The organism is Psychrobacter namhaensis, from assembly GCF_016107545.1.
In the GTDB taxonomy this organism is placed as follows: domain Bacteria; phylum Pseudomonadota; class Gammaproteobacteria; order Pseudomonadales; family Moraxellaceae; genus Psychrobacter; species Psychrobacter namhaensis.
On record NZ_JABASS010000007.1, the window covers coordinates 57672 to 115342 of the forward strand.

General features: G+C 45.7%; 39 protein-coding genes and 1 tRNA gene (2 of these 40 cut by a window edge). 15 read left to right on the forward strand and 25 right to left on the reverse strand.

Annotated features, from left to right (window positions below; translation table 11 throughout):
- A protein-coding gene (locus JFC06_RS07230) for a translocation/assembly module TamB domain-containing protein (RefSeq protein ID WP_198334505.1) crosses the window boundary here: on the reverse strand, positions 1 to 4410 show its 5' portion. The gene continues 585 nt to the left of window position 1, outside the view; only the first 4410 of its 4995 coding nucleotides appear in the window; its start codon is at positions 4408 to 4410; its stop codon lies off the left edge, out of view.
- Between the two features lie 85 nt (positions 4411 to 4495).
- Positions 4496 to 7906 (reverse strand): autotransporter assembly complex protein TamA, encoded by a 3411-nt coding sequence (locus tag JFC06_RS07235; RefSeq protein WP_198334506.1) that lies wholly within the window; start codon positions 7904 to 7906, stop codon positions 4496 to 4498.
- A 455-nt stretch (positions 7907 to 8361) separates the two neighbouring features.
- Here JFC06_RS07235 and JFC06_RS07240 point away from each other — a divergent pair, with 455 nt between their 5' ends.
- The 7 genes from JFC06_RS07240 (at position 8362) to JFC06_RS12465 (ending at position 17816) form a co-directional block, all read left to right on the forward strand.
- Entirely contained in the window at positions 8362 to 9693 is a 1332-nt protein-coding gene (locus tag JFC06_RS07240; protein WP_198334507.1) for an MFS transporter, read from the forward strand.
- A 164-nt stretch (positions 9694 to 9857) separates the two neighbouring features.
- Positions 9858 to 10496: a 2-polyprenyl-3-methyl-6-methoxy-1,4-benzoquinone monooxygenase gene (coq7, locus tag JFC06_RS07245; RefSeq protein ID WP_198334545.1), complete on the forward strand. Its 639-nt coding sequence runs from the start codon at positions 9858 to 9860 to the stop codon at positions 10494 to 10496.
- 226 nt (positions 10497 to 10722) lie between these two features.
- On the forward strand, positions 10723 to 11850 hold the full coding sequence (locus JFC06_RS07250) for a tetratricopeptide repeat protein (protein WP_198334508.1): 1128 nt from the start codon (positions 10723 to 10725) through the stop codon (positions 11848 to 11850).
- Positions 11851 to 12111: 261 nt separating this feature from the next.
- Entirely contained in the window at positions 12112 to 14586 is a 2475-nt protein-coding gene (locus JFC06_RS07255) for an esterase/lipase family protein (protein ID WP_227670121.1), read from the forward strand.
- Between the two features lie 509 nt (positions 14587 to 15095).
- On the forward strand, positions 15096 to 16592 hold the full coding sequence (locus tag JFC06_RS07260; protein WP_193005782.1) for a cytochrome ubiquinol oxidase subunit I: 1497 nt from the start codon (positions 15096 to 15098) through the stop codon (positions 16590 to 16592).
- Positions 16592 to 17608 carry a cytochrome d ubiquinol oxidase subunit II gene (cydB, locus tag JFC06_RS07265; RefSeq protein ID WP_198334509.1) on the forward strand — a complete coding sequence of 339 codons (1017 nt, stop codon included), beginning with the start codon at positions 16592 to 16594 and terminating at the stop codon, positions 17606 to 17608. Before JFC06_RS07260 ends, cydB begins: the two co-directional genes overlap by 1 nt.
- A 91-nt stretch (positions 17609 to 17699) precedes the next feature.
- Positions 17700 to 17816, forward strand: a complete 117-nt coding sequence (locus tag JFC06_RS12465; RefSeq protein WP_404672111.1) for a DUF2474 domain-containing protein — start codon at positions 17700 to 17702, stop codon at positions 17814 to 17816.
- Positions 17817 to 17921: 105 nt separating this feature from the next.
- Here the strand turns inward: JFC06_RS12465 and murU are convergent, their stop codons facing one another.
- The gene (gene murU, locus JFC06_RS07270; protein WP_198334510.1) at positions 17922 to 18662 is read right to left on the reverse strand and encodes an N-acetylmuramate alpha-1-phosphate uridylyltransferase MurU; all 741 of its coding nucleotides are present in this window, start codon (positions 18660 to 18662) and stop codon (positions 17922 to 17924) included.
- Positions 18663 to 18713: 51 nt separating this feature from the next.
- Positions 18714 to 19820, reverse strand: coding sequence for an aminoglycoside phosphotransferase family protein (locus JFC06_RS07275; protein WP_198334511.1), 1107 nt, complete (start codon positions 19818 to 19820; stop codon positions 18714 to 18716).
- Positions 19821 to 20210: 390 nt separating this feature from the next.
- On the opposite strand from JFC06_RS07275, the gene JFC06_RS07280 reads away from it, so the two are divergent.
- On the forward strand, positions 20211 to 23267 hold the full coding sequence (locus tag JFC06_RS07280; RefSeq protein ID WP_198334512.1) for an LPS-assembly protein LptD: 3057 nt from the start codon (positions 20211 to 20213) through the stop codon (positions 23265 to 23267).
- A gap of 179 nt (positions 23268 to 23446) precedes the next feature.
- Positions 23447 to 24838, forward strand: coding sequence for a peptidylprolyl isomerase (locus JFC06_RS07285; RefSeq protein ID WP_198334513.1), 1392 nt, complete (start codon positions 23447 to 23449; stop codon positions 24836 to 24838).
- A gap of 495 nt (positions 24839 to 25333) precedes the next feature.
- Here the strand turns inward: JFC06_RS07285 and JFC06_RS07290 are convergent, their stop codons facing one another.
- Positions 25334 to 26464 carry an endonuclease/exonuclease/phosphatase family protein gene (locus tag JFC06_RS07290; RefSeq protein ID WP_198334514.1) on the reverse strand — a complete coding sequence of 377 codons (1131 nt, stop codon included), beginning with the start codon at positions 26462 to 26464 and terminating at the stop codon, positions 25334 to 25336.
- 422 nt (positions 26465 to 26886) lie between these two features.
- Here JFC06_RS07290 and asd point away from each other — a divergent pair, with 422 nt between their 5' ends.
- Positions 26887 to 28020: an aspartate-semialdehyde dehydrogenase gene (gene asd, locus JFC06_RS07295; protein ID WP_198334515.1), complete on the forward strand. Its 1134-nt coding sequence runs from the start codon at positions 26887 to 26889 to the stop codon at positions 28018 to 28020.
- A 54-nt stretch (positions 28021 to 28074) separates the two neighbouring features.
- On the opposite strand, the gene JFC06_RS07300 is transcribed toward asd, so the two are convergent.
- Positions 28075 to 28668, reverse strand: coding sequence for an SOUL family heme-binding protein (locus tag JFC06_RS07300; RefSeq protein ID WP_265088177.1), 594 nt, complete (start codon positions 28666 to 28668; stop codon positions 28075 to 28077).
- Between the two features lie 276 nt (positions 28669 to 28944).
- Between JFC06_RS07300 and tgt the strand changes: the two genes are divergently transcribed.
- Entirely contained in the window at positions 28945 to 30096 is a 1152-nt protein-coding gene (gene tgt, locus JFC06_RS07305; RefSeq protein ID WP_198334517.1) for a tRNA guanosine(34) transglycosylase Tgt, read from the forward strand.
- Between the two features lie 119 nt (positions 30097 to 30215).
- Here the strand turns inward: tgt and JFC06_RS07310 are convergent, their stop codons facing one another.
- From JFC06_RS07310 to rimO, 12 genes are all read right to left on the reverse strand, one after another.
- A complete protein-coding gene (locus JFC06_RS07310; RefSeq protein ID WP_198334518.1) occupies positions 30216 to 31568 on the reverse strand; it encodes a sodium-dependent transporter in 1353 nt (450 codons plus the stop codon).
- Positions 31569 to 31878: 310 nt separating this feature from the next.
- Positions 31879 to 32658, reverse strand: coding sequence for an acyl-ACP--UDP-N-acetylglucosamine O-acyltransferase (lpxA, locus tag JFC06_RS07315; protein ID WP_193005771.1), 780 nt, complete (start codon positions 32656 to 32658; stop codon positions 31879 to 31881).
- A 187-nt stretch (positions 32659 to 32845) separates the two neighbouring features.
- Positions 32846 to 33355 carry a 3-hydroxyacyl-ACP dehydratase FabZ gene (gene fabZ, locus JFC06_RS07320; RefSeq protein ID WP_198334519.1) on the reverse strand — a complete coding sequence of 170 codons (510 nt, stop codon included), beginning with the start codon at positions 33353 to 33355 and terminating at the stop codon, positions 32846 to 32848.
- 52 nt (positions 33356 to 33407) lie between these two features.
- On the reverse strand, positions 33408 to 34424 hold the full coding sequence (gene lpxD, locus JFC06_RS07325) for a UDP-3-O-(3-hydroxymyristoyl)glucosamine N-acyltransferase (protein ID WP_198334520.1): 1017 nt from the start codon (positions 34422 to 34424) through the stop codon (positions 33408 to 33410).
- Positions 34425 to 34565: 141 nt separating this feature from the next.
- Positions 34566 to 36986 (reverse strand): outer membrane protein assembly factor BamA, encoded by a 2421-nt coding sequence (gene bamA / locus JFC06_RS07330; RefSeq protein WP_198334521.1) that lies wholly within the window; start codon positions 36984 to 36986, stop codon positions 34566 to 34568.
- Between the two features lie 263 nt (positions 36987 to 37249).
- On the reverse strand, positions 37250 to 38626 hold the full coding sequence (gene rseP / locus JFC06_RS07335; protein WP_198334522.1) for an RIP metalloprotease RseP: 1377 nt from the start codon (positions 38624 to 38626) through the stop codon (positions 37250 to 37252).
- 27 nt (positions 38627 to 38653) lie between these two features.
- The gene (gene ispC, locus JFC06_RS07340; protein WP_198334523.1) at positions 38654 to 39868 is read right to left on the reverse strand and encodes a 1-deoxy-D-xylulose-5-phosphate reductoisomerase; all 1215 of its coding nucleotides are present in this window, start codon (positions 39866 to 39868) and stop codon (positions 38654 to 38656) included.
- A 167-nt stretch (positions 39869 to 40035) separates the two neighbouring features.
- Positions 40036 to 40845 (reverse strand): phosphatidate cytidylyltransferase, encoded by an 810-nt coding sequence (locus JFC06_RS07345; protein WP_198334524.1) that lies wholly within the window; start codon positions 40843 to 40845, stop codon positions 40036 to 40038.
- A gap of 197 nt (positions 40846 to 41042) precedes the next feature.
- A complete protein-coding gene (gene uppS, locus JFC06_RS07350) occupies positions 41043 to 41801 on the reverse strand; it encodes a polyprenyl diphosphate synthase (RefSeq protein WP_198334525.1) in 759 nt (252 codons plus the stop codon).
- A gap of 294 nt (positions 41802 to 42095) precedes the next feature.
- Positions 42096 to 42650 (reverse strand): ribosome recycling factor, encoded by a 555-nt coding sequence (gene frr, locus JFC06_RS07355; protein WP_193005799.1) that lies wholly within the window; start codon positions 42648 to 42650, stop codon positions 42096 to 42098.
- Between the two features lie 83 nt (positions 42651 to 42733).
- Complete coding sequence (gene pyrH / locus JFC06_RS07360) at positions 42734 to 43459, reverse strand: UMP kinase (RefSeq protein ID WP_193005763.1); 726 nt, start codon at positions 43457 to 43459, stop codon at positions 42734 to 42736.
- 167 nt (positions 43460 to 43626) lie between these two features.
- Complete coding sequence (gene rimO / locus JFC06_RS07365; protein ID WP_198334526.1) at positions 43627 to 45228, reverse strand: 30S ribosomal protein S12 methylthiotransferase RimO; 1602 nt, start codon at positions 45226 to 45228, stop codon at positions 43627 to 43629.
- A gap of 133 nt (positions 45229 to 45361) precedes the next feature.
- Between rimO and JFC06_RS07370 the strand changes: the two genes are divergently transcribed.
- The 3 genes from JFC06_RS07370 to JFC06_RS07380 all read left to right on the forward strand — a co-directional run bounded on the left by JFC06_RS07370 (position 45362) and on the right by JFC06_RS07380 (position 48917).
- Positions 45362 to 46750, forward strand: coding sequence for a two-component system sensor histidine kinase NtrB (locus JFC06_RS07370; RefSeq protein ID WP_198334527.1), 1389 nt, complete (start codon positions 45362 to 45364; stop codon positions 46748 to 46750).
- Between the two features lie 85 nt (positions 46751 to 46835).
- Positions 46836 to 48590 (forward strand): sigma 54-interacting transcriptional regulator, encoded by a 1755-nt coding sequence (locus JFC06_RS07375; protein WP_198334528.1) that lies wholly within the window; start codon positions 46836 to 46838, stop codon positions 48588 to 48590.
- A 242-nt stretch (positions 48591 to 48832) separates the two neighbouring features.
- Positions 48833 to 48917: transfer RNA gene (locus JFC06_RS07380), tRNA-Leu, on the forward strand.
- A 100-nt stretch (positions 48918 to 49017) separates the two neighbouring features.
- Here JFC06_RS07380 and JFC06_RS07385 read toward each other — a convergent pair.
- On the reverse strand, positions 49018 to 50013 hold the full coding sequence (locus JFC06_RS07385) for a protein kinase domain-containing protein (RefSeq protein WP_227670122.1): 996 nt from the start codon (positions 50011 to 50013) through the stop codon (positions 49018 to 49020).
- A gap of 83 nt (positions 50014 to 50096) precedes the next feature.
- Between JFC06_RS07385 and JFC06_RS07390 the strand changes: the two genes are divergently transcribed.
- On the forward strand, positions 50097 to 51056 hold the full coding sequence (locus JFC06_RS07390; RefSeq protein ID WP_198334529.1) for an ATP-binding protein: 960 nt from the start codon (positions 50097 to 50099) through the stop codon (positions 51054 to 51056).
- Between the two features lie 7 nt (positions 51057 to 51063).
- Here JFC06_RS07390 and JFC06_RS07395 read toward each other — a convergent pair whose 3' ends face one another.
- The 6 genes from JFC06_RS07395 to JFC06_RS07420 all read right to left on the reverse strand — a co-directional run.
- Positions 51064 to 52167: a ribonuclease Z gene (locus tag JFC06_RS07395; RefSeq protein ID WP_198334530.1), complete on the reverse strand. Its 1104-nt coding sequence runs from the start codon at positions 52165 to 52167 to the stop codon at positions 51064 to 51066.
- A 32-nt stretch (positions 52168 to 52199) separates the two neighbouring features.
- The gene (locus tag JFC06_RS07400; protein ID WP_198334531.1) at positions 52200 to 52448 is read right to left on the reverse strand and encodes a hypothetical protein; all 249 of its coding nucleotides are present in this window, start codon (positions 52446 to 52448) and stop codon (positions 52200 to 52202) included.
- Positions 52449 to 52518: 70 nt separating this feature from the next.
- Positions 52519 to 53187 (reverse strand): glutathione S-transferase, encoded by a 669-nt coding sequence (locus JFC06_RS07405; protein ID WP_193004626.1) that lies wholly within the window; start codon positions 53185 to 53187, stop codon positions 52519 to 52521.
- Between the two features lie 199 nt (positions 53188 to 53386).
- Positions 53387 to 54457 carry an EamA family transporter RarD gene (rarD, locus tag JFC06_RS07410; protein WP_198334532.1) on the reverse strand — a complete coding sequence of 357 codons (1071 nt, stop codon included), beginning with the start codon at positions 54455 to 54457 and terminating at the stop codon, positions 53387 to 53389.
- Positions 54458 to 54600: 143 nt separating this feature from the next.
- Positions 54601 to 57312, reverse strand: coding sequence for a DNA gyrase subunit A (gene gyrA / locus JFC06_RS07415; protein ID WP_198334533.1), 2712 nt, complete (start codon positions 57310 to 57312; stop codon positions 54601 to 54603).
- Between the two features lie 294 nt (positions 57313 to 57606).
- Positions 57607 to 57671: the 3' end of a YdcA family protein gene (locus tag JFC06_RS07420; protein ID WP_193006752.1), read on the reverse strand. Its footprint extends 115 nt past the window's final position; the window shows 65 of its 180 coding nt (coding positions 116–180); its start codon lies off the right edge, out of view — the gene reads right to left on this strand; it ends in the stop codon at positions 57607 to 57609.

The following is a 57671-nucleotide window of genomic DNA, read 5'->3' on the forward strand; positions in this document are numbered from 1 at the left end:
ACGTGATACCTGTACCACCCCTTTCGCCCGCATGACACCCGTTCCATTTTGAGTAACATTAATCGCTCCTGCTAACGGAATCACTGCCCCAAAACCACGGAAGTTTATGTTGTCACCCAAGTCGACACCAATGTCTGCATTGATGGACCAAGGTTTTGAGACCGCCAATACCTCATCAATATTACCAATCAGACGACGATCAAGCACGACTGCATCTTCAGTTTGCGTGATAATATCTTCACTGGCTTCTGGTGGACGAATGGTTGCTGAAGGCACACTCACTGCGCCTTTGATACTGACGTAACGGTCAGTTGGACGTATGATGATATCGATATCAGGATTAATCTCCGCGACTAATAATGGCGGCTGCGTGATCACCAAGCGCTCACCAACCACGCTAAGCTTGGCCTGTAACTTTTGTTGCCAGTTCACGGTGCCTTTTAGTGTGCCTGTACCTGTGCCACTGTCAAAGCTTCCATCAATGGTCGCCTGTGTACCGCGAATTTTAGCTTCCGTATTCACATTGGTTAAATTCACTGGTAGATCAAGCATCGCGATACGACCATCAACGAGCTTCACATTCCCATAGAACTGCGGCTTGTCTAATGTCCCGCCCAGACCACCTGCCATGGTGACATTACCTTCTAGCACTCGCATACCTGGGAAGAAAGGCTTAAATATCGCTAGATTAAGCTCATTTAGCACCAACGCACCTGAAATTGGCTTCGGGGTCTTATAAGGATCAACGACCACTTCAGCATAACCACGAGCACCGCGACCCGTATTGATGTCTGTACGCAGCTTGATACCCTCAGGAACTGACATAGCAATGAGTGACACACGCTTATACGGCAAGGTCACAGGCGCGCTATCCCCATCTTGGATCAAACCAATTTTGCCATTATCCGAGTATAACGTCATATTGATGGTTGGTGGACGTCCCGCTTGCCAGCCCACAATAGCTTTACCATTAATTTTGCCGTGCCAATCGATGTCTTTGGGTAAAAAAACTGAGAACAATGACGTATCTAGATTTTGCACAGCAATATTGATATCGCCTTTATCTGGTGACGCGATTAAGTTTTCGCGTAAGCATAGTTTGCCAGACTGGTCAGTTGCCTGCCAACAATGTGCCGCCAGCTGTACCTTTAAGTCACTATTATTGCCATTTTGGTTATTAGGTAGATTTACAATCAACTGCGCAGGCTGCAGCTGCTTTAAGGTCGCGTACTGGGACTCAATACGGCCCTTACCAATCACACCCGACCAAATAAGCTGGTCTCGGTTGAAACCGCCTTTCAGCCTTGCGCTAATATCGAGCTGCTCATTGGCAACATTAAGATCGACCACATGTGCCTGCTCAGTACCATTAAAGACGGCTTTCACACTTTCAAAACTTTGTCCTGCTGCGTCTAGGCCTTCAGCGGTGACGATGAGCTGACTTGGACTGTTTGCCAAATTGACCAGTTTGCCGCGCACACGGCCCTGTCGCAAAATAAAACCTGGCAACGCAATACGCTCACCGACCAAATCGATATAAATGGTTGGTAATGCCTGTCCTGCTGGTTGCTTTAAGGTCGCGCCGCCCGTTACTTTACCCGCCAGTTTGTCTGAGAGTTGATCCAGACTGGTGATATTGATTTTGGTTTGTAATTGTCTGGCATTGCCATTGGCTGTTATGTAATTATCACCCCAACGTAGCACGAGATTGTCAGCGTTCAAACTGTCGATTAAGGCATTCACTTGCTTATACTGCGCCTGCGCATCTTGCGTTTGGAGACGTTTAAAGTAGCTTGCCAGATCTTTTGGCAAACGCAGTTTCGCCGCCAAACTGCCTTTCGCGCTAAGCGGTTGACCTTTTAACATACCACTTAGGTTAATCTGCTCAATATTAATAACTTGCTGCGAGTCAGTCCAGCGTCCATCCGTACTAATGGTACCAGTGATAAGGCTTGGCGTATCTTTTAGGAAATATCCTACGTTAAAACGATCCATCACGGCATTGATATCCCAAGCAATGCCTTGGCTCACATCAACTGTTCCTTTGGCATTAATACTGCCCGCCGCGCCTATATGACTAAAACGGTTGATACGAAACAGCTGAGCGTCACCACTGGCATCAATAATTAACTCACCTGCTGGTAGTTGTTCCGCATCTAACACCCCATCGAAGTTGACCGAGAAACGTTGCAGTTTGCCTGCCGTATTGGTACTGTCTTTGGGCGGCGTTTGCCACTCACCGCTGGTCTGTAGGTCACCTGTGATAATCGCTGAGTTATTGGGTAAAAAATAACCCAAATTAAACGTCTCAAAGCGACCATCGACACGCCAACCGATGTTTTTACGCAAATCGATGACACCCTTCGCACTCACTGCGCCAGCCTCACCGTTATAATTGAATTTACGAATACTGATAAGCTTTGGCGTACCAGCGGCATCGATCGAAAGCTGTCCTTTTGGCACCTCCGCTGTATCAATCTGACCATCGAAACGCGCGTCAAACACAGACAGCTCACCACCAATCATGTTGACGCTGGCATCACCGCTACCAGTAATACCGATCGTGCGGCTATCTTGCGTGTCATCAAGTTGCGCCTGCAAATCCGTTTCACTCAAAGTAACAATATGGCGCTGACCGCTCACCCCATTCTTGGTAATGTTTAACAAACGACCACGAGCGCTGACGCTTCCCGTTAAACGCTCAAGCGGTAAGTCACTGCGATATTGTTTGGGAAGTAAGCCATCGGTACGAGCGTCAATTTGCCAAGTCAGCGGCCGCTGTTTATTCGCCAGTTGAATCTGCCCAGTTCCCGTTAAGTCCCCGACGATTCCTTCGTAATCTAGGCGATTAATATCGATGGTGTCACCGTTTTTACGCACGCGTACATCGTAATTACCTTTGGGTGCCGCGTTAAGCTCATTGATAACCGCATTGGCATCGACAGATAGCCGTGAACCACGAACGATAACCTCCGCTTGTCCGCGCGGACTGTCAATATCGCCAACATTCGGCACATTTTGGCGGACGAGGTTTTGCCATCTCGCATCAATGTACCAAGGTGCCACCTGCGTAGATTTCGCTGATGTTTTACCACGGACAATATTGGCATTAACCTGTTCGCCATCACGTTGACGTAAGGCTGCATCCATCTCTATATTACCAGCGCTGTTTTGCTGCTGATAATGGACAGACAGTCTGCCATTGAGTTTTTGCGGGGCGTACGCTTTAAAATCCGTGTACTGATCAGGAATAGCGCGGCGAATATCAAAATTGCTACCAGTCGCTCGTACCTTTGCATCAAAGCTATTTTTCCAGTCTAAAATCCCCTGCAGTATCAAGTTTCCAGCGGGAACCTCTGCCTCTAAACGATCGACGCGTAACTGACTGTTTGCAATGACGCCGCGACCTTGATAATGACCGGATGGAATATCCTTGGCGGTCAGTTCGGTGTTGATACGCAGACGTATCTCAGAGATCACCCCTGCTGCCGTCGCAGTACCGTTTTTTAGATGGATATTTTGACTGTCGGCATAAGGAATCAAAATATCATCCCATTGCAATTTGGCCTGAAACGGCGAGTCATCACTCAACCCTTGCACGACGAACTCACCGCTGACATCGCTGTCATTGTAGCGACTACGCACTTTACCGACTGTGCGTTTTAAGGTTCCTGTTGCGGTGATATTTAGCGGGTCAATGTAGGCTTTTTCTAGCGCACTGACCTTGGCAATTGCGCTCAAGTCCAGCGGATAATCACCTTGTAAATCAATCTCGCCTTGTAAAGCATTGATTTTGACGATATCAGCATACTGTAAATCGCCACGACCCACCGTTACTGTACTACCGACCCACGTCAAATCACGAGCAGCAATATCATGGACAACAATCGCCTCTTTAGTCACTTGCTTATAAATAATTTTTTTAATCTTAGCCTGGTCAAAACGCAGGTTGACTGGCAATTGCAAGGTTCTATAATCGTACGGCTCACCCGTTGGTGGCTTGGTATTGAGGATTTCAATGGTTTGTATGTCAGCATCACGCAAATGTACTTCTTTGGCAAAGATGGCGCGCCAGCCTACTTTGACATAGGCCTTATCAACCAATATTTCAAGATCTTCGGTCGCCTTAATATCAATGTCGGTAACCCAAATACCATCACGTAAGTTACCGCGGCCATATTTAAACTCAATACCCGTCTCAGCACTGATTTTCTCTAATATAAATTTGGTACCGGACTCTGTACCCATCGCATAGAAGAACACGGCAAACATAATCGCCAGTACGATTGTGACCAGTACCAGCAGCTTGAGTAAAAACGACAAAGGATACCAACGTCTGACTGCACGAGCGTCGCGCTGTGCTGGATCTTCATCTGGTGCGTTATTAGGCGGGGTATTTTTTGTCAGCATGACACTCAACTACGTTAAAGAATGATGACCAGCAATCGGCACGATAGATAATAAACAAAACAAACTACACGACTGAATTAAAGAACTACAAAGGCGAACCTATAAAGAAATGTAGTCTAACGGGAATACTGTCTTCTGTCACACCAGCGGCCACATCGACTCGCACGACACCGACAGGCGATGCCCAGCGAATACCAACGCCAACGCCAACTTTTGTTTCAGTTTCGAAATCTTTGTCGTAAGCATTGCCCACATCAGTGAAGAATGCCCCGCGAAAGCCCGGTCTAAATTCGTAGTTGTACTCGGCACTACCAACGGCGAGGATCTGCCCACCAGTGAGATACCCTTTATCTAGTGGTGATAAGCTTTCATAGTCATAACCGCGGATACTTTGGTCCCCGCCTGCAAAGAAACGCAACTTGTAAGGCACGTCATAAAAATCATCGGCCCAAATGTAACCTGCATTCACACTGCCCAATACTTGATGTTTTTTGTCATCACCAAAGCTATAAATACCACTCACACCCGCGCGAACGATTGCCAAGTCGGTATCGCTAAGAGCCTTATCGGCACCGGCTTCAACAGCATAGTACTGACGTATGCCGCGAGTGGGGTTAGTCGCACTATCTACATCGGTTTTATTTATACCGTAACCAAACAGCAGCGCTTGCTGCTTGGGCTTGGAGGAGGTAAAGCGTATAGGCAAATCATCTAACTCCGTCTCATCGACACCCGTTTCCAGCTCATCCAAACGATAACGTACAGAGTAGCTGCGATTCCAACCACTTTCACGGCGTATATTACGTGCCAAGGCTGCTTTTAAGGTACTGGTAGACAAATCAAAGTTGCCTTCGCCTTGATCGATCACTTCTTCTTCATAGGTCAGACGCCCTTCTAATGTATCATTAAGCGGATGCTTCCAAGGACGACTGGCGTAGACGGTGACGTTTTTAGTAATTCTTGAGACTTCGGTTTCTGCCCCTGCTTGATAACCTTGACGATTGAGCAGATTATAATCTATCTTCGCAGTGGCTCGTACACCCGTATCTGTACCATAACCAAGACCAACTTGGGCATCACGTGGCTTACTGGACGATACAAAGACATACAGCGGTACTTTTTTACTTTCTGCTACTTCTTGCGGCGTTTTACGTCCTGCCAGCGTTGGTGGTACAAAGTTTTCATCAGCAAGGATACTTTCTTCGTCGGGGAATATTTTTTGAGCGATGTTACTGATTGAGTCGCTAATTTTGCCTAAAAGGTTATCCGCCTCTTGGTCTTTTTCATCCAATACCCGATCATTTGGCAAGTTGCTTAAGCGTTCTGCCTTTTGTCTAATGGCTTGCAGTTTATCAAGCGTTTCTTCATCAGCTTCAAACTCGATAGCGGCAATATCGGCGGCATTGACTGTTTCTGTGTTATTGGTATCCAGACTGCTTTCACCTTCTGCGTTAACCTCGTCATTATTGGTATTGCCACTCGCACCGTCTTGTCTGCTGCTCAGACGATCATCGATTGCTGCTAAGCTTTCGTCCTCGTTACTGCCAGTCGTGTCTGTCACGCCAGCGTTATTGATATCATCATCTAGCTCGTTGTTGCTCATGGCAGGGGCGTTATCAAAATCCAATGTACTGGCTTCACTGCGCTCATCTGGCGGTAATATCGACTCAACGTTGACCGTATTAAAGTAACGCGTCGCGGACAAATCATTGCTAAACTTGGTAACAGCGGGGCGATAAAAAGGATCGCCTGGCTCAAAGTCAAATAACTGCTGTAGTAGCGATAGTTCAACGGGCAGCTTATCAGGGTCTTGAGTCAGTGTGTTTGTTTCTTCGTCATAAGTAAAGAAGACAACCTCATCAAATTCATAGCGATCGCCGGTGTTATAGACCAAAGAGACATCCGCTGTGTTGTCTGGCAAGATAATATCAACGGATTTGTTGAGCCAATATTCATCGAAATAACCGTACGTGTTACTCAGTGACTCAAGCGCGGCTTTACTGTTTTTGTAGACACGGTGATTAAAAATATCGCCTTCTTGTGGCGGTAACGTTTCTTCCAACGTGATAAATTCTTCTTGCTCACTGCCTTCACCGCGAATGTCAACAATACGGCTATCCACACGGACAGGCTCGCCCAGCTCTTCAATAATGACGTCAATCGTGTCCCGATTAGGCTGGCGTAGACGTAACGTCACATCATAATAACCAACGGCTTTGGCAGCATCTAATGCGGTTTCACGTAACCGCGGCAAAGCAGCCGTAAAGTCAACGACCGATTGAACCGTCGTATCATCAAGGGCGGCTTTAATGTTCTTCATGGGCTGAACGTCATTATCTGCCTTGATTATATTTGGCTGACCACTGGCCGTCCCTGCAGACGCTTCTTGCTGTAAATAAACCGTGGTTTCTACGTGCGGCAGCGCCATCGCACCACCATTAAACAAGCGGTTATAGAGGCGTTTGACGATATTACTACTATTACGAGCCAATGGTTTCGGCTTACTCGCTTGTTCGAGGCTTTGATTGACGGCCTGAGTTTCGGTTTGATAATCGGGCAAGTAGTCATCAGGATTGATAACGTCTGACGGCGTATCATCCTCAGTACGGGCATTCGCTACCATCTCACCACTGTTGTCACCTGCGTCATCCACACGGCCACTACTGACAGCGTCGCTCACGTTAATCGGACGCGACATAATCTCAGCAGTTTCGGCGTCTGTCTCATTCCTACCTAAGGTATCAAGATTGCTAGGAGCGGGCAGATTGGTAGCGTCTAGCTCCACATCCAAGCCAATTGGCGGCGTCGCATCATTCAGCGTCGCGATCGGCGTATCAAAATCGCTAACGTTATGGACGTTACCGATGTTATTGATATCTTGAGCATTCTGTAGATCCATGGCAGCCAGCTCACGATCAATCTGCTCGGGCGTCATCATCTGATAGCCCTGCTGCTGAACCGCTGCCGCTTGTTGTGACAAATCCTCATTGATACGACTAGAAAAATTCAGCTGACCACTATTTATATCTTCGCTGGTATCAAACTCATCTTTGGCATTTGCTTGAGATAGCGCTATGGTCTGAGATGGCGTGTCTGATTTTTTAATCCCTAAGCTTTGTTCACTATAGTCATCCAATACTGATTGCTCAATAATGCCTTGCTCTACTGCTTTTTTTAGGTGGAGTGCGTCCAACGCCCTATCAAGCTGGGTATCATCATCCATAAGCGAGATTGGTGGGTTAGCTACTATTTGATTAGGCGCTACCTGATTTGTCATAGATTGATCAGGAGTATTGCCACTGTTTGTGGTATCAGCCAACGCCGCGGGGGCAATGCCAAAACCTACTAAGCTTGTGGCTAAAGCCGTAAAAAGCGCTGAGCGGGTAAAATGAGTGCGCGGGGCGGTCGTACGAGTGTGGCTTTCACTCTGTACACTAATAGTATTGCGCTGCTTAACCGATACGTTGCTCGCTAGAGTTGAAGGCTGGTTTTTCATGTTGATGTCCTATCACCTCACGCGGCACAATACATGGGCGATAGCTATCGCCAAGTCTTACCGGTGAATAAACTTATAGCAGTTGACTGAAATTATGGGTTGTGACTTTATGGGGCGTAACGTTGCTTGGATAAGGGCATCTATAGCACAGATTTTCGCGCTCTATTTAGAGGTGCACAGACTGCCAGACTTGAGTGATAGCACCCTTCGCCACCGCACAGACCTTATGACGCAACCACTTAAAATTTACAAATCATAACTTAGTTAATTATGAAATCATAGCATCGGCCGCATGTATTTTTACCTAAGCCTTGCTATTATACGGCTTAACAGTGATAAAACCTACGTTATATTTCGATAAGTTTTTGATACTGTTGATAATTCACTTTACCTTAACAGCCGTACTAGGCGCTCTTCTTTACGCTACCAGCCGCCACTCATCTGTAGGAATTTTCATGGCCAACCAGTTTCAGTTATTTAAGCACCGCCGTTTTAGTGCCATGTTTTTTACCCAGTTTTTGGGTGCGTTTAATGACAACGTTTTTAAGCAAGCACTCATTTTGGTGTTGACTTACACTGCTGCCAGTCAGCTGGGTATGGAAGTCAGCATTTTAAACAACTTAGCTGCGATGTTGTTCATATTGCCCTATTTTTTGTTTTCGGCATTAGCAGGTCAAATTGCTGATAAGTTTGAAAAATCGAAGCTAACGCAGTTTATCAAGTTGCTTGAACTGGTCATTATGGCGATCGCCGCGGTTGGCTTCGTCTTTGAATGGTATGGACTACTATTTGTAGCACTGTTTTTAATGGGTACGCACTCGACCTTTTTTGGTCCAATAAAATATGCTTACTTGCCGCAAGCCATGAAAGAAAACGAGCTGGTCGGAGCGAATGGTTTGTTTCAAATGGGCACCTCCCTCGCCATCCTCCTCGGGATGATCATCGCGGGTGTTTTAACCCAGTTGTCGCAATCACTATATTGGATCAGTGCGACTGTGTTGCTAATCGCGGTTTTGGGCTATTTAGCGGCGCGTTATATTCCTATGATGCCAGCGGTGCAGCCTCACCTAAAAATCAACTGGAATATCATCACCACCAGTCTCACTACCATACGCTACTTGTACTCTCTGCCTTTTTTATTCTTTGTCATCCTTGGCAATAGCTGGTTTTGGTTTTATGGTGCGACGTTTTTGACGCAAACGCCTGAATTTAGCAAGGTCATCTTACATGGTGATGAGTCAGTGGTTATTTTTCTACTGACTTTATTTTCTGTTGGCGTATCAATTGGCTCTTTGTTGTGTAAATCATTGACCAAAAACCAAGTCAGCTTACGTCTACTACCTTTTGGTATTGCAGGATTGAGCATCTTTGCGATTGATTTGTATTTTTCCCTATCAGGTCTCAATATTGACGTGAGTAACGCCACACTACTCGGTGTCGGTGAGCTGTTTGCGATGAATAGTAGCTGGCGTGTTTTTGCTGACTTGTTCTTTTTGGGATTTAGTGGCGGTTTGTACATTGTGCCTTTGTATGCCTCTATGCAGGCGTATGCGCCTAGGAGCCATCGCGCCCGTATCGTTGGTGCCAATAACATTTTCAATGCGATATTTATGGTCACCTCAGCGATTTTTGCCATTGTTGTACTAAATACGTTAGGGTTAACCCTACCACAGCTATTTTTAGTCACAGGCGTGCTCAATCTCGCCTTTGGCGCTTTTTTATATACCAAGCTCCATAAACATGTTAAAAATGCCGTTATGCAAACGCATGACGACATCGTTCCATAGTTTAAATAGCTAAAAGTGCGCCATTGAGCCACGAATATTGGTGCTGATAATTTAGATTATTTGCTATAGTAATGTGTATGAGACAATGACAATAGTTGCTTTGCAGTAGTCTCTATCCTTATTTTATTAAGCGTACTCAACCCCATCAGGAGTGAATTATGGCCCTGCGTCCTTTATCCAAAATCGACCAATTGTTGCTTGGGGTCGATAAGGCATTACGAGCTGTCGTGCCACATTCAAACCCCAGCACTCGCCCCCTTCCCGTGACTAGTGACGAGATTCCTGAGCTTACCATCACGCAGGCACGTCATGTCGCAGGTTTGATGCGGATCAATCACACTGGCGAAGTATGTGCGCAAGGCCTCTATCATGGGCAGGCATTTGCTGCCAAGGACAATGGCGTTAAGCAAGCCATGCAACAGTCCGCCGAAGAAGAAGTCGATCATTTGGTGTGGTGTGAGACGCGTTTAGATGAGCTTGGCAGCCACGCCAGTGTCTTTACGCCTTTATGGTATGGCATGTCTTTTGGCCTGGGTGCGGTAGCGGGTGCTATCTCTAATGAGTTTAGTTTGGGGTTCGTCGCAGAGACAGAAGCACAGGTCAGCGAGCATTTGCAAGATCACATCAAACAGCTACCTGAACACGATCAACGCTCAAAAGAAATACTGGCGCAAATGGACATTGAAGAGTTGCATCATCGTGAGCTGGCACTTGCAAGTGGCGGTGCCGCATTGTCACCACCTGTCCGTCAGACCATGCGCTGGATGGCCAACCGCATGAAGGCCACCGCTTACCATTTATAATGGCTGATTTTGCAGTAGTGAGTTTTGTCGTCGCCATTATGGTAGCTGTGTTACTCATACTGTTGAGACTCATAACTTTGCTTAAGGTTTCCTATTAACAATCCTACTACTGATGGCATTAAGCTTAATTTGCTAGGGTATTAAAAATTTGTACGATTTTGCACCATAGACATCACCGCATTACCCGTCAATTACTAAATAACGATTAAATAAGGTAACGATTTTTATGAAAGCCACTACCCAATTGATACGCTCTAGCAGCTTGTCTACTAAGACGCCTAAGCTGGCAACTCTGACAGCACTTACGACAGCGTGTGCCATGCTACTATCAACGCCTGTCAATGCTGCTGAAGTTGATACTACAGCGACAGCTGTCCCGAGTGCCATAGACTCAAGCAAGCGGGTGATTCGTCTGGCTAAACCTAACACTGCTGTTAGTACGGGACAAACAAACACGCCAGCAATGTCACAATCAAATTCACAAGCTAATGCCGCAAGCGCCAACCCTCAACAAAGCACTGCACCACAAAGTAGTGGTCAGCCGACCCGTGCCTCTATGAGTACAGCGCAGCCACAGGCAGTCGCACCCACTGCCGCGACCCCTGAATTGACAGGGACGACTCGTGTCTATGAACCCGGTCCAATGACGGCGGCTGGCATTGATTTGCGCAGCGGACAGCTTACAAATATCCCAACGCCGCAAGTGCAACTGTCAGACGTGAGCTTTGTGCCAACGGTACTGATCCCGCAGCAAAAAGGACTTGGCACCGATAAGCTGGATGTGAGCCTTCTTGATGACTTCATCAAAGATGTGTCCCCTAATGCCCGCCACTATCCACCAAACTTCCCTAACCGCTCTCAGCGGCACTACACACGTGAAAAAATCAAAGTGTTGGCGGAGTGGATTGAACCTTATGCGCAGTCGCCAAACGCCTCTTATGACGTGTTACTTCGTGCCGCCAAGCTGAATGGCATGGGACGTAACCTAGATTTGGGTTCAGACTATACGGTACGTGGCGGAAAGTATGTTGACCGCGCCATCAAAATTCAACCCGATAGTGCTGAAGCCAACTTTTTATATGGCATGATGTTGTCAGAAGGCGGCGGCTTTAAAGAAGGCCAAAAGTACTTAGATCGTGCGGTATCTCTAGGCTACACAGAAGCCGAACAAAGCTTGGCTCAGTCAGATTTGTTAAGTGATCGTCGCGATAACGCACTAGAGCGCCTGCGTCGCCTTGAAGAAAAAAATCCGAACAATGACACTATTCGTCAGCAAATCAAACTCATCGAAGAGGGTAAATTCTATATTTGGGATATCCCCGCTCCTAACATCAACGTCAAACCCACTGTCTAATGCTTACTTATTAATAATAGTGAGTGGTAGATAGCTCAAACGTAAAGGTGAGCGCCGTCGTTTTATGTTGATCACATTTCAATATAAAAAGGCGGCGCTTTTTTGCGTCTGCGACAAGACGGTTAAAAGCTGCTGGGTAACAACGCTTCGTCGACTCAGTTAAATAACATAGTCTACTATTAAAAGTTACGCTACACTCATTCTTGTCCTTGCTCATTTAATGACTCATACCATCATGACTACCGTTTACTGGACTGACCTATGACCTTCGCTAGCTCTATCAAACATGTGGTAATGCACACTGATCAAAAAACCCCGTCTATCCTTTTAGTCGCGTTGATAGTAGCGACAGCGTTACTGACTGCGTGTAGTACCGTCTCAGTAAATAAACAGGCTTCTGCGAAGACCATTAGTGCCCAGCGCGGCAACATCGTCACAGAAAATAAGCTTAGCAGCGATACAGCGTCAGCACTGCTATCAGCAGGCCTCAATGAGCAAGCCTGTATGCAGCAATTTGACTTATGCCTAACCCAGCTCACGGACAGTATGCTGAATAAACACTATCGACCTGCACTCGCGATTTTTGCAGAATTGCATTATGCAAAAGCCCGCCAGCTTGCTGACTCGGAAAACTGCCGCAATGCGCTTGCCCGTCCCCCAATTGACCCTTATTACGCCAATGCGCCACTGAGTGACAGCGCGGCTAAAACGCAGCAAGAAAACACCAGTCGTTGCTTAACCAATTATCAAGAACGGTTGTTTGATGCTGTCAAATCTAGCTATACGTATTTGTTCTATGACAGCTTGGACCATGATTTTGAGGGGGCTGACCAGCACCATAGCGACTCTCACGCGCAAAACCGCATCCCAACCGATAACGATATTCAAACCCAAGATGTTTATAATGCCGCCAGCAATGACATTATTACCCAGCTTTATAGATCAACCAACGGATCAAATAAATTAATGGGTGGCACAAAAGTAGAGTATCTACCCACCACAGCCGCCAGCATTGACGATAATGATCAAGCGGCTATTGCCAATCGTTCACCGCAAAAAGGCCAGCCGACCGACCAAGTCAAAGTCATGAAGGTACAAGTCGACGATTATGACCTCGGTATTTATTTGCCAAACGAAAACAACTACCTGCAAAATGCACGTAAGCAAACCTCTGCGTTGGCAGATTTGGTATCGACTTACGAGCTGCGTCTCTCTGGGCTTAACTCTATCAGTAAACGCCCAGGGCTAGGTCTCAGTTTGGTCGCCTCATTAGACGACCGCTACACCACCACCATCCGCCAGTTATTGATATCGTCATTGTCAGGTCGATTAAACAGTGAAAAAAACAACGCCAGCACAGATGAGAACAAGCCAAGCTCACGCATCTACCCTACTGGGCACTTGCTATTGACTGGTCTTATTCAACCAAGCGGCGCTAGTGTGCTGGATGTCCTGAGCAGTCGTCAACTCGATATCCATCTGTATAACCCCTATCAAAGCGAAAGTGTGCGCATCCTAAATAATGACTACCCACTAGCCGCTAACTTTTCTGCAGGTTACGGTTTATGGCTGTCAGAGAACCAGCTAGATGGCGTGGGCTATTTGAATTTAATCACGCGCCAGCCAGAGGAAAGGCTGCCCAAATTGTTTATGCTTGAACCCTATGACCCCAATAAGCGTGTCATTATTATGCTGCATGGCTTGGCCTCTAGTCCCGCAACTTGGGTCAATTTGACCAACGATATTCTTAATGATGATAAATTGCGGGAGAACTATCAAGTCTGGCAAATATTTTATCCAACCAATTTACCTATTTTAGAAAACCGTTATCAAATTCAACGCTTGATTAACAGCACTTACCAGCAAACTGACCCCAACGGACAAAACCGCGCTAGCAAAAACAGTGTGATTGTCAGTCACAGTATGGGCGCTATTATTGCTCGTATGATGCTGTCCGATGACAACTTGGTCGAGGACTTCGATAAGCTCGATGATCAACCCCTATTTTCTAGTAGTGAAAAACGTAGGATTCGGAACGCGCTCAAAGAAACGTTTGCCGAAGAACAGCTAAAAGAGCGTTTCGAATTAAAAGCGCTACCGCAAGTAGATACAGCTGTCTTTTTGTCTGCCCCTTTTCGTGGCACTGACTATGCAGACCGCTGGTTCACACGCGCACTGCGCCGCATTGTGTACTTGCCAGTCGGCTTGGTTAAGACGGTCACTGATAACTTAGCAACGATTGCCACACAAGGCGATTTGGCGCAAAACCCATTGGGGGCGCTATACTTACAAAATGGCGCCAGCCAACTAAGCGACAAGTCTTCTTTTATACAGTTGACGAAAGACATCACCATCAATGAGCGCATTACCTATCATTCGATTATCGCCAATAATGATGCTGATATCACTAAAGGACTGGCTCAACTACAGCCTAGTGGTGCAAAAATTGACTTATCGCAAGCCACAGAAGAAGATAAAAAAGAGACTACCAATACAAGCGACACCTTAGATACACAAAAAATTCCCGCTGAACCCCTGATCGCTGCTGTGACGGTTGATGAGAATATTAGCCAAGCGCTGACGGAACGGTTATCAGATGGTATCGTCCCTTATACTAGCGCCCATCTTGACGGAGCCGCCTCTGAGACGGTTATTAACGGTGGTCACAGCATTCAAACCAATCCACAAACGATTTTGACCTTACGTCGAATTTTACATCAGCAATTACAGGAGTAAGGTGCGCTTGGGTCACATACTAATTGGGTTACACACTAAAAAGGGGAAAAAGCGGGCTGATCGGCTCACTAAGTAAAAGCCGTTACTAAAACGGTTCACCAGCGACGCTTAGCCGTTACGTTGTAATCCCGTTAAAGCACTCCAATACCCATTGAATAAAAGGTCGGTTTTCCCTACTATTAATTCAAGCTTCTGAGGGGCTTTTAGCCTATTTAAGTCACGACCAGATATGTGACTGAGCCGTTGAGCGGCTTGCGTGCGTATCAAGGGAGGCGCATAATACGCTTATAGTAATGACAATAATATATTAATTTATAAGGATATAAGTTATTCAATCCAGCTAAACAGTCGTTAGCGTAGCCGCACTTTATCTCCAATGTCGCTGGCTATTTAACACTAAGCTATTGTCCGTAACGATGGTCTCTTGCCTTTGTGGGTCATTACGGACAGTTCATTAAGCGTTTTATGGAAGCCAGCGCTATTCAGCTAACAGATAAGGGTAACCGTTTATGTTCGCTACGTTTATGATTGACCAGCTTGATGCGCTGATGCTAGCGCGTATCCAATTCGCTTTTGTGATCTCATTTCATATTGTCTTTCCCGCTTTTTCTATCGGTCTTGCCAGTTGGCTCACGGTGCTTGAATTCCGTTGGTTAAGAACGGGTAAGCCTATTTACGCTGAAGTTTATAAGCAGTGGGTAAAAATATTTGCCGTGGTGTTCGGCTTGGGCGTAGTATCGGGCGTGGTCATGTCTTACCAGTTCGGTACCAACTGGGCCGTCTTCTCTGATAAAGCAGGTAACGTCCTAGGCCCACTACTGGCTTATGAAGTATTAACCGCCTTTTTCTTAGAAGCGTCGTTCTTAGGTATCATGCTGTTTGGTTGGGGACGGGTCAGCAAACGCATGCATTTTGCCTCAACAGCCATTGTCGCCATTGGCACGCTGATTTCAGGTTTTTGGATTTTATCAGCCAACAGTTTTATGCAAACGCCGCAAGGCTTTATGATAGGCGCAGACGGGCTGCTCTATCCCACCAATTGGCTTGAGATTATCTTCAACCCTTCCTTCCCTTACCGCTATGCTCATATGATGACAGCAGCGTTCTTGACCACCGCTTTTGTCATTGGTGGCATCGGTGCGTATTACATTCAGTCTAAAAAACATACCGAGCACCGGCAGCATGGCCGGGTGATGCTAGGCATGGCGATGATCATGGCCATATTTGTAGCGCCTGCTCAAGTGTTAATTGGCGATGAGCATGGTCTAAACACCTTAGAGCATCAACCAGCTAAAGTGGCAGCGATGGAAGGCATTTGGGAGGATGAACGCGGTGCTGCGCTACGCTTATTCGCGATCCCTGACCAAGAAAACCAAACCAATAAATACGAAGTTAGCATTCCCTACGTGTCCGGATTGATCTTAACCCATTCACTAGATGGCGAGGTAAAAGGTCTTAAAAATTGGGCACCCGAGGATCAACCCCCAGTTATTATTGTCTTTTGGGCGTTCCGTATTATGGTTGGTATCGGTATGTTGATGGTACTGGTAGGTTTATTCAGTCTCTATAAGTATTTCAAAAAACAACAGTTTAATCCTGACAGTGTCTGGTTTCACCGCGCGTGGATGATGATGACACCGCTTGGGTTTATCGCGTTATTGGCGGGCTGGTTTGTGACTGAGACAGGACGGCAGCCCTATACCGTCTATGGTGTGATTCGTACCGCTGAAAGTATGTCACCGCTCGCCGCACAGCAAGTTGCCACGACGCTCATCGGCTTTATTGTATTGTATATTTTCGTGTTTGGGGCTGGCAGCTTTTATATTTTGCGCCTCATCGCACAAGGACCTAAGCCTTACGAAGATCCGGATGAAGATCATTATTACGATCATACAGTGACAGAAAGTCAGGGACGCGCACTCAGTGGTGATAGTAGCCCGGGAGAAAGTACAAAAAAAGATATAGACACTCCTGCTAATGATGTTGATGATGGAGGGTTACGCTAATGTTTAACTACGGTGATGTATTAGACTTACCTTTGATTTGGGGCGGCCTTATCGCCCTCTCTGTCTTTATTTATGTACTACTTGACGGCTTTGATTTGGGCTGTGGTATTTTATTTCCGTTTGCAGGTTCAGATAAAAACCGTAGCCGGATGATGAACTCTATTGCCCCGTTTTGGGATGGTAACGAGACTTGGTTGGTACTTGGCGGCGGCGGTCTGTTCGCAGCCTTCCCAGTCGCTTATGGCATTATTATGACGGGCCTCTACTTACCCGTGACCGCTATGCTGTTCGGTCTTATCATGCGTGGCGTGGCGTTTGAGTTCCGTTTTAAAGCCTCTTCACGTCGACATGTATGGGACACTTTCTTTTTTGTGGGTTCAGTCATTGCTGCTTTTTCCCAAGGTATTATGCTTGGGGCACTAGTCCAAGGACTCGAGGCGAGCAACCGTCTTTACACTGGCGGACCATTTGATTGGTTGTCACCTTTCCCCATTGTCTGCGGCTTTGCCTTGATCATTGGTTACGCGTTACTTGGCTCTACGTGGCTCATCATAAAAACCGAACACACTTTACAAGTTTGGGCACGCAAAGTCTCAGGCTGGATGTTACTGGCTTTAGTAGTGGCAATGATCATCGTCACAGGATTTATGTATTTCTCAGACATCAATGCACTCGAAGATTGGTTTAGCTTCCCGAGTCTGTTGTATCTTGCGCCTATGCCCATTATCGTTGTGCTGCTGTTTTTCTTGATGCGTAAAGACTTAAAAACAGAGCGTGAGTATCGCCCTTTCTTATTGACTGTTGCGTTGTTTTTGATGGGTTATATCGGCGTTTGTTTTGCTATGTTCCCTTATATTGTACCGTATCAAATGACGATTTATGAGGCAGCTGCTGCGGATACTTCCCTGTCCTTTATGTTAATTGGCGCCGGTATTATGCTACCGATTATTTTGAGTTATACCGCTTTTGCCTACTATACGTTCAAAGGTAAATCTGATCACAAACCCATGTATTAATCGCTCATAGCGGCACAACGGATCAGCCAAAAAGTGGCTACCATGCTTCATTTAAGGTAGTCACAATACGTAAGCCAATCAGGAGGTTTTCATGAAGAAGCTTAGTAAAAAACAATCACAGTGGTTGTGGTTTATTGGCTTGTATGTGGCAGGATTTTTGGTGGTTTTTACGATTGCGCAGTTAATCAAACTCGCCATGGGTGTTTAGTGCCCACCTCTCGTCTCATATAAAAAAAGCAGCGTTGAATAATCAACGCTGCTTTTTTTATATGAGGCTGTTTCTTACAAGCTACTTTTAAAGTCTTTATTGCACTTACGATCCGAGATGATTGTTGGCGCCATGACTCTCTATAAACGTGTTCACTTGTGTTAGGCGCTCAGGTGTACCGACATCTATCCAATTATCATTGATAACCTCAGCGGTAATTTGAAACTTTATCATCGCTTGCTTAAGAAGTGGGGCCAACGCTGCTGGTTGACCTGACACCAACCCATCAACCAGTCGAGGTGACATCACACTGATACCAGCAAAGGTATATTTGTCTGCTGCGCCAACTGGTTGCTCACTGGCGAGACCGTTATTAATAGCAAAATCACCCCCATCATTATGCGCAGGATTATCAATCAATAATAAATGCGCACGCTGATCCGCACTCAGCGTATAGTCTCGCAGTTGGGTGAAGTCATAAGTCGTCCACACATCAGAGTTAACGAGAATAAATGGCTCGTCTCGTAGTTTACCCGTTTGTAATGCTTGGAAAATACCGCCTGCTGTCTCAAGCGGTTCATCCTCTTCAACCGACCAATGCAGTGTGACGCCGTACTTCGCACCATCCCCCAATGTGTCTATTAACTTATCAGCCAGCCATGACGCATTAATGGCAATATCAGTGATACCAGCCGCCTGTAACGCTTTGATGTGCCAAACAATCAGCGGCTGCCCACCGACTTCGACCAAAGGCTTTGGGGTCTCAAGTGTTAACGGACGCAGACGCGTACCCTTGCCCGCCGCCAAAATCATTGCTTGGGTAATCTTAGGTGTAGACGTTGACATGCATGCTCCTTTTAATATATGACGTAAGCTTTTAGCCTAACTCATGCGTATTTATACTACGGCGAATTTATCTTTATAATTAGGTAGCACGCTATCTTGTAGCCATTGATTAAAAGGGACCACTGCTTGTTTTATCTCATCACTACCCTTATCCGCAAGCCAGTCTAATTCAGTCAGCAAATCACGCATCACTTTGGGAATATCGGCCAAATAGCGGTCTTTGCCATCACGCTGGGACAAGCGAATAAAAATCCCCAGCACTTTTAAATGACGCTGTACACCCATCACATTCACATCGTTCTCAAGCTGCTCAGCGCTTTTCGCTGTGGTTAATCCTGCCTGCTGCTGCAGTTGCCAAAAATCGTTGATCCACTCAGATATTTGACTCTCTGGCCATTCAACGTAAGCATCACGCACCAATGATACCAAGTCATAAGTATAGGACCCTACGACGGCATCTTGAAAGTCAATCACACCTAAGCGCGCGTTATCCGCTTGATCTTGCATGAGATTGCGACTGTGATAATCCCGGTGCACGATGACTTGTGGCTGTAACAAAATCTCTTTTATTAGGGCCGACTTTACATTGGACCACAACGTTTTATCAAGTGCGGCACCAACGTAAGGCATAAACCAGTCACTAAATAAATCCATTTCACGTTCCAATAACGCGCTATCATAATCTGGCAATTGGTGCTGGGATTTTGCCATCTCAATTGGGACGCTCTGTAGCGCCACCAATGTCTGCATTGCCAACTGATAGTACGTATTAATTTGGGCAAGCGTCGCATTAACGAGCAAATGGGCAAATTCTACCGTGCCAAAATCCTGTAATACTAAAAAGCCCTTTGTCACATCTTGTGCGATGAGCGTCGGCACATTGATTGCTGGTGCCATCAATTTGGCGACATTGATAAACTGGCGCAAGGCGTCTTGCTCGTCAGCAGAATCCATGACAATATAACGCGATTCTCCCGTATCATTCTCTCCTAACAACTGGAGACGGTGATATTGACGGGCGCTCGCGTCCCCAGGCAAGCTATCTAGATTAAATACTTGCTCTGTAAATACTTGCTGCAACCAGTTTTCTAACTGCTGTAAGCGATTATTGCTACTGGTTTCAGTCATGTTCGGCTCTAAAGTTTTGTGATCAGTCATAAAAGGCATCATAGGTTAGATATAAGTCAGAAACGAGTAAAGTAGTGATAAGTCGAGCAAATACTTGCTAAAATAGTGATGTCTGCGCCACAGTTGCTGCTATACATAGTCGTATTGAGTTATCATTCAATACCTGTAGTGCTATGCACAATTTTAGCACCCATTTAAAAAACAGCTTGGCTACATTATAAATTTTGGTAAATAGTGTAGCTGATTTGGTTTTTTTTGACTATGATTAGTCGTCATTATATGTAAAATGCCCAAACTCTTAAAATTACATGAGCAATGAGTAGTCTTTTAGCCGGTTATGTACTATTCGATATGACTCAATAGTATGGCGACTAAACTCAGTAACGCAATCCAATAGGCTCTGCAATCATAGGTGTGCCCTTGTTATATTCTCCGCTTTACCAAAGCATCCGCTTGATTTTATTTGGCGCCTTAGGCTTATCAAGTCTAACGGTCAGTGCTGCCATCAATGACACCGACATACAGCCAACGGAGCCGCTAGTCACTGACAGCAGTGTTACCGTAGATAGTAACTATAGTGACATTAGTGACATTCGCTATCAAAACAGTCGTAATTATAAGGGCGATGTTCAGAATAATAAGTATCAACAGGCGGACGCTGGTGCTACGACTGATAACCACTCTTTAGCTAGTGACTTTGATAATCATACTGACAGTAATATTGACAACCCTTCTCTAGAAGTTACGGCCATCAATGATAGCGATCATGACGATTTTGTATCCGCTTCAAACGCAAGAAATGACGAACAAAGCCGTAACGTGACACGAGTCAGTGAGACGATTACCCCTCAGCCTGTTGTAGATCCTCTTGTAGATCATAGTGATCTTAATGTTAATGATGAAAGTATTCAAGACAGTCTGATGCGTTTGGCAGAGTTTTACGAGCTGACACCAGATACTGACACGCCACCGTTAAATAACACGGATGGAACAACAAACACTGAAGAAGACGGCATTCAAAATGCACTAACATCTACATCGACAACTATCCCAAAAGTGGGTAGCAACTTACAGTTATTACCGAATGCTGTGGATAGCGCTCAACGCTGCGAAGGCCAATGGGTGTATCCAAAGAGCAACCCTAACTACCAGCGCGCTGTAAATGAGGCTGGCGTAGCTAATGGCCAGCCAGCACCTAACCTGACAGACATCCCAAACAGTCAAGCGCCTTTGTTTACCGAATCAGACTACGGTTATTACGACAATGTTGACTACGCTGAACTATCAGGTAACGTGATTCTTAATCAAGGTACCCAGCGTATAGAAGCAGAAAAAATCGTACTAGATTTGAGCAATAGTGTGGCTGCTGCTCAAGGCAACGTCATGTTTACTGACCAAGCGACAGGACAGCAAGTGCCACGGAGCAGCTCGCTAAATGATACTCAAGCCAGCTTAGCTGCTCAGGCGTCACAAGGCGGCCTTATCGGTGTCGCAGATAGCTTAGCGTATAATACGGAGACGGGACAATCAACGGCTAATGACGTGGCCTTTGCTAGTGTGGAGTTGCAAGCACACGGCTATGCCAAGCGCTTAAACCGTCCTAATGACAGTCAGTATGAGTTAGATCAGGTGATGTTTAGCACCTGTCCGCCCACCAATCGCAAGTGGCAGTTTGATGCCAAAAGTATTGATTTGAATACCGAGACGGGTCGCGGCGAAGCCTATAATACAACCTTCCGTATCGCTGATGTGCCCGTGTTTTATCTGCCGTATTTTAACTTCCCAATTGACAGTCGTCGTAGTAGTGGCTTTTTATTACCGAATGCCAGTTTCAGTAGTGAAAGCGGCGTCGAACTTGATGTACCTTATTATTTCAATTTAGCGCCCAATTATGATGCCACGCTCAACACCCATATTTACACTGATCGTAACCCTATGCTCTCAGGTGAGTTTCGCTACCTAACCGAAAATTATGGTGAGGGTATTTTTAACGGCTCATACCTGCCCAATGATAAAGAGTATAATGACGAAGATCGCACCAGTTTCTTTTATGATCATTATTGGTCATCTAATAGCATTCCACGGTTAAGCGGTGATGCCAAATACAGCTACGTATCAGACGCAGACTATCTGAACGATTTCGATACGTTAGGCTTATCAGATAGCACCATCAACTTACCACGCCGTGCGCGCGTGAATTACTATAATGATTATGTTGACGGTGAATTAAAAGTAGAAACGTTTCAAACCTTAAATGCGTTTACCGATAATGGACAGCCGTTAAAAGATAAAGACAAACCTTATTCACGATTGCCGCAGCTCAAACTTGATTATCGTCTGCCTTGGGCCAAAAACTTTGACATCACGGGCGTCAGTGATTCTGCTTACTTTAAAAAATCCATCGATGATGGCTCTGAAAATGAAAAAAGTGGCGTCCGTCTTTACAACAAACTCAGCGCTGCGTATCCAATCGAGAAGTCTTGGGGGTATATTGAGCCCAAACTAAGCTTACAGCATCTTTATACGTCATATGATGAAGACAGCTTAGCAGACAACCAGCTGAGTGACGAAGATGGCAGTCAGTCCGTGTTTGTACCGCAAGCCAGTATCGACGCTGGACTGAATTTTTACCAAGCAGGGTCCCCTTTTGGTGCTTTTGACGACACGATGGGTGGCTATCAGTTGCTTAGCCCGCGTTTAAAATACACCTATTCGCCCTATAAGAACCAAAACGACCTCCCTAACTTTAACACGCGTATTGCCTCTATCAACTACGAGCAGCTGTTTTCGGACAGTTGGTTCTTGGGCCATGATCGCTTGCAAGATTTGCATTCAATCACTCCTGGTATTAATTATCGTTACATCGACGCAACGGGTGTGACACGTTTTGATGGTAGCATAGCAGAGCAATTTTATATCGATGATGGCCGCGTCACGCTTGACAATGATCAACCTGTCTTTAGTTCTTCTTCTTCAGGGATGGTTTGGGATACCAGCACGCAGCCTTATAATAACTTTTGGGTTGATGTCAGTGGTGCACTGACCAATGACTATGACTTAAATTATATTACGACTGAGCTGCGTTATCAGCCATCAGACAATAGCTTGTTTAACGTGGGTTTCGTGAAACGTCAACGTGATGAAAACACCAATCAGTTGCCGCTCTCAGCTTTTACAGCATCCGCAGTCTTCCCCATCAATAATAGCTGGCGTATATTGGCTCAAGGTCAATACGACTATAATCGTGATAAAATGCTTGATTCTCTGGTCGGCATTGATTATGAAGATTGCTGTTTTGGTTTTGCAGTTTATGGACGTCGTTACTATAATGACCTAAACGTCAAAGACAAACCAACGCAAGCGATTATGGCAGAGATCAGATTGAACGGTCTTGGTAGTGGTAGCAGCCGCCTAACACGCTTACTGACTGATAAGGTTTTGGGCTTTGAACCTGTCCAGACTGCATGGAAGGACTGATACATTGTTTGATTACCAGATTAATAAATGGTTTGCATAGATAAGATACCGATATAACATTTTTCACCACCCAGTTTGCCACCCTATTATGGATAACGCTGTCTAACATTCGCCTATTAAGTGTGTGGGACAGCATTAACCAACTACCATCCAATGTGATGACATTGATGAGGAGCATCATGAGATTTTTTTCTTTACGTCAAACGAGCCGCGCTGTACTGCTATCTATGAGTGCCAGTTTGGCGCTTACATTAAGTGCCCAAGCTGCTACCGTCAATGCAGCAGTACAAGCAACGCCTCCTGCTGATCAAAGCAGCATTAATCGTTTGACACCAGCCAATAGCACAGACGGCATTATTGCCTTGGTCAATGAAAACGCTATTTTAAAAAGCGAGTTGATCAATGCTATCCAGCAAACCCAAGCACGAGCACAAGCGGCGGGTGAGCCCATGGCTAATTCAGCACAACTGCAATCTGAAGTGTTAAACGCACTCATCCTGCGCGAGCTGCAACTCTCCATGGTCAAACGCGTCGGTCTGAATCCTGATGAAGCGGCTATCAATCAACGCCTTGCTCAAATCGCCCAGACACAGGGGCTTAATAGCATCTCAGCGTTACAGCAACGTCTAGACGCAGCACAACCCGGTAGCTATGCTGCGTTACGTACTCAATTGATTGAAGATGCCGCCATTCAAGCCTTGCAACAGCGCCAAATCAGCAATCGAGTACGCATTAGCGAACAAGATATTGATGCGTTTTTGGCCTCACCTGAAGCCAAGCGCCTAAATCAAAGTGAGTATCAAACCATTCATGTGCGGGTTCCTTACATGGATGACTACAGCCGCCTATCAGACGCTCAGCGTGAGGAAGCATTGAAAGTCGCACAGGCGCTGCGTGATCGTCTGCTTGCACCCAATGTCAATGTCGCTGAAGCTGTTGCAGCCAGCCAAGGCAGCTACCCTATCCCTCTACAGGGGGGCGACATGGGCTTTCATAAAGCGGCGGCCCTTCCTACAGAGCTATCGAGTGAGATTACCAAGCTTGATGTTGGCGCTGTCAGCGCACCGCTAGTGACTCCTGAAGGTATCGACATCATTAAGCTTGCTGACAAGAAATCCAGCGACACCATGCTCATACCGCAGTGGCATACTCGTCATATCTTGGTTAAAGTTGATGAGTTACAGACGGATGCGCTTGCTGAACAAAAAATCAATGATCTGTATGAGCAACTACGTGACGGTGCTGATTTTGCTGGTTTGGCATCGACTTATTCCGACGATCCAGGGTCAGCAGGTCGCGGCGGTGATCTTGATTGGGTCAGCGAAGAAGATATGATCGGCCCATTTGAAGCCATGATGAAAAACACAGCGGTTGGTGATTACTCTGTCCCTTTCAAAACCCAATTCGGTTGGCACATCTTAAAGGTGGACGGCAAACGTCAGCAAGACGTAAGTGACCAATATCGTCGCAACATGGCACGCCAAACACTGTATCAACGCCTAGCACCGCAAGCCAAAGAAGACTGGTTACAAGAGCTACGAGCGGGCGCTTATATCCAAGTACTGGGATAGTCTATCTATCCATGCCTCGATAAGATAAATGATCGCTAATAGTGTTTTGTTAAGAAGGGTATGTGCTAAGGCATGTACCCTTCTTATTTATGATCTAAAGAAATAACTCACCGTCGGTTATCAATGTATGCTTTTGTACTATCTGCCCGTGCGTTAAACTCACTCTCTTATAAATCAATAGTTTACACACAAAGAAAAGCCCCGAACCTAGGGCGATTGGTTCGGGGCTATGGCGTTTCATCTTGTTGTTATTATCTCTTCCATGTGGACTCATCCTAAGTCATAAACAGTAGCTTATATAAGACAGCGGGCTGACCTGAACTTTTATACTACTGCCTCAACACTGCATCCTTGCGTATCCTTGTGTTGATGATTGTATTTTAGTGCAATCCGCTTGATGCGACTAGAGGCTAAAGACCTTATTTCACGTAAGCATATGCTTACGTGCTTATCGAGGCTTTCAATGACACTATGGGTTGTCATGTTAGCACCCTGTTAACCCAAGCCTCTCTGCACGTCTGCGTGCTCCTTTGAGACTTTTTCTCCTTCTTTTTTACCTTCTTCTATTTTACTCTCTGTCTCTTTGCTATCCTCTGCGGCCGCAGTCGGTGCGTTTTGCTCTTGTTGATTCGCTTCTTCTGGGGCATATTGTAAGGTAGTCATGACAGGAAAATGGTCGGAGCCGATAGAAGGCATACGTTGAATGTCTACCACGGTAAAGCAAGCGCTATGGAAAATATGATCCAATGCCCAGCGCAAAAATGGATAATTGGCATGAAAAGTGTTGATGAAATGCCGGCCAATACGTGGGTCTAACAACCCTGATATTCGCTGAAAACGCCTGGTCGTTTTTGACCATGCCACATCATTGAGATCACCGGCCAATATGGCCGTTTGCTCATTCTCTTTTATGTGTTTGCCCACCATCAGTAGCTCGGCATCGCGAGTGGTCGATTTATCCGCTTCCGTGGGGCTTGGTGGCATAGGATGCAAACAATACAACCAAATCACGCGACCGCTTTGCAGGCGTAACTGTGTGTGAATAGAAGGTATGTCATCGATCATCAAATATTTAACTTCAGGGTCAATCAACTCAAGCTTAGAATACAAGTGCATCCCATATAGATTATCCAGAGGTACTTTTACCGTGTAAGGATAGTCAGGTTCGATTTGATGCAGCGCCCTCTCCCATTTTTTATCACTTTCTAGCGTGATTAAAATATCAGGCTGTTTTTGCTTAACCAGATCGACCAGTTTTTGGGTTTCATCATTGGGCGTGAGAACGTTTGAGACCATGATTTTGAGCTGATACGACGCTCCTTCGGGCGTGTCTTTTGCTTCTTGTACTTCTTTTTTCCACAGTTTGGTATAAGGCAATACCATTCTCAGCTGGAACGCTAGAGTGACACTCAATACGATAAACAGCAGCCACTGACCTAGCTGCCAATTTGGCCAAAACGCCAACATGCCAATCCAGGCAATGACACCAAGCACCATTATCTGAATGCGTGGAAACTCAACGCCGCGCACCCACCAGTTATCAAGTGGCATCCAGCCCCAAATCGTCACAAATGCGATGAGCCCTGCGAGCCACTGTACGCTGTAATATAATAGTGAGAGATCCATAGTATGTATTAACCGTCTATTAAAATGGGCATTGAACCCTAAAGTTGATGTTCATTGTTGGTTCAATAGTGAAGTCTTGCTTGGTTTTTATTGAGCTGACGTTAGATGCTTACTTTAGCATTTCATGAGATTATCACCTACTAATGAGTGTCAATTAAGGGGTAAGTGCCATAAAACGTTACAATTTATCGCATCTATGATAGTAAGTATTGCACACTAGCCTTCTTGCTTTTAGACACCATGTGTGTCCCCAAGCAATAGAAGTATCAGCATTATGTTAATAACTTAAAGTTATAATGAACATAGTTAATAGTGTATGAAAAACGCCTAAAAATCGCCAAAACGCCTTGCTTTTTAGGGCCAATCACGGCATTGTTATCGGCTGGCAATGCAATAAATAATTGTAAATAGGATTAGATTTCATGAGTAATTTAACAGTAGGCTTGGTAGGCTGGCGCGGTATGGTCGGGTCAGTATTGATACAACGTATGCTTGAAGAAAAAGACTTTGACGGTATTACACCTGTATTTTTTTCGACCAGTAATGCAGGCGGGGATGCGCCAAGCTTTGATGGTACTCAAACCAGCCAGTTAAAAGACGCTCATGATATTGACGCACTAGCAGCTTGTGATGTGATTATTACTTGCCAAGGCGGCGATTACACCTCAAAAGTTCATCAGCCATTGCGTGATAGTGGCTGGAATGGCTACTGGATTGATGCGGCGAGCACATTGCGCATGGAAGATGATAGCATCATCATCCTTGATCCAGTCAATCGCACCGTCATTGACAGCGCACTCGCCAACGGCAAAAAAGACTTCATCGGTGGTAACTGTACGGTATCTCTGATGTTAATGGCCATCGGTGAGCTGTTTAATAAAGGCTGGGTGGAATGGGTCAGCGCGATGACGTATCAAGCAGCAAGTGGCTCTGGTGCCAACAACATGCGTGAGCTAATCAGTGGTATGGGTCTGCTGCATGACACCGTCCGAGACGAGCTGGCTGATCCTGCGAGCGCTATCTTAGATATCGATAAAAAAATCGCCCAAGCTCAACGCTCAAATGACTTTCCTAGACAGTACTTTGGTGTGCCATTGGCTGGTAGCTTGATTCCTTATATCGACGCACAGCTAGAAAACAAGCAATCAAAAGAGGAATGGAAAGGTGGCGTTGAAACCAATAAAATTCTTGGCAATGACCAAACCAATACGGTTCCTATCGATGGCATGTGTGTACGCATTGGCGCGATGCGCTGTCACGCTCAAGGTCTGACCATCAAGCTAAAAAAAGACATTCCATTAGACGAGATCGAAGCAGCTCTTAAAAACAGCGGCAACGAGTGGTTAGATTTGGTCGAAGATGACAAAGAAGCGACTATGAATCGTTTAACCCCAGTGGCAGTGACAGGGACGCTAACGGTTGCGTTAGGTCGCTTGCGTAAGCTTAATATGGGACCTGAATATCTAGGCGCGTTTACTGTGGGTGATCAGCTGTTATGGGGCGCGGCTGAACCATTGCGCCGTATGCTTAACATTATCCGTGAGCAAAAAAACTAATACCCGTATATTAAAAGCTCAAAAAAAGACAGCCCATGCTGTCTTTTTTTTGCTTTATTTTGGCTGATACGCAATCATCACTTCATTGCGACGCATAAAGGGTAGCGTCCATGGCGGATTATAGCGTGCCAACTCAGGTACGCCCGTTATGGTTAAGTTGCGCTCTTGCATCCAAGACCGCAATTTCTCCGTTTTATTCGCTACTTTTTGACTGCCTGCCAACCCTGAAAATTTAATGACCCCGTAATTTTGCGGGGGCACTTCCACAATCTCAACATTTGGATTGTTTGGTTTAGGCAGCGTTTGCATCGTGTAGTGACTGGGCATCGTAAACTGTACGCGCCATTGACCATTCGCTTTTTGCATACTGACTGGTGCCGTCATAGCAATTTTTTGAGAGTCATTACTGTCTGTTTTGGGATCAGGCTGCATCGTAACGGGCGCCGTCATCGCAATCTTGCCACTCTCCCCGCTAGGCGCTGTATTGTTACCAAAAATATAGTCCGCTAATACTTTAAACCCTTCACGACTAGCGCTTTTTTGATCCCCTGTCACCCAAGTTTGCGCCACCAGTTGCTCATCGTAACGCCGCAATTCAAAGTCATCTTCTTGCGACAAAACCGTATAGTCTGGCTCTTCGGTAGCCATAGCGCCTCCTGATGTCAATAATAAACCACTTAGTAATAAGTAGGATGCCTTTTTCATAGTGTGTCTCCAGCGTCTCAAATCATGGTCTGGTGATTCGTCATCGTTCACCAACTGTTTTATACTTTACCAACTATCCTGTCGTCATGTCTGTATCTTTTGGTTGTAGCAGAGTGATATGGATAAGGCTCATCAATGAGATTAAATATCCATATCCAAAAAAAACCTTAACAATGCTATAATTGGCGCTATTTTCATAGCTTAAATAGCGGTTATCATATGCAATTTGTCTTACATAAAACGGCCAGCGGTGAAACGCGTGCACGCCGTGGTACGGTTCATCTCAATCATGGCGATGTGCAAACGCCAGCTTTTATGCCTGTTGGCACTTATGGTACGGTCAAAGGCATGCTCCCACGTGATATCGAAGCCATCGGTGCTGATATCGTTTTAGGCAATACCTTTCATCTGTGGTTACGCCCAGGTACTGAAGTGATTGATAAGTTCGGCGGTCTGCATAAATTTATGCATTGGGATAAACCCATTCTGACCGATTCCGGTGGCTTCCAAGTATTCAGTCTAGGTGCCATGCGTAAAATCACCGAAGAAGGGGTTAATTTTAAATCACCCATCGATGGCGCCAAGGTATTTCTCTCACCAGAAAAATCCATGCAAATTCAGTACAGCTTGAATTCAGACATCGTCATGCAATTCGATGAGTGCACCCCTTATCCCGCCACTCACGACGAAGCGAAAAAGTCTTTAGAGCTCTCACTACGTTGGGGACAGCGCTGCGTTGATGAGCACAAAAGACTGGGTAGCACCAATGCCCTATTTGGCATTATCCAAGGCAGTATGTATGCCGATTTGCGCCAGCAGTCACTCGATGGTCTACTCGATATCGGCTTTGATGGTTATGCCATCGGTGGCTTATCCGTGGGTGAGCCAAAGGATGAGATGATGGATGTCTTGGACTATATCCCAGATGATATGCCAGCAGACAAGCCGCGTTATTTGATGGGTGTTGGTAAGCCAGAAGACATCGTCGAGGCCGTGCGCCGCGGTGTTGATATGTTTGACTGCGTGATGCCAACGCGTAACGCACGTAATGGTCACTATTTCGTCACGGGCGACACTGACAATGCTGGCATAGTACGTATCCGTAATAGCCAATACCGTAATGATGAAGGCCCTCTAGACCCAGAGTGCGACTGCTATACTTGCCAAAACTTTAGCCGTGCTTATCTCTACCATCTAAATAAATGCAAAGAGATGCTAGGTGCCCAGCTGGCGACTATTCATAACTTGCGCTACTATCAGCGCTTGATGCAAGGAATCAGAGACGCTATTGAGCAGGACTGCTTTGATGAGTTCGTAAATGAGTTTTATAGCAAGCGTGGACAAACCGTTCCTGAACTAAATTTGCGCTAAGCATAATATTTTTTAGACTCATACAAGTAACAAAAAGGGCTTAAGAATCATCTTAAGCCCTTTTTATTATTGAGTGTTTTTCAAACCAAACAAGCAAATACTTTTCATCAGTCGCTATGCTATCCCATCAATGAGGTAACAAATACAACGATAACCGCGATAGGGGCAATAAACTTAGCAACGACTTGCCAAACTTTCCATGCACCATTAGACAAGCCAAGCTCTTGCTGAATACTGCGTTGATCCATTTGCCAAGCAAGGAAGATAATCGCTGCAAGACCCGTTAAAGGGAGGATAAACTTACTGGTAATTTTATCCAAAGCATCAAAGATCCCGTTGCCCATAATGGTGAACTCAGACCATAGGTTAAACGATAACAATGCCGCAACGCCCAATAGCCAAATCACCGTACTTGCAACGATGGTTGATACCGTACGGCTCATTGGCGTACGCTCTTCTAAAAACTCAACCGTTGGTTCAAGCAGTGAAATTGACGAGGTAAGAGCCGCAAAAGTAATAAGTAAGAAGAACAGGGTACCAATGATAGTGCCTGCGCCCATGCTACCAAAAGCAATCGGTAAGCTAACAAAGATAAGACCAGGGCCTGAAGCAGGATCTAGACCATTGCTAAAGATAATTGGGAAAATGGCTAGACCAGCAGCCAACGCAATAACCGTGTCCAAAATCACAACCGTTCGTGCGGTTTTAAGCAGGTTCACTTCACGGCCCAAATATGAGCCATAAGCAATCATAATACCCATACCGATAGACAGTGTGAAGAAGGCATGACCCAGAGCCGCGAGCATGACATCCGCCGTCAGCTTACTAAGATCTGGCGTAAACAAGTAAGCCACTGCCTCACCAAAGCCTCCATTCACCACGTTATAACCAACGATAACGAACAGGATAAGCCCTAATAATGGCATCAAAACCTTCGCGGTCTTCTCAATACCGCCCGTCACGCCAATACCAACGATAATGGCCGTCAAAATCATAAATACCGTGTGCCAAATCGTCAATGTACCGGCGGAAGCTAACATGGCATCAAAGGTCGCAGCGACAGAATCACTGTCTTGGCCTGCAAAACTTCCTGTACCCACTTTAGTAATATAGTTGAGTGCCCAACCACCAATAACACTATAAAAAGACAGAATTAAGAAACCACCTAAAATACCGGAAGCACCTATGATACCCCAATTGCGTGACTTGCCTTCACTTGCCGCAACATCAGCCAAAGTATTGATGGGGTTTTTTTGACCACGACGACCAATTAGCCATTCGGCGACCAAAATCGGAAAACCTACCAGCGCGATACAGAATAAATAAGCGATAACGAAAGCAGAACCACCGCTTTCACCAACCATGTATGGAAACTTCCATATATTTCCTAAACCAACTGCCGACCCGACCGCTGCTAATACGAAGCCAAAACTTGAGCTCCACTGTGCATGTTCTTGTTTATTGATAGCCATTTTTTCCGTCCTCGTGCTCCAATTAACGTCGCTGATAATCTTCCTTGATTATCATAAAGCGCCACTCACAATCTCAGGCACTTTAATAAACGCATCAATGTGAGGCGTCCAGCAACATTAAGAAAGAATTGTTTACAATATCGTAAACGCTCAGTTTCTGCTAAGCGACCAAAAAAGTCAAGTACTCATAAACATAAAAAGCCATAACAATTGGTTATGGCTTACGGTGGTTTTTTCTATCGTTGACAAGAGTTTGCCTGATTAAAATACCAACGCTACATTCAGTCTTAAACAAAACTTCTCTACATTTTTAACGCACCACACCACGACGACTTTTCTGTAGTGAGTCGATGAGCAGTTGAATTTTCGGCTCTTTTGGGAGCAGCTCATTGTTTAACACTTCTAGCGCTTGTACCGTCGTCAAACCTGATCTAAAAATCATACGATAAGCTTGGCGTAACACATCGATGGTCTCTTTTGACCAGTCTTTACGGCGCATCCCTTCCACATTGAGACCATGCGTTTTTGCTGGATTGCCAGAGACCATCGTGAAAGCAGCCACGTCTTTTAAAATCAGACTCGCGCCCCCGATCAAGCTATAATCATCAACCGTACAGAACTGATGAATACCGGAGTTACCCCCAATAATCGTGTGATCCCCAATAGTCACATGTCCTGCGACTCCGACATTATTGGCCAGTACGTTATGGTCGCCAATCACACAGTCATGAGCCACATGCGTATTAACCATCAACAAGTTATGGCTACCAATTTTGGTAAGTTCACTGTCTTGGGCTGTACCACGGTGTAGGCTACAGGCCTCACGAATGGTATTATGATCACCAATCTCAAGCCACGTACGCTCACCAGCATATTTCAAATCCTGGGGGTCTTCACCAACGCTTGCAAACTGATAAAACTGATTGTGTTGACCAATACGAGTCAACTTGGTCACAACCACATGTCGGTGCAAAACCGTGTGTGCGCCAATGGTCACCTCATCACCGACAATACAATACGGACCAATGACGGCCGTCTCATCAATTTGAGCGGATGGTGAGATGAGTGCGGTTGGGTGGATCTGACTCATAATTTGGGCCTTTGTATCATCTGATGCGAGTAAATGGTAAAACAAATACAGCCAATTTAACTTTATTAAATAAAATAAGCATGACGCTGCTGTTAACCATGGTTGCTAACTATCATTTTTACTGCTCATGTTAATAGGAGTCGCTAAAGATTTTGATTAACATGAGCATAATAGCAGTCATTAAGCTTTACTGTGCTTGCCGAGCAATCATTATTTGGGCACTAGCAGCAAGCTCGTCTTCGACATGTACCGTACAATCAAACTTGTAAATACCATGCTTTTGCATCACTGTTTTGGCACGAATAACCAACTGATCCCCAGGAATGACTCGGCGCTTAAAGCGCACCTTATCAACGCCTGCGAACAGATATAGATAGCCATCTTCTGCGGTCAGGCCAGCACTAATAAATCCCAGCACGCCTGAGACTTGCGCCATCGACTCTACCATTAACACCCCTGGCATGATCGGTTCATCAGGAAAGTGACCATTAAAAAACTCTTCATTAATAGTCACGTTCTTAACACCGGTAATACACTCTCCTGGTGTGCAAGCGATGATCTTATCGACCAGCAGAAAAGGATAGCGGTGCGGCAGGTAATGCTTAAGGGTATGGTAAGTTAGCGGCAGGGTAAGACCTTGCTCAGCCAAGCTTTTAATCTCGTTATCAGTTGAACTATCTATATCGTTGCTGCTCATAGCGGCACTTCCTTGCTGTGTTTGTAATTTTGATGACTTGTTTGTATTTATGCTATTCACGACCAAGCTGACGGAAACGTACCGCTGCCCGTCGCCAATTAGCCGTCGGCATCGCAGCCGTTCCAGAGGAATAGGAACCAGACTTTTTAATGGATTTGGTGACCATGGTCATTCCAGATAAGATCACATCATCGGTGATCTCGATATGACCTGTAATACCGACAGCGCCGCCAATGATGCAGCGCTTACCGATACTGGTACTACCAGCGATACCCGTTTGAGCCGCGATGGCCGTACCATCACCAATACGCACGTTATGCGCCACTTGTACCAAGTTATCGATAATAACATGATTACCAATCACCGTATCATCAATGGCGCCGCGGTCAATACAGGTTTGGCTACCGATTCGCACATGATCGCCAATCACGACACGACCTAGTTGCGCAATGCGCTCCCAGCCAGTAACACTAGGGTCTCTGGTTGGTGCAAAGCCAAAGCCCTCTGAGCCAACACTCACGCCAGCGTGTAATCGCACATGGCTACCGATAACGCTATCGTGCCCGATAACCACTTGCGACTTAATCACACAATCAGGCCCAATCTTAGTATTTGCCTCAACCACCACATTCGCATCAAGTGAGCTGCGCGCACCAATTTGTACATTATCACCGATCACACAAAAAGGGCCAATATTGACGTGATCGCCGATGACGGCGCTATCGGCAATCACCGCACTAGGGTGAATACCGTTAGACAATGAATCACGAGCAAACAACTGACTGGCGCCCGCATAAGCCAAATAAGGACTGGTGACTACCAACGCGACAGCGCTCGCTGGCACTTGATCACGATACTCTGCCGTGACCAATACCGCCCCTGCTTGCGTGTCCGCCAGACTAGCAATGTAATGGGGATCCGCTAAAAAGCTTAATTGCTCATGATCAGCAGTGGTTAAACTACCAACGCTACTGAACTCTTGACGTAACTGTTCAGCGCCAATCTCTGCCTTGTTCACAATAGGCTGGCGCTGTTCAATTTGAGTGATAAGTTGCTCAATCGTTATCATAGTTACTATTAACATTATTATAAATAAGGCAATCGCCAAGCTGAGAAATCATCTTGGCGACCTACTAATTTCTAACTGACACTTTATATATCTACATCGTTTTATATCATTAACGAGATAAATTAGGACAATTACCCTAAGTTAGAAAGTATTACCAATCTGGAACTGTACTTTTTCGGTCTCATCGCCTTCTTTATCACCGATAGGCACTGCGTAACTCAGAGAGATCGGGCCAATTGGCGTGTACCAAGTCACGCCTGCCCCTGCACTAAAACGCATACTGTTGTCTTGGGTCAATAGTGGCACACCTGTATCATCCCCTGTTTGAGGATCAACAAAGGTACGATCCTCCTTATCAGTGGTATCAAACACTTGACCACCTTCGGCGAATAGCACCGGACGTACTTGATCTGCCCAATCACCTTTAAATGGCATTGGTAAAATCAGCTCACTACCGATGCTGACAAGCGCATTACCACCAACTTCTTCTGCTAACAAAGTTTGATTAGAGGGGTCATTGACTGCATCATAGTAGGACTGTGATCTAGGTCCAAGCGTGGACGCTTCATAACCACGTACTGACCCATACCCACCGGCATAAAAGTTTTCATAAAATGGCAGATCATTACCATAGCCAAGCTTGGTATAACCGCGCGCCACCCAATCTTTATAGAATGGATAGTACACGTTACCGCGATAAACGAGTTTTTGATAGCTAGCATCACCAAGACCAATGGTTGCATCAACTGTATGGCTCATCCCTTTGGTCGGGAAGACCGGACGATCTAAGGTACTGTAATCCCAGCCAAATAGTAAGTTATAAGTTTGGTACTCATTTTTAAAACCTGTACGACCTTCAAAGTCTCCTGTGAAGTCTTCAACCGTACCGCCATCGTCGATAATCTGCTGTACGTTTGACACGCCAAGACGGCTACCACCACGTACTGAGGTGTTATCAACGTTTAGACCCGCACTAACACGCTTGGTCTCATCTACAGGATAGCTATAATTCAGTGTGGCACCATAAGCATCGGTGACGTAATTACTGACGTTTCTGTCATCATACTTGGTTTCGCGATAGTAGGCGCTGATACCTTGCGACACGCCGTTTTCTGTAAAGTATGGATCGGTATAACCCAAGCTATAAGAATCACGTGTCTCTGAGCGTGATAGCGCCGCCTTGACACGGTTACCCGTACCCATAAAGTTATTTTGCGTCAGGTCTAACTGGAAGGTGACACCGCCACTTTGTGAGTAACCCGCTGCAATGGTTGAACTACCAGAAGGTTGCTCTTCAACGGTATAGTGCACATCCACTTGATCGGGCTGGTTAGGCACTGGCTTCACATCGACATTAACCGCTTTAAAGAAGCCGGTACGCATCAAGCGTGTCCGTGATAATTGAATTTTTTCGCTAGATGCCAGAGCGCCTTCTAATTGACGCATTTCGCGGCGCAACACTTCATCTTGGGTCTTGAGATTGCCCGTAAAGTTAATACGGCGAACATAAATTGGACGGGCAGGATCAATATAGTAATCAACATCAACCATTTTGGTATCATCGTTGATACGCGGCACAGGTCTGATCTGTGCTAAGTAATAGCCCTCATTACCATAGCGACTTTTAAGCGCTGCAGTCGTCGCCTCTAGCTTGGCTTGCGAGTACTTTTCGTTAGGGGCAAAAGCAACCAACTCGTTTAGCTCATTCGTGTCAAAAGTCGGTTTACCTAAAAAGCTCACGTCGCCAAACTGATATTGTTCACCTTCGCTAAGACTCACTTCGATAAAGACACTGCTCTTATCTTCACTGATATTAAGCACGGCATTGTCGACTGCAAAACGCACATAACCGTCGTTCTGATATAGCGCTTTTAGGTTTTCTAAACTGGCAGCCAGCTTTTCTTTGGCATAGCGATCAGACTTAGACAGCAGACGTGTCCAAGACGATTCTTTCACGGCAAAGACGTCTTTAATCTCTTCGTCGCTAAAGTGCTTGTTACCAATAATATTGATATCAACCACTTTGGCAGGCTTGCCTTCGATAAAACGTACATCGAGTTTGACGCGATTGCCATCAAGTAGTGTTTGGTCAACCTCTATATTACTATTGTAATACCCTTGGCTGATATATTGTTGCTGTAGCTCATTGGCGACGCCTTGTAGCGTGGCTTGCTTAAGCACATCACCGACAGACAGGCCAGCATTGCTAAGCCCTTGCTCCAGCCCTTCTTTTGGAATGAGTTTATTGCCCTCAAAATTCACCTCAGCGATCGTTGGACGCTCAACGACATCAAATCGTAGCTGACCACCTTCGACTCGGCTCTGAATATCGGCAAAGTTTTCGGTCGCATATAGCGCCTTAATACTGGCCGCCAAACTACTGTCATTCACCGTGTCCCCTACCGAAATAGGAAGCACCGGATAGAGGCTATCGGGGGTTAGGCGTTGCAGACCATTGAAACCGATGTCAGTGACTACAAACTCTGCAGCCTGTACAGGCATACTCATCATCGCTACCACTAACGGCAACCCTGCCGCGCTCATAAATAAAGGCGTACGCATAAACACTATCCGTCAATAAAAAACTTGCTTAAGTTAAGTTAAAAAGCCCATATTGTCTAGCCCGTTTTGCATAAAATCTTATATTCACACGCGGGAGACTCAGAACACTTTATATAAAATGCATCACAAAATAAACTAAAAATTACGATTAGTACAGTAGCCATGGTACAAAGCTTCCGCTCTATCATCGCCGTCATTAGCGCATAATAAGCGTAAAACCATTAGTGTCTCTTGTCTTGTCCACTCTATGGCTGATTACTTGCTCAAAAAAGACGACTGATATCATTACCAATTGCTAACACCATGAAACCTGCCAGCAAGAGTAAACCGATATTTAACCCCACCATTTGTACGCCTTCTGAGAGGGGTTTACCGCGAATCAGCTCAATGAGATGATACACAATATGACCACCATCTAATACCGGAATAGGCAAAAGATTTAGCACAGCCAGACTCAAACTAATCAAAGCCGCCGTAGATAACACCGTCTGCCAACTAATATCGAAGCTTTGTTTGGCGACTTTGGCAATGGTAATTGGGCCTGACAAATTGTCCAAACCAATCATGCCTGACAGCATTTTTCCTATTGAACTTACCGTCATGACTGCCAGTTGTTCGGTCTTCTCAAATGACTTGATCAGTGATTCGCCCGGCCCATAGACCACTGTGGTTTTGTAAGCATCAGGGATAACAATCTCAGGCTGTGCCACCATAGCACCAATTTGCCCATAGTCGTTACCCAAATTGTCTTTTTTACCTTGTGGCATAATTTGTAGCTGGACAGATTCACCGTCACGTAACACCGTGAAATTAAGAAGTACTTCAGGGCTGTCGCGGATAACACGGGTGGCGCTAATCCAGTCTTTGATTGGCTCATTATTAATCGCCGTAATGCGATCACCTTTTTGCAGGCCTTGACGAATGGCCGCACCATCGGGCGCCAGATCCCCAATTATTGGCGCTATTTGTGGTTGCCACGGTAGCATGCCAAAGCTGCTCAACGCATCTTTACCTTGCGCCGCGCCTTGCATAAACTGCTGCACTGGCGCTTGATATGTTTGGCGCGCGCTACTATTTTGTGGATCTGACTGCAAGGTAACACTGACCTCACCTGTCTCACCCATACGGCCAGCAAGACGATAATTGATACCTTCCCACGTCTGTACGTCATGACCATCAATCGCAACAATTTTATCACCGATAGGCAACCCAGCCACGGCAGCCGGCGTATCAGGTAAGACTTGCCCAACTTTGGTCGCCAGCTGCTCTGTTGGCGTCATAAACAATACCCAAAACAGGGCAATAGCGATGACAAAGTTCATGATAGGGCCAGCTGCGACAATGGCAATTTTTTTTAGCGGATGCTGTCGATTAAAGGCCAAATGTTGCTCACCTTTTGCAACCTCTCCTTCACGCTCATCCAGCATTTTGACATAGCCACCAAGCGGTAATGCTGAGATACGATAGTCAATACCGCTTTTTTTACTGGTCCAACCAAAGAGCTTGGGGCCAAAACCGATAGAGTAAGTCAGCACCTTAACGCCGCAAAGACGCGCCACAATGTAGTGACCCCACTCATGTAAAGCAATGAGTGGACCTAAGACAAATATTGCCGCAAGCAGCGTTAATAAAAACGTCATGATCTGTTCTCGATTAAGTTGCTTTTGTTAAGCTGACGCCAGCTTTTTAACAAGCGCATCGGTGTGGCGGCGTGCTATTTTGTCAATCGCTAATATATCATCTATGTCAGCATGCTCATTTAATAACGGCACTTGTATCTCGGTGAGTGCCTGCTCATTAACATCAGCAATATCCGTCAAGCGAATTTGTCCACTCAAAAACGCAGCCACGGCAATCTCATTGGCGGCATTGAGCACGATGGTCGCTTGTGTGCCCGCTTGCATCGCTTGTCGGGCAAGACGCAGACAGGCAAATTTTTGTAAATCAGGCTCAATAAATTCAAGCCCACTTAGCGCATACAAATCTAATGGTTGCGAGCCACTATCAATTCGGTTGGGGTAGCTGAGGGCATGCGCGATTGGGGTTTTCATATCAGGACTGCCGAGCTGCGCTAAAAAGCTGCCATCGCTGTATTCTACCATTGAGTGAATGATACTTTGTGGATGAATCACCACATTTATTTTATCTTCAGGCAAATCAAATAAATGGCACGCCTCGATGAGCTCTAAGCCTTTATTCATCATCGTGGCAGAGTCGACCGATATCTTTTGCCCCATTGACCAGTTTGGGTGTTTAACTGCTTCAGCAACGCTTGCTTGGCGCATCTGCTCAAAAGACTGTTGCAAAAACGGCCCACCAGAGGCGGTCAACCAGAGCTTGCGTACACCGTGGTCTGGCTGATGAATTTGAGTATGGTCTTGTTGAATAGCAAGGGGTAGACACTGGAAAATAGCGTTGTGCTCAGAATCAAGCGGTAGCAAAGTAGCACCATGCGTTTTAACCGCATTAATCATCACTTGGCCTGCCATCACCAGTGCTTCTTTATTGGCCAACAAAATACGCTTGCCTGCACGCGCTGCTGCTAGAGTGGAAGGCAGTCCTGCCGCTCCCACAATAGCGGCTACTATCGTATCAGTTTGTGTGTCGGTAGCAATATCTACCAGCCCCTCTGCACCGCCCACCACGTCAATATCAAGACCTGCTGCACTTAGGCGCTGGGCAAACTCATCGACCGCTGCGGTCGGTACATTGACGCGTCTTGGCAAAAACTGTTGGCATAGGTCAAAAAGCTTGTCTAAACGGCGAAAACCTGACAAAGCGTAGACGTCGTAACGCTGTGGTTGCGCCGCTAATATTGCCAACGTGCTATCGCCAATTGAACCTGTCGCGCCTAGTACGGCGATGCGTTGCGTCATAACCATCGATGCCTATAAAAGATACTATAAAAAAGAGAACCAAAAGAAGAAGTAAGGCATAAAGCACACAAAAGCTCGTCGTGATATCTTGCCAAAAATGCCATCAAATAATCGACACAAACCCGTGGCTCAGTGCCTCTGCTAAAACAAGAAAGTCCCCTAGTCTTGCCACTTTATACCACTATCAAACCCAATTGCTGTATCGCCCAAAAACCAAGCGCGAATATCGGTGTGGCTGCCAACAGTGAGTCGATACGATCAAGAACGCCGCCATGCCCAGGCAAAATATTCCCTGAGTCTTTTATATCAGCGCGGCGCTTGAGCATTGACTCAAACAAATCACCAAGTACGGACGCTAAAATCGTTAGAGCGGATAACGCCACAAAGGCGATTAACGACACGCCTGTGAGTTGTAGCTTAAAGACACTAATGCCGATCACGACTAACAAGCCTGTGACTAAGCCACCCGCCAGCCCTTCCACACTCTTATTGGGTGAGACATTCGGTGCCATTTTGCGACGACCGAGTTTGCGCCCAACAAAATAAGCCCCACTATCCGCAGACCACACCAATAAGAACACATAGAGAAGCCACCAGGCCGACAGTTGCCACAAATAAAACATAGCAGTAATGGCGGCAGTCAATATCACAGCGCCCATCAAGGCCAATTTTTTACCATACCAATTGGTATGAGTGGGAAAGACCTTAACCCAAGATAGCCCCATCAACCATATTGCCAGTGATGCTACCCACCAAAACAGCCAAGTCACCTTAAATACGAGCGACACCAATGTTATGACTAAGACCAATAGCACATACAGCATAGGCTGGCGCCATTTTGGCATCAGCTTTGTCCATTCATGAGCGGCAATGATAACGCCAATCGCTAATAGCGGGGCAAATAAGATAGGAGTTTGGCTCGCAAACATTGCAATACCAACGATAATAACGAGAACAATTGCCGTCTTAATTCGTTGCCACATACTTATTGAGCCTTATAATAATGAAAAACGCATGGTCAAAGAGTGCATTATAGCAGTTAATCTACAATAGCCCACTAATAGCACTTGACACTCATGAACGCGGCTTATTATTTCACAAACAAGGAGTATTAACTACTGATCGCCTACCAACTTTGTAAGTTGCTGCCCAACATCCTCCAGGGATGTCAGGAAGTCTTTTAACGCGTCGGCTGCTCTGTCACTATCTGTTCGCTGGTTTTGCCAAAGCGGCGTTGGCGCTGGGCGAACTCTGTCACCATCGTAGACAATTCATCTGCGCCAAAATTTGGCCACAATGTTTGGGTAAAAAACAGCTCTGCATAGGCAGACTGCCACAGTAAAAAGTTCGATATTCGATATTCGCCGCCCGTCCGTATCAGCATATCTACCGCTGGCGCATCGGCTAATTGAACATACCGCCCAAGCCTCTCTTTACTAATGTCTTCCGCCCGTAATTGCCCTGCCTGTATTTGCTGTGCCAATTGTTTTGCCGCATGGGCGATATCCCACTGGCCACCATAACTGATAGCAATCACCAATGTCATGGCTTCAAAATTGGCCGTTTTTTCTTCCGCATCGGCCATCAGCGTTTGTAAGTCATCACTGAGCTGACTGCGGTCACCGATAAAACGCAAACGAATACGGTACTCATTCATACGCGGTAGTTGTTCATGAATGGTCGAGGCTAACAGTTGCATTAGCAGCGCCACCTCACTGGGAGGACGTTGCCAGTTTTCACTAGAGAAGGCAAATACCGTTAATACTTCAACACCTGTATCGACACAATAGTCGACAATAGGGTCTAGCGCATCTTTTCCTGCTACATGGCCTTGGCCTTTACCTAAATTGTTGGCCTTACCATAACGATTATTGCCATCCATGATGATAGCGATGTGACGAGGGAGAACAGCAGGGGCCAAAACGGCTGAAGTAGACATAGGCAAACTTGCTTATTGTTAAGGTGAGATAATAATAACGCGTACTGTGACAGTTAAAAAGTGCAATATACACCATTCACAAATGTATCATAAATCAAGTACGCTAAGAATTGCAAAAAATAGCCTGTAAAGCTAGCTTGCAAATACTTGCCAGACACATAAAAGCTGCCCATGTACTACTGTATCGTACTGATCAACACAATAATAAGCAGCCAAGAGCAATGGCACATTGGCTGCTTAACGTTAGAGATTTGACTTAACTGACGTGGGTCATAAATGACAAAAAGTCCGTATTTACACGTCCATCAAGTCGCTTTCTTTTTTACTCAGACGGCTGTCGATGATTTCAATATATTTGTCAGTGATTTTTTGGATATCATCACTAGCGCGGCGCTCGTCGTCTTCTGAGATCTCTTTTTCTTTCGCAAGCTCTTTGATGTCATTCATCATGTCACGGCGGATATTACGAATAGACACGCGGCTGCTCTCCGCTTCTCCGCGCGCCAGCTTCTGCATGTCGCGGCGTGTGTCTTCTGTCAGTGCTGGCATCGGCACACGAATCACATCCGCCGTCATTGGATTGAGACCCAAATCTGCTTCGCGAATGGCTTTGTCAACCGCTTGTACCATGGTACGGTCAAACGGCTGAACCAGTAACGTACGCGAATCTTCAACATTCACACTAGCCACTTGGTTTAATGGCGTAGGCGCCCCATAGTAACTGACCATTACACCTGACAACATACCAGGATGCGCACGCCCGGTACGGACTTTACTAAAGGTACTCTCAAGCGCTTCCAAGGTTTTTTGCATACGCGCTTCGCCGTCTTGCTTAATCTCTTTAATCATCATGTGTCCTTATTTATCGCTATCGACAAATCATTCATTACTGTTAGTTATAAAAATTATTAGGGTTATCGTGCTCTCATAAATTAATGATAAACACGCGTACCTTCATTTTCGCCCATAATGACGTTTAATAAAGCATTGGGCTTGGTCATATCAAAAACTTGTAGCGGTACATTATGCTCGCGGCATAAAGCAATGGCGGTTAAATCCATTACACCCAGCTTTTGCTCTAATACTTCATCAAACGTTAAGCCGTCATACTTTTTGGCATCAGAATGTAGGCTTGGGTCTTTGTCATAAACGCCATCTACTTTGGTTGCTTTTAAAATCAAACCTGCTTCGATTTCAATACCACGCAAGCAAGCAGCGGTATCTGTGGTAAAAAATGGGTTGCCGGTGCCAGCCACAAAGATACAAACTTCACCATTTTTAAGATAGCGAATCGCATTGCGGCTGCTATAGCTTTCAGTCACTTCCCCAATAGGTAGGGCTGACATCAAGCGCGTTTTAATATTGCGGCGCTCAAGAGCGTCACGCATCGCAAGCCCGTTCATCACAGTTGCCAGCATACCCATTTGATCACCGGTGACACGGCCAACCAAACCTTCTTGTTGCAACTGTGCGCCGCGATATAAGTTACCACCTCCAACAACGATACCTACTTGCACACCAAGTCCACGCAAATGAGCGATAGACAAGCTCATTTTATCGAGAACTTCGGTATCAATACCCATGTCTTTACCACCGGCCAAAGCTTCGCCTGAGAGTTTCAACAAGATACGAGAGTAACGCGGGTTTTTGTCAGACATGAGGTCACCTTGTTAGCATTAAATTATCATTAAAGTCATTGGTAAAACACAAATAGCATTTGCCTATCGCGCCATACTGAGTAGGAGACGTCGTAAAAGGCTAAATTGCGCTAATTGTAGCAAAAACTGCCCGCTATTGGGCAATTTTCACTTTATATTGACGCTGTTTACCCTCTATAACTGGCAAACAAATCATATTCACTAGCATCATCTATCGTGACCGTTAGGAACTGGCCAACTTTTACTTGAGCGGTAATCTCATCCACATAGACATGACCGTCAATCTCGGGCGCATCAGCATAGCTACGACAAATCGCAATGTTTTCTTCGCGATCAATCTCGTCAACCAGTACCATTAAGGTCTTGCCCACTTTTTCTTGCAGTTTTTGCGCAGATATCTCTTGTTGTAACGCCATCAGGCGCTCATAACGAGACTGCTTGACCGCTTCAGGCACATGATCTGGCAAGTCATTGGCGACCGCGCCTTCAACTTCTGAGTAGGTAAATGCACCAACACGATCAAGACGAGCTTCGACCAACCAGTCAAGCAAACACTGAAAATCTTCTTCGGTTTCACCAGGGAACCCAACCACAAAGGTCGAACGAATGACGATATCAGGACAAATATCACGCCACGCTTTAATACGGGCTAACGTGTTTTCGCTATGCGCCGGACGTTTCATGGCTTTTAAGATACGGTGACTGGCATGTTGAAAAGGAATATCCAAATAAGGCAATAGCTTCTTTTCGCCCATCAGCTCAACGACTTTATCCACGTGTGGATACGGGTAAACATAATGCAAGCGTACCCAAATACCTAAATCATTCAGTGCTTGACACAAATCATAAAATTTTGATTTGAGCGGCATACCATTCCAAAAACTGGTCTTATACTTCAAGTCCAGCCCATAAGCAGAAGTGTCTTGCGAGATGATAAGCAATTCTTTCACGCCAGCGTTTTTAAGCGCCAGTGCCTCATTCATCACGCTATCAATCGGACGCGAGGCCAAATCACCACGTAAGCTTGGGATAATGCAGAAGGTACAACGATGGTTACAACCCTCAGAGATTTTTAGGTAGGCATAATGACTGGGCGTCAACTTAATGCCTGCCTCATTAATCAAATCTATTTTTGGGTCATAGCTGGCATCCATACTACGGTTTGGTTTGGGCACATGCTGCGCCACCGCCGTAATCACCTCATCATAAGCATGAGCGCCGGTCACTGCTAGCACTGCTGGATGCATTTCACGGATTTTGTCCGCCTCTTTACCCAAACAGCCAGTGACAATCACTTTGCCGTTTTTGCTAATGGCTTCGCCGATTGCGTCGAGCGACTCTTGTACCGCTGACTCAATAAAACCGCATGTATTGACCACGACAAGATCTGCACCGCTATAATCATTGGCAACTTGATAGCCATCACGGCTAAGCTCTGTGATGATACGCTCACTATCCACCAGTGCTTTTGGACAACCCAGCGATACAAAACCTATCTTTGGTGCCGCACTTACAGGCGCGTTGGCAGTCACGGACATGGCATCACTACTTTGCGCAATACTCCGGTTTTGATTGTGATTGGCTTTATGATGGTAAGGCTGATTAGAGTTTGCTTGACTGACATCTGCCTGACTCTGCTCTTGCGCTAGATTTGGCTTGGCAGGATTAAAAATAGTGGCGGTGTTTTTAGGGGCGTCTTTGGGTGCAGTAGTCGCTGGCTGTGAGGTGATAGTCGTTACATTCATCGACTCGGTAGAAGTTTTGGGCATGGCTGACCTTGCTAGAGATAATTGGCTGTGCGCATTGTACGTTTTTTTTGCAAAAATCGCCAGTTTTGCCGCTCTATAGTGTTGATTTGTGGTTAAATATTATCACGAGTATCCTTTTTCTTAGGCCCTACCTATGACAACCGATTTGATCACGGCAAAACCGACCCCTGACTTAGCCTTTATATCACAGCATTTGTTTACCGCTATCTTATGGGTCGATGATATGCTATCCATCACTTGGTTAAATGCCCAAGCTGAGCACTTACTTGCCATTAGCAGTGGTAGGTTACTCAATCAGTCTGTCTTGACGCTGCTGGCCCCCGAGGAGTTAAAATCAAACAACAATACGGCTACTCATGATAACGAGATAGAGGCGCAAATTTGCTCTTTGACCGAACGCTTTTATCAAGCAAAGCAGTACCAACAACCCTTTATCGACCATGATCATATTATCAACACACCGTTAAACGGTAACCTACCCCTGTCAATTGACTATAGCGTGACGCCCGTCACCTACGAGCAGCAACCTTATTTTATCATTGAGATATGGGGCAAAGACCGCCAAAGCCGTATCTCAGAAGAGCAGCGCCAGCAACAACAGTACGGGGTTGCCCGTCACATGCTACGCTCGGTCGCTCACGAAATCAAAAACCCGCTGGCTGGCATTCGCGGGGCTGCACAACTACTCCAACGACAATTTATCAAATTTAGCGACACGACTACTTTTAGCCCTCAATCTTCTGATACTGCTACTCCTTCAACATCTATCTTAGATCATAATAGCAACCTGCAAAAAACGGCCATAAAGCTACGTAACTATACCGATATCATCATCTCAGAGACAGACCGCTTAACCCATCTTATTGGGCAGTTTCTGGGTTCCAATCAACTGCCCAGTTGGCAAACGCTTAACATTCATGAGCCACTAGAGCACGTTTTAACCTTGATACGGCATCAATATCCACAAGTGACACTACAGCGCGATTATGATTTGTCGTTACCTGAACTGTGCGCGGATAAAGACCAGTTAATCCAAGTGTTTTTAAACCTAATTAATAACGCTTGTGAATCTATGACGGAGTTTGAACAAACGCTGCCGCAAAACGAATCTCCTCAGTCTCAAGACTCTCCCTCTTTGTCTTCACAGACAGATAGGGATGATAATGGCGGCAACTGGGCTTACCAGCCGACGCTGCATATTCAAACGCGGGTGGCGTTTCAACATACCATCAGTGGTCAACAGCACAAGCAGGTGGTGCAAGTTAACATTACTGACAACGGCTCAGGAATTGACCCTGCCCTTATTGGACAGATATTTTTCCCCATGGTGACAAGCCGTGCGACAGGGACTGGCCTTGGATTGTCTATTGTGCAAGATATCATCAGCCATCATCATGGTATGATTGACGTCAGCTCCACTCAATCACACAGTCCTAACGACAGTTTTAAAAACAACCATAGCAATAGCCAAACGTGTTTTACGTTATATCTACCGTTCACCCAGCCACTCATGGAAACGTAAATATGGTGCTACATAGATAGAACGACTACTCGTAAATTGCTAAATCATAAACCTACACCAACTCATTGCTCATTAGGCCTGATACATGACTGAATATAATGACAAGCGTACCCCTAACAGCGACAATCAAACTTCGAACGGTCAGGCAGTGACTGACCCAACCATAAAAGTAACGGTCAACAACGCCGCTGATGATAACCCTGCTACTTTATGGCTCATCGATGATGATGCCGCCCTGCGTATGGTATTGGCTGATACTTTTGAGGATGCAGGACTGGACGTGATTAGCTTTACGCAAGCCCAAGCAGCGTGGACACGCCTGAATGATATATTGCAAGGGTCAGCCGAACCCTTACCAGATGTGATATTGACCGATATTCGTATGCCAATGATGGATGGTTTGTCCTTTAGTGATTGGGTGCATAAACACTTCCCTAAGCTGCCGATTGTCATTATGACGGCGCATTCAGACCTCACTTCTGCCATTAATAGCTATCAGACAGGGGCGTTTGAATATCTACCAAAACCGTTTGATTTAGATGATGCGGTCGCAACGATTTATAAAGCCATTAATCATCAGCCCAACATGGCAGTGAAAAGCAATACAACTGAGCCTGACTCTGCTACAACCACCGATAAACCAGCTGACAGTAATGCGACGTTTAACACCAACACAAAGTCTGTCCGCAAAGTAAACTCAGCCAATAAAACCAATAAAATAAACGATGATAAAGCGGCGGTTAAGACTGACACCAAAGCACAAAGCAACCCCAGCGGAATCATTGGGCAGTCGCAAGCCATGCAGACGGTGTTTCGTGCCATTGGCCGATTGGCTCATTCGCCGATCACTGTCTTGATTACGGGGGAGTCAGGCACAGGTAAAGAATTGGTCGCAAGCGCCTTACATCAGCACTCACCCCGTCGCCAGCAGCCGTTTATTGCCCTAAACATGGCCGCCATACCCCATGATTTGATTGAGTCTGAATTATTCGGTCATGAGAAAGGTGCCTTTACTGGCGCAACCACAACGCGGCAAGGTCGTTTTGAGCAGGCGGATGGCGGAACATTGTTTTTAGATGAAATCGGCGACATGCCGTTTAGCACCCAAACCCGTTTGCTACGAGTACTGGCTAACGGTGAATTTTATCGCGTGGGTGGTCAGCAGCCTGTCAAAGTAGATGTGCGCATTATTGCCGCCACGCATCAAAATTTAGAAGAGTTGGTAAAACTGGGCCGATTCCGTGAGGATTTATTTTATCGTCTGAACGTTATTCGTCTGCCTCTACCGCCTCTGCGCACGCGACCGGAGGACATTCCCGCTTTGGCCACCTACTTTATGCAGCGCGCTGCTGAGCAAATGAATACGGCACCAAAGCAGCTACATCCTACGGCGCTACAAATTATGCAGTCTTTTGAGTGGCGTGGTAATGTCCGCCAACTTGAAAACGTTTGCCTATGGCTAACCGTGATGGCAACGGGCGATACCGTCATGGTCGACGATCTGCCTCCAGAGCTACTCGAAAACCTCCCCTCTCATTTAGAAGCGCAGCCAGCGCACTCTCTCTCTTCTCAAGACATACCTCAAAACCACGGCCAACCTAGCCCAGTTCATCATAGTTCTGACGTCTCAAATTGGCAGCAAGCCTTGGCTACTTGGGCTGAGCAATCTCTAGAACAAGGAGAAACCGATATTTTGCAAGTGGCAACCCCTGAATTTGAACGTATCTTACTCACGGCAGCACTCAAGCACAGCGGCGGCAAAAAGATAGTAGCGGCTAACTTACTTGGTTGGGGACGTAATACCCTCACCCGAAAGTTGCAGCAATTAGATATGTCTTAATTAATAGTAGGAGTAAAACCGTCTTTAAAGACAAAAAATATTGAATTAAAAAGCAAACAATATCAATTGTTTATAAAATAAAGTGAAAATATTCGTTAAATAATTAAAAATATTTGCAAATAGGGGTTGCCAAAATATTCAAACTCTATATAATAGCCAACCACTGAGACGCACTACCGAATCAGTTAACTGTCTAGATAGCATTTGAATTTAACTGCTTTTGATGATAGAGTAACGAAAATGGGGCTGTGGCGGAATTGGTAGACGCACCAGATTTAGGTTCTGGCGCCGCAAGGTGTGAGAGTTCGAGTCTCTCCAGCCCCACCATTTTCGGATAGTACATCTTAGACCAAATATCAAAACCTGCTTATTAGCAGGTTTTTTTGTGTCTGGATTTTAGTCTAACACTCAGAACCCTTCAACGTAATCACAAACCTGCTAAGTCGACCAGTACCGCCTCCATCCTCTTATACCGCCTCTCTACCCGCTTTGCTAATGCACCATCTACGATAAACTGGTAACGGCTATATTCTGACGGCAATTTTGGCACAGGCTGCTGACAGTGCTGGGTCGCCCAATCCCTCATTGGATCACGACTGTGAGTAGGTATCTTAAACGGTCGCTCGCCCATTAATATCTCAACCATCATGATGCCAAACGCATAGATATCACTCTGTACCGTTGCACCCTGTCCATGCCAGCGCTCAGGCGCAAGATACGCTGGTGTGCCGGCAGCGCTTACCTTTCTTGGTTTATCCAACCTCTCAGCTAAGGCAAAATCGGTCAATAATAAATCAGGCACTCTACTGCTGTTGTCAACGCTGTCCGTCGGCATATCAGCGAGCAAGAGATTACTGGGTTTAATATCATTGTGTAGCCAGCCAGTGTGATGTAGATTGGCTATAAGATAAGCCGCCTGGACAATAAAGTGATGCTTTTGTTTAGTGGTTAATGCCCCGTACTGTTGAGCAGTAAGATTTCCATTTGGATAGTGGGGCATGACGAGAGCCGTTAACTGCTGACATGCTCCCAAATCTTGAACCTCTACGTTGTGATAAGCAAGGAGCGATGGCGCGATAGTCATAGCGTTTGATTGGGTTTTCAATAAACTATCTAAGGCTTTTAAGATAGCGACTTCGTGATTTAAATCAAATGGAAAATCACTGTTATGAGAAGTTAGCTGCCATTTAATCATCACATTACCGAACTGTGGATGTGTCGCGCGCGTTAAACCCTGATAACAATGAGTGTTAGGATGTCGAGTTTCGGTGTTCTGCTGAGCTAAACGTTGATGCGCTATCTCGCTATACTTCAACGCTATCAATACTTGCGTAACTGTCGGCAGTAGCTGCTGAGCGTGGGCTTGCAACGCTTGTATAATAGATGGATTACTGGCATTGTTTTTCATGGTATGATTTTTCACGAGACTGTTTTTCGTAATATGGTGAAGTCCTAACAAAACTGCGATTACGCCCTTCAAAACCAACCTGAACTGTTAGAGTTATTATGTCCCAACCAATCAACGCATCTCAGCCTGCTACTCATTATGCTCTGCCTAGCCCTTTATTGGATTTACTCAGTCAATACTTACAGGAGCAGGTCAAACCAACGGTTGAGATAGACCCTGCCCAGCTGGCCTATCGCTGGGTCGGTGGTCACAACGGCCATCTAGAGCCTCTAGCGGTCAATCTGTTTTTAAGTTTAGATGACTTGCACGGGATTGACAGGCAAAAATCAAAGCTGGTACAAAACACGCGCCAGTTTTTAAAAGGTTATCCCGCCAATCACGTTTTGATGACAGGCACACGCGGCGCGGGTAAATCCTCGCTGATTCGAGCATTGCTACAAACCTATCATAGTGAAGGACTGCGCATCATTGAGATTGCACGGGACGATCTACAGGTACTTGATAAGATCCGTACAGCAATTAAGGCGCTACCTGCTGACAGTGAGTGTCGTTACATAGTGTACTGTGATGATTTGGCATTTAACGGTCAGGACGAGAGCTACAGAACATTAAAAAGCGTTTTGGATGGCGCGCTTGATTCGGAGCAAGACAAACTCTTGGTCTATGCGACCAGTAACCGCCGTCACCTACTCCCTCAGCTGATGAAGGACAATGTCAACATTTATAATGGTCAGACCGATGAGGTCAACCCTTATGAGACCGTTGATGAGACCGTGTCGTTGTCTGATCGTTTTGGGTTATGGCTGTCTTTTCACCCCATGGATCAGCAGACTTATTTACAGATTGTGCAGCATTATCTGAATTTAGAACAACAGAAAATCATGGCCAAGACTGATACAATCACTCATTTGGAAAGTAATAGTTTGCCTGATAATATCAGAGCCGATGCGCTACGTTGGGCCTCCGAACGTGGTGGCCGCTCAGGACGAGTCGCTTATCAATTTAGTCGTTATTGGAGCGGTAAAACCCAACTGTCCATTGCAGACAATAAACGCTAAATCGAGTCTAGTTACTGCGTGCAGAGCCTAAATACTGTACGCGGTCCGTCCCTTCACTGTCTACCAAGTCATTTGCGCCATTGACCATGTACTGGTCAAAGTCTGCTGCCAACCACAAACTGCCCTGATAAAAACTTTCGGCGTCTGCACGGATATGGCCCATGTTTGGGGTGCTGCTATCCTGATTGTCAAAGCTTTGGTAGCGGGCGCTAAAATGCGTCAGGATTAAATGCTTGAGGCCGACATTTTGAGCAAACTTACCCACCATCTGCGCGCTACTATGCATCGGATCAAAGTCTGGATTTTTGGCCTGAATCCTAGTTAAGACGTCAGTCGTATAAGTGGCTTCATGTATTAATAAATCAGCATCCGTCACCGCAGAACGAAGACAGTCTGGTCTATCGTTATCGCCCGCCACCACGACACGTGTACGCTGCACCTCTTTATCGACATAATCTGCTGAACGCAGTTGCTGACCATCATCAGTCACCACGTCAAAGCCTTGCTGCAATCTTCCCCACAAACTACTGGCAGAAATACCGGCTGCCATAAGCTTGTTGGTGTTAAGCGAGAGCCGATGGATATTTTGAGTGATGCCAAAGCCATAAGATGACACACGATGCGACAATGGCGTAATATCTACAGTCAGCTGATGCTGGGAATCTAAAGCGATATCAACCTTACCCGCTTTTGTCTCTAGAACTTCTTCAATTGCTATGAAATCGATAGCAAATGGGAAGTACAGCTCTGTGGTCAGCTTGATAGCCTCAAGTAACGTAGCAATCGATTTTGGTGCAATGAGGGTAAGCGGCTCGCGGCGCCCTGACATAGCAGCACTCGCCAGCAACCCCGGTAGACCATAGCAATGATCTCCATGCACATGAGTGATACAAATGGCGCTCAACTGGTGCATGGACAGCTTAGTGTGCAAAAGCTGATGCTGAGTACCTTCGCCGCAGTCAATCAATATCCATGGACGCGACTTTTTATGTTGCTGGGCATCACCCGACTTAGATAGATAAGGATTCAGACACTCAATCGCCAACGCCGTCACGTTACGCTGTTTGGTTGGCACACCTGCTGATGTGCCTAAAAAGGTTAGCTTTAGCACAGATGACTTCTCTTATTGATAACATTCACCGGCTATGACAATTGGCACATCATGGTTTTTTGGCCATCAACCATTTGACCACCATTGGCAGTACACTCATTGACCATATTGGACTCGTACGACTTCCAGCCCCCATAAAAGCTGGCCATACATAGCAACACCACTAGTATCTTTTGTGTCCACGATTTAATGGAGACCTGCTGCGCATGGATTTTTTGCTTAGAAATATTGCTCTCATTGTCAGACGTTATATTCTTGGCCAATTTGTTTTGGTCGCTCATGACACTACCTTATTTATACGCTACTGTGTTAGATGTGAATCAAAAACGCTCACCATAGCATATTATATCTTTAAAATTGCGGCGTCCCGCCTTTTTCTTCAGCACGTTTAAAGGCTGGACGTTCTTGACAACGCTTGAGCCAGTTTAATAAATTGGCATATCTGACTTTGTCCATTCCTGCTCGTGCATTAGACGCTGCTACCACGATATACATTTGTATGTCCGCCGCACTAAACGCTTCACCTGCAAACCAATGATTGTCTTGTAGCTGTTGCTCCATGAGTTTTAGGTTATTCGTGATGTTGTTATTAATCATTCCATCTTCAACTTGTTTACGAATGCCTTTGCTGATCGGTTTGATAAGCAGGGGTGATCTCTCAACCACTTTACTAAACACCAATCGCATGACCAGTGGCGGCATGGCCGAGGCTTCAGCAAAATGCAACCAAAACGTATAGGCTTCCCACGCCGCTTCATTGTCATCAGAGGGCTTAAACTGATGCTCGGTATCATAGTGTCTCAGCAGGTACTCAATGATAAAACCTGACTCAGCCAAGGCGCGATCATCGACTTCGAGTACAGGCGTGTGTCCAAGCGGATGAACTTTCTTGAGGCTTTCAGGAGCAAGGTAGGCTTTCGTACGCTGGTAACTGGTCAGCTGATAGTCCAGCTCCAGCTCTTCTAATAACCATAAAATACGAAACGAGCGCGAATTGTTTAAATGATGCAGATTTAACATAAACCATCCTAGTTTAGGGTGAATAAGCGACAATATTCTATGCATTATGCATTATAAATAGGGCCACGCATGCAACCAAGCGTGACAGCATTCATATCGATAATAGCGTAATTGCCTCACCTTTAATACGAGACTGTATAGATCAATAACAAAAAACAATGTCTAACAAGTCAAACTTAGCTCTTCACGCTAGCCAACCTTACTTTGAGTGTAACACTTCAATTTTACGTGTCATCTTATCTATTTTTTGCTGATACTTTCTAATTTTACGAAACCGATGCGCCGTTAGTACGCCTTTGATACGACGATTTTTCAGACGCCGACGCGGTGGAAAGCTCCCCACTTGTGGTTCGTTGTATCCGTGCAAGCGGTCATCACGCTTACGGGCCCAGTACCCTAGCGCACTATCAGTAATCATCATCAGCAACGCGATAAAAATCATGCCGTACATAAATAAAGAGCCACCCTCATCGATACCTTGATGCAAAATAGTGACTGAAAACACAAACAAAAATATCGGCTCAAGGTAACATAAAGTCCCAAATAATGAGACGGGCAGTTTTTGGCTGGCCACCATGGTCAGTGACATCGCAGCGGTACTGATAATACCTAATAGAGGCAGTAGATACCAAAATTTATCAGCGGCTATCGCCAACTCAAAACCGCCGTTCAGGTACAACGCAATCAAGACCACAGGCGTCAATAATACAAGATCAGAGATAAGTCCTGTGATTGGTGGCACTGCTAATTTGCGGCGTAACAGATAATAAGGCGGATAACCCAAGCAGACAAATAAGGTCGCCCATGATATTGCGCCATATTGCACGACATCATATACGATACCGACGCCCGCACATATCGTGGCAATCCATTGCAGCAGACTCATGTTTTCATTATAAAAAAACCGGCCAACCATAATCATAATCATGGGGTATAAAAAGTAACCCAACGTCACCTCAAGACCCAAATCATTGACTGGTGCCCACATAAATATCCAAATTTGCGCACCCAATATCGGCGTGGGTAATATAAATAACACCCATTCTTTAGGTGTTTTCAGTGTTCTTAAATAGTCAAAAATATGCTGCCATTGCTTTAATACACTGACCAGTAATACCAAACTAAACAGCATCATCAATACGCGCCACGAAGCGACTTGCGTACCTGATAACGGCTGCATCAGCAACCCGAATAAAAACAGCAATGAGTATAAAAAATTGGCAGCCACCGCAGCGATGGTGCCTTGCGACGTCTGATTGGTAGTAAGCATAACAACGACCTTTAAAAATTGGTGCACTTTTTTGGCAATTTTAGAAAAAAACAAAAGCCTCCGACGCTAACGTCAGAGGCTTTTTCTAGAACAGTAAAACGAGACTGACCAGTTAATTACTGAGACAGTGAGTCGTTATGGTTTCATTCATTGTCATTGGCAATATCGATCGAGTCGTTAACATCCGTCGTCGCTGTGGTACCAGCCGCCGCATTAACCTCTACCTGCTCCTGCCCTTCCACATCAAATGTACCGTCTTCTTTCATGGCTTCGATGAGTTCATCGTCATTCTCTTCGTGTTCCACACGTGCCATAGCGACCAATTTTTCATCTTTTGATAGACGGATTAGCGTGACACCCTGTGTGTTACGCCCAGAGCTAGCAACATGCTCAACTGGTGTGCGTACTAGCGTGCCTTTATCTGAGATTAAGATAATGTCGTCTTCAGGCTCAACTTTAGTAGCGCGGACTAAGGCTCCATTACGCTGACTGGTCTTGATGGCGATAACGCCACCCCCACCGCGATTTTGGGTATTGAACTCATCGATAAAGGTACGTTTACCAAAGCCGTTTTCACAAGCGATCAAGATTTCGCGTACATCATCTTCGATAACCACCAATGACTTGATAAACTCATCATCCGCCAAGCGCATACCACGTACGCCTTTTGCCGTACGACCCATAGAGCGCGCATCATTCTCATCAAAACGAATGGCTTTACCGCTTGAGGCAAACAACATGACCTCTTGACTGCCATTGGTGATACGAGCGCTCACCAGCTTATCGCCATCTTCTAGACCAACAGCTATCAGGCCGTTAGAGCGAATACTTGCGAATTGCTCAAGCTCAACGCGCTTGACCGTTCCATTGGCTGTCGCAAAAAACACAAAGTGACCGCTGACTTCATCAGACATTTGCGGAATTGGCAGTATCGTGGTGACCGTTTCATCACCATTCAAGCCAATTAAGTTGACCAATGGACGACCACGAGCGCCGCGACTGGCAATCGGCACTTCAAAACCACGTAAACTAAAGACGCGGCCACTATCTGTGAAGCACAGCACTGTCGCATGCGTTGATGTGACTACCAGATGATCAATCACATCATCTTCTTTCATTGCGGTTGCTGATTTGCCTTTTCCGCCACGTTTTTGTGCAACATAATCATCGATCGGCTGGGTTTTGGCATAGCCAGTACGCGACACGGTCATGACGACGGTTTGCTCAGGAATCAAGTCTTCACGGTTAAAGTCAGTACGTGAATCGATAATATCTGTACGACGCTCATCACCGAAGTTATCACGAATCTCAATCATCTCGTTAGAGATAATGGTCATTAGCTTATCAAAATCGCCAAGGATAGACTCTAAATGAGCGATTTCACGTAGCAAATCCTGATATTCTTCGGTCAATTTGTCTTGCTCAAGGCCCGTCAAACGATGCAACTGCATATCTAAAATGGCATTGACCTGCTCAAGTGACAAACGATAGCGTTCTTCACCTTCTATTAAGCCGAACGGTGCTTTAGGGTCCTCGCCTTCGATAAAGTCAGGACGCACAGATTGGCTGCCAGCTGCCGTGAGCATCGCAACGACGCTACCTGAGCCCCAAGTGTTGTTCAGCAGGCTTTCACGTGCCAAGCCGCGGTTTGCAGACGCTTTAATCGTTGCAATAATATCATCAATATTCGCTAATGCGACGGTCAAACCTTCGAGCAGGTGACCACGTACGCGGGCTTTATTCAACTCATAAATCGTACGGCGCGTCACGACTTCTTGACGATGACGGACAAATGCAGCGATGAGCTGACGCAAGGTCAATAGCTTTGGCTGACCATTATCGAGCGCCACCATATTGATACTGAAGCTAGACTCAAGCGGGGTTTGTAGGAATAAGTTATTGACGATTACTTCGGCTGTTTCGCCGCGACGCAAGTCAATAGCGATACGCATGCCGTCTTTATCAGACTCATCACGAATCTCGGTGATGCCTTCGATTTTTTTATCACGCACAAGCTCAGCAATACGCTCGATGAGCTTGGCTTTATTGGCTTGATAAGGAACTTCAGTGAATACAATACGCTCGCGATCACGGTTGACACCTGTATCACTCATGGGCTCGATATGATAGCGACCACGAATATGCAGGCGACCTTTGCCCGTACGATAGGCGTCTAAAATACCCGCACGACCATAGATAATACCGCCTGTTGGGAAGTCAGGGCCTGAGATGTGTGACATCAGCTCTTCAGCCGAAACTTGTGGATTTTGGGCATAGGCCAAACAAGCATTGATCACTTCGGTCAGATTATGCGGCGCCATATTGGTGGCCATACCGACCGCAATACCAGTGGCCCCATTGACCAATAAGTTCGGAATACGCGCTGGCATCACGCTTGGCATCCGCTCAGAACCATCGTAGTTGTCTTCCCAATCGACCGTGTCTTTGTCCAAATCAGCGAGCATCTGATGGGTCAGCTTGGTCATACGTACTTCGGTATAACGCATCGCCGCCGGTGGATCATCATCAATCGAGCCAAAGTTACCTTGACCATCAACCATCGGATAACGCAAACTAAAATCCTGCGCCATCCGCACGATCGCATCATAGACCGCACTATCGCCATGCGGGTGATACTTACCGATGACATCACCAACCACACGTGCCGATTTCTTATAAGGCTTATTATAGTCATTAGATAACACGTGCATGGCGTACATCACACGGCGGTGTACAGGCTTGAACCCATCACGCACATCAGGCAGCGCACGCGAGACAATCACGCTCATCGCATAATCCAGATAGGATTGCTTTAATTCATCTACGATGCCAATAGGACTGACCGATTCGCTCATATACACTCCTTCACTCACATTCTTTTTCTAATGCTGACACTTTTACTTGAGACACTCATGAGCTACACAAAAATACAGCTGCATCAATACGCAGCTCTTATCAAAATATAGACCACAAAAAAACACTGCTAAGCGTGCAAAACAATAGGAAAATGGCGATAGTTTTAATGTTTAATAAAAGAAGCTATTTTAGCACAAAATTGCTGATTTAGGGGTATCTGACTGTCATTAAAAACAAGCCACACGGTTCATTTCCAGTGATATTTTGAATAACTAACACAGGCTAAAGTAATCCTAATGGCAGGTTTTTTTTGATTGACTGATTTTGCCGTTTTTACAAACAAACTTACCATCTTTTG

What these genes read in the sequence shown, in the direction of transcription:
- lpxA (WP_193005771.1), bottom strand. Translation starts at nt 32,658, where the DNA reads ATGAGTCAGATCCACCCAACCGCACTCATCTCACCATCCGCTCAAATT.
- rimO (WP_198334526.1), bottom strand. Translation starts at nt 45,228, where the DNA reads ATGCCCAAAACTTCTACCGAGTCGATGAATGTAACGACTATCACCTCA.
- uppS (WP_198334525.1), bottom strand. Translation starts at nt 41,801, where the DNA reads ATGTCTACTTCAGCCGTTTTGGCCCCTGCTGTTCTCCCTCGTCACATC.
- JFC06_RS07300 (WP_265088177.1), bottom strand. Translation starts at nt 28,668, where the DNA reads ATGGCTACCGAAGAGCCAGACTATACGGTTTTGTCGCAAGAAGATGAC.
- murU (WP_198334510.1), bottom strand. Translation starts at nt 18,662, where the DNA reads ATGTCAACGTCTACACCTAAGATTACCCAAGCAATGATTTTGGCGGCG.
- JFC06_RS07375 (WP_198334528.1), top strand. Translation starts at nt 46,836, where the DNA reads ATGACTGAATATAATGACAAGCGTACCCCTAACAGCGACAATCAAACT.
- frr (WP_193005799.1), bottom strand. Translation starts at nt 42,650, where the DNA reads ATGATTAAAGAGATTAAGCAAGACGGCGAAGCGCGTATGCAAAAAACC.
- fabZ (WP_198334519.1), bottom strand. Translation starts at nt 33,355, where the DNA reads ATGAGCAGCAACGATATAGATAGTTCAACTGATAACGAGATTAAAAGC.
- rseP (WP_198334522.1), bottom strand. Translation starts at nt 38,626, where the DNA reads ATGACGTTTTTATTAACGCTGCTTGCGGCAATATTTGTCTTAGGTCCA.
- JFC06_RS07255 (WP_227670121.1), top strand. Translation starts at nt 12,112, where the DNA reads ATGACCTTCGCTAGCTCTATCAAACATGTGGTAATGCACACTGATCAA.
- ispC (WP_198334523.1), bottom strand. Translation starts at nt 39,868, where the DNA reads ATGGTTATGACGCAACGCATCGCCGTACTAGGCGCGACAGGTTCAATT.
- JFC06_RS07400 (WP_198334531.1), bottom strand. Translation starts at nt 52,448, where the DNA reads ATGAGCGACCAAAACAAATTGGCCAAGAATATAACGTCTGACAATGAG.
- JFC06_RS07250 (WP_198334508.1), top strand. Translation starts at nt 10,723, where the DNA reads ATGAAAGCCACTACCCAATTGATACGCTCTAGCAGCTTGTCTACTAAG.
- JFC06_RS07310 (WP_198334518.1), bottom strand. Translation starts at nt 31,568, where the DNA reads ATGGCTATCAATAAACAAGAACATGCACAGTGGAGCTCAAGTTTTGGC.
- bamA (WP_198334521.1), bottom strand. Translation starts at nt 36,986, where the DNA reads ATGCGTACGCCTTTATTTATGAGCGCGGCAGGGTTGCCGTTAGTGGTA.
- pyrH (WP_193005763.1), bottom strand. Translation starts at nt 43,459, where the DNA reads ATGTCTGACAAAAACCCGCGTTACTCTCGTATCTTGTTGAAACTCTCA.
- JFC06_RS07260 (WP_193005782.1), top strand. Translation starts at nt 15,096, where the DNA reads ATGTTCGCTACGTTTATGATTGACCAGCTTGATGCGCTGATGCTAGCG.
- gyrA (WP_198334533.1), bottom strand. Translation starts at nt 57,312, where the DNA reads ATGAGCGAATCGGTCAGTCCTATTGGCATCGTAGATGAATTAAAGCAA.
- tgt (WP_198334517.1), top strand. Translation starts at nt 28,945, where the DNA reads ATGCAATTTGTCTTACATAAAACGGCCAGCGGTGAAACGCGTGCACGC.
- cydB (WP_198334509.1), top strand. Translation starts at nt 16,592, where the DNA reads ATGTTTAACTACGGTGATGTATTAGACTTACCTTTGATTTGGGGCGGC.
- JFC06_RS07290 (WP_198334514.1), bottom strand. Translation starts at nt 26,464, where the DNA reads ATGGATCTCTCACTATTATATTACAGCGTACAGTGGCTCGCAGGGCTC.
- lpxD (WP_198334520.1), bottom strand. Translation starts at nt 34,424, where the DNA reads ATGATAACGATTGAGCAACTTATCACTCAAATTGAACAGCGCCAGCCT.
- rarD (WP_198334532.1), bottom strand. Translation starts at nt 54,457, where the DNA reads ATGCTTACTACCAATCAGACGTCGCAAGGCACCATCGCTGCGGTGGCT.
- JFC06_RS07345 (WP_198334524.1), bottom strand. Translation starts at nt 40,845, where the DNA reads ATGTGGCAACGAATTAAGACGGCAATTGTTCTCGTTATTATCGTTGGT.
- JFC06_RS07390 (WP_198334529.1), top strand. Translation starts at nt 50,097, where the DNA reads ATGTCCCAACCAATCAACGCATCTCAGCCTGCTACTCATTATGCTCTG.
- JFC06_RS07405 (WP_193004626.1), bottom strand. Translation starts at nt 53,187, where the DNA reads ATGTTAAATCTGCATCATTTAAACAATTCGCGCTCGTTTCGTATTTTA.
- JFC06_RS07235 (WP_198334506.1), bottom strand. Translation starts at nt 7,906, where the DNA reads ATGAAAAACCAGCCTTCAACTCTAGCGAGCAACGTATCGGTTAAGCAG.
- JFC06_RS07240 (WP_198334507.1), top strand. Translation starts at nt 8,362, where the DNA reads ATGGCCAACCAGTTTCAGTTATTTAAGCACCGCCGTTTTAGTGCCATG.
- JFC06_RS12465 (WP_404672111.1), top strand. Translation starts at nt 17,700, where the DNA reads ATGAAGAAGCTTAGTAAAAAACAATCACAGTGGTTGTGGTTTATTGGC.
- JFC06_RS07285 (WP_198334513.1), top strand. Translation starts at nt 23,447, where the DNA reads ATGAGATTTTTTTCTTTACGTCAAACGAGCCGCGCTGTACTGCTATCT.
- JFC06_RS07275 (WP_198334511.1), bottom strand. Translation starts at nt 19,820, where the DNA reads ATGACTGATCACAAAACTTTAGAGCCGAACATGACTGAAACCAGTAGC.
- asd (WP_198334515.1), top strand. Translation starts at nt 26,887, where the DNA reads ATGAGTAATTTAACAGTAGGCTTGGTAGGCTGGCGCGGTATGGTCGGG.
- JFC06_RS07370 (WP_198334527.1), top strand. Translation starts at nt 45,362, where the DNA reads ATGACAACCGATTTGATCACGGCAAAACCGACCCCTGACTTAGCCTTT.